Raw genomic sequence first — 40989 nt, 5'->3', positions numbered from 1 at the left:
GCGGCGGCGGCGGGGCGGCCCCCGCCCCCCCCCCCCCCCCCCCCCCACCACCCGCAGGCGGCGTGCCGCTACGCCTCGCCCGCCTCCGTGAACGTGAACGCGAACTCAGCCGCCTGCGGCCGCAGTTGGTACTGCGGAAGCGGGCCGGGACCGCACGACTGGGAGCCGATGCCCTGCTGGCCGTGGTCCAGGTTCACCCACACCGTGTCACCGGCGACCAGGTCGGTTCGGTGCGTGGCCGCGTCGAGCTGCTCCGTCGTCCAACGGCGGGCCGTGAACCAGAACTCCGGTTCGCCCTCGACGCGCAGGCCCCCGATCTCGGCCCACCGCACGTCGGCGCGGGCGCCGTTCTCCTGCGGGTACACGTACGGCGTCTGCAGCCCGTCCACGTCGTCGTGCCACAGGCCCAGCGCGGACGCCTGCCGCGTGTCCGGGTACGCCTCGCCGGGGCCGCCGCCGAACCAGCGCACCCGCGAGGCGCCCCCGGGCAGCCCGAACCGGACGCCGAGCCGGGGCAGCGGCACCTTCCACTCGCCCACCGGCGCCACCGAAACCGTCAGGCGCACGGCCGTGCCGTCGGACGTCCAGCGGAACACCGTCCGCAGGCCCGCCTCGCGGCCCGCCGGTGCCACCCGGCCGCGTACCGTCAGTGCGTCGTCGCTCAACTCCACGTCATCCACGCGGTGTTGGACGCGGTGCAGGCCCAGCTTGCGCCACTCCTCACCGAGCCGGATGTCTTCCTGCCAGCTCGCGCCCGCGTCGTTGTCGGTCGGCGCCCGCCACACGTCCAGGCGCGGCGCGACGACCGGGACCCGGCCGACGGTGCGCAACTCGCCCGTGCGCGGGTCGAAGGAGGCCGGACCGAGTGTGATCAGCCGCTCGCCGCGCACCGGACGGTCCCCGGTCGCCGCCCTCGCGACCGGACGCGGCGTCAGAACGGCAGCGCCCCACGCCACTTCGTGGCCGTCGGCGCCGAGGGCGCGTACCGTCCACTGGGTCTCCGCGTCCCGCGCGTCCACCGGCGGCGCCGGCAGCTTCACCTCCGCGGACTCGCCCGCCGCGAGCGGCGGCACGGACAGCGGGCCGGCCTCGACCGTCTCACCGTCGACCTGGTACGACCACTCGAAGGTCAGATGGGACAGGTCGCGGAAGTCGTGACGGTTCGTCACACCGACCGTCCCCGCACCGGTGTTGACCTCGATGCGGACCGGCTCGACGACCTTCTTGAACTCGATCAGGCCCGGTGTCGGCGTGCGGTCGGGGAAGAGCAGCCCGTCGCAGACGAAGTTGCCGTCGTGCAGCTCCTCGCCGAAGTCGCCGCCGTACGCGTACCCGTACCGCTCGTCCTTGATCCCGTGGTCGATCCACTCCCACACGAACGCGCCCTGCAGCCGCTCGTGCGCCTCGAACAGCCGCTGGTACTCGGTCAGACCGCCCGGACCGTTGCCCATCGCGTGCGCGTACTCGCACAGGATGAAGGGCAGCCCGCGGCGCCGCTCCGTGCCGCCGTCGAGGTGCGCGCCGATCTGCTCGACCTCGGCGTGCGAGGCGTACATCCGTGAATACACGTCCGTGTCACGGCAGTTGATGTCGCCCTCGTAGTGCACGAGGCGCTCCGGGTCACGGCCGCGGATCCACTCGGCCATCGCCGTCAGACCGCGCCCGGTGCCCGCCTCGTTGCCGAGCGACCACATCACGACCGACGGGTGGTTCTTGTCGCGCTCCACCATGCGGGCCGCCCGGTCCAGGAGGGCCGGGGTCCACCGCTCGTCGTCCACCGGGTTGTCCCGCCACGCCTGCTCGACGAACCCGTGCGTCTCCAGATCGCACTCGTCGATCACCCACAGGCCGTACTCGTCGCACAGGTCGAGGAACGCCGGGTGCGGCGGATAGTGGGAGGTACGGACCGCGTTGATGTTGTGCGACTTCATCAACTCGACGTCACGGCGCATCGTGTCGAGGTCGAGCGCGCGGCCGTGCTCCGGGTGCCACTCGTGCCGGTTGACGCCCTTGAAGAGCACGGGCACGCCGTTGACCTTGATCAGACCGTCCTCCAGGGCCACCGTGCGGAACCCGATCCGCAGCGGCACCCGCTCGCCCTCGGTCACCAGCTCACCCGCGTACAGGCGTGGCGTCTCCGCCGTCCACGGCTCCACCGCCACGGTGACCGGCTCGCCCGTCGCCGTGTCGATGCCGAGCTCGGGGACGGTGACGCGGCCGTCCACGTCGCTGTCGACACGCAGCGTGCCGAGCCCGCTCGTGTGGTCGTACGAGGCGTGCGCGAAGAAGTCGAGGACGCAGCCGGCCGGGCGGTGCAGCAGGGTGACGTCACGGAAGATGCCCGGCAGCCACCACTGGTCCTGGTCCTCCAGGTACGAGCCCGACGACCACTGGTGGACGCGGACCGCGAGGACGTTCCCGGCGGGCTTCAGCAGATGGCCGACCGCGAACTCGTGCGGCAGCCGGCTGCCCTTGAACTCGCCGAGATCCGTGCCGTTCAGCCACAGCCGGGCGCACGACTCCACCCCGTCGAGACGGAGCGTCGCGGAGCCGTCGGCCGGCCAGTCGTCCGGCAGGTCGAAGGTGCGCAGATGGTCGCCGGTCGGGTTCTCGGTCGGCACGTACGGCGGGTCGACCGGGAACGGGTAGAGGTGGTTCGTGTAGATCGGGGCGCCGAACGCGCCGTCGCCCTGGAGGACCCAGTGACCCGGCACCCGTACCTCGGGCCACTGCGCGGCGTCGTACCCCTCGGCCGCGAAGGACTCGTCGTGCGCGTCCGCGGTCGGCGACAGTCGGAACCGCCAGGAGCCGTTCAGGGAGAGGGAGTGGGCGGACGACGCGGCGTACCAGGCGCGCGGGGGCAGCGCCCCGTTGCCCGGCAGGACGTCGTCGACGTAGTCGACATGGCGATTGGACATGGATCTCCCAACAAGTGGTGTGCGGGTCGCGTTACCGATGGTTGTCGTGGGCCAGAGCCAGCGCGGCCTCGAGCGCGAACGTCGCCGCACCCAGGCAGACCGGGTCCGTGGGGATGGGGGAGAGCACGATCTCGGCGCGGGCCAGCGAGTGACGCAGCGCGTGCCGGGCGACCGCCGCCCGCACCTCGTCGAGGAGCACGTCGCCGAGGTACGTGGTGACCCAGCTGCTGAGGACGATCACCTCGGGGTTGAGCAGATTCACCAGATCGGCGATGCCCGCCCCGAGATAGCGCGCCGTGTCCCGCACGGCCTTGACCGCGACCGGCTCCCCTTCGGCCGCGGCCCGTCCGAGGGCCCGGAGGGTCGCGGTCTGGTCGCCGGGGTGGAGCAGCGGTGAACTCGGGCTCAGTTCACGGAGGTTGAGCATGATGCCGGGCGCCCCGACGTACGTCTCCACGCAGCCGTGATTGCCGCAGTGGCAGAGCCGGCCGTCCAGGACGAGCGTGGTGTGGCCCCACTCGCCCGCGCTGTTGCCGATGCCCCGGTACAGGCCGCCGCCGAGCGCGAGGCCCGCGCCGACGCCCGTACCGAGATTGACCACCACCGCGTCCTCGCGCCCGCGGGCCGCCCCGAACCACAGCTCGGCGACGGTGCTCGCGTGCAGCGGGTTGTCGAGGTGCAGCGGCAGGTCGATGCGCTCGGCGAGCAGCGTGCGCAGCGGGACGCCGTGCCAGTTCCAGTTGGGCGCGTACACCGAGACGCCGCCCTCGCGGTCGACCTGCCCCGGCAGCGAGACACCGACACCGAGCACCCGCCCCTCGTGCCCGGCGAGCACCTCGTGGACGGCCTCGGCGATCCGGGCGACGACCTGCTCCGGCCGGTTCTCGCCGGGACGCAGCTCGCGGTCCGCGCGGGCCCAGGGCTTCAGGGCCAGATCGAACAGCTCGGCGTGCACATACGTCTCGGCGACGTCCACGCCGACCAGCGCCCCGTGCCCGGCGGCCACGGCGACCAGGCCGCGCGGCCGCCCGCCCGCCGAGTCCTCGAAACCGACCTCCGTGAGCAGCCCCAGGTCCAGGAGTTCGCTGACCAGGTTGGCGACGGTCGCCTGGCTCAGCCCGGTCAGGGCCGCCAACTCCCGGCGGGACACGGGGGATTCGGCGATGATGTGCCGCAGCACGTCGTACCGGTTCGCGGTGCGGATGTCACGCGAGGTGCGCTTCACACCGGCACCCGCCCGGACCCGGTGGCCCGCTTCAGCCACACCGTCGCCGCGAGCGACACCGCGGACAGGGCCGCGAGCAGCCACGGCACCGCGTGGATGCCGGACCCCTCGATGCCGACGCCGAGCAGCGGCGGCGCCGCGACCCCGCCCACCATCGACGCGGCGATCACCCACGCGCCGGCCCGCTCGGCACCGGGCAGCGCCCGGCTCAGCCAGGGCAGCCCGGTCGGGAACACCGGCGCGATGAACAGGCCCACACCCGCGTACGCGTACGGCGCGGCTCCCGGGACCAGGGCGAGCAGCAGACAGCCCGTCATGCCCGCCGCGCACACGGTGAGGATGATCTCGGGCGCGTACCGCAGCGTGAGCGGCACGACCAGGAAGCGGCCCACCGTCATCATCAACCAGTACACGGAGGTGGCGGAGGCGGCGAAGGTCACGCCGTAACCGACCGTCTCCAGGTGTGTCGGCTCCCAGCCGCCGACACCGGCCTCCACGGCGACGTTGAGGATGTAGAGCACGAGGAAGCCGGCGAGGACGCGGGACACCAAGCCGCGTTGCGGGGAGGGGAGTCGACCGGTGGCGCCGGGCTCCGGTCGTGGGGCGTCGCGGACCCCGCCCGTGGCCAGGACCAGCACCGCCGAGAGCACGGCGCACACCCCGAACGCGGTCGCGTAGTCGTCGGGGCCCAGCCATGCCACGAGCGCGGGGCCGAGCACCGCGCCGATGCCGAAGTGGGCGTTGAGGATGTTGAGCATCGCCGTCGACCGGGCGCCGAACCCGACGGCGAAGAGCTGGTTGAGCCCGTAGTCGATGCCGCCGAAACCGAGCCCGCCGAGGAACGCGGCGAGCAGCGCGAGCGGCCAGTCCCGAGCGAGCGCGAAGCCCGCCGTGCCGGCCGCCAGCAAGGTGTAACTCGCCGCCAGCAGCGCCCTGTTGCTGATCCGGGCGTGGATCGCGTTGAAGGCGAGCACGCCCACGACGCCACCGGTGAAGTGCAGGCTCAGACCGAGCCCCGCCCCCGCGGGGGACAGTCCGTACGTGTCGCGCAGGCCCGGGACCGCCGGGCCGTACAGCGCCTGCACCATGCCGATGAGCACGAACGCGACGCAGGAGGCGGCCGCCGCGGGGCGCGTGAACAGACGCGGCGCGGGCGGCGCCGCCGCGTCCCGCGACAGGGCGGCTTCGGGCATGGGGGAACACCGGGATTCCGTGAGGTGGGTCGGGGAGAGGTGCGGGACGGCCGCCTTCCAGGGAACGAACCGTCCCGCGCACCTCACGCTAGGACGCCCTCCGAGACTTCGACAAGGGGTTAGAAGAAGCCCTGACGAAAGTCCAAGAGGTTTCGCGAAAGTCCTGCACACCCCTCCAATTCCGGTGACGAAAGTCCAGTGACCGGCGGCCGGTTCAGCGGTCGAACAGGGCCCGGACGAAGGCGTTGCCGAACTTCCCCTCCGGGTCGAGGCGCCTCGCGAGCGCCGCGAAGGCGGCGGCCCGCGGATACCGCGTGACGACCCGCTCCGGCGCGGCCGTGAACACCTTCCCCCAGTGCGGGCGCGGGTCGAACTCCCGCAGCCGGTCCTCGACCAGCGACACGATCGGCAGTACGCGCTCGGTGTCCGCCACCCACGTGAAGTGGAAGGCGACGGTGTCCCGGCCGTACGCCGGACTCAGCCACTGCGCGTCCGCCGCCACCGTCCGCACCTCGCACACCTGCAGCACCGACGCGATCCGGTCCCGTACGGCGTCGAGGGCGGCCAGCGCGGCCTGCGCGTGCTCGCGCGGCAGGAGGTACTCCGACTGGAGCTCCTCGCCGCTGCTCGGGGTGAACTCCGCCCGGAAGTGCGGCAGCCGCTCGTGCCAGGGGCCCGGCACCCCGAACTGCTCGGTGCAGTTGACGGCCGGCATGCCGGGGACCGGGTGCTGCTTCTCGGTGGCGGGCTCGGCCCAGGGGAAGTCGACGGGCAGCGGATGCCGCTGCTTGACCCAGACCTGGTCGAAGCGCGGCGCCTGCCACGTGGTGAACAGACTCACGCTGTACGCGGACGAGGTGACGGCCGCGAAGTCGAGTCCTTGGAAAGGGAGTTCACGGAAGACGTGCTGACTCACCTCGTAGTCCGGCTCCACGTCCAGAGTGAGCGAGAGCACGACACCGAGGGCGCCCAGCGAGACGACGGCGCCCTCGAAGCCCTCGTCGCCGCGGGCCGGCGTGATGATCTCGCCGGTGCCGGTCAGGATCTCCACCGCGCGCACGGCCCCGGCGAGCGACTTGTTCGCGTTGCCCGAGCCGTGGGTGCCGGTAGCCACCGAACCGGCGACCGAGATGTGCGGCAGCGACGCCATGTTCGGCAGCGCGAGTCCGTGCGCGTGCAGCACCGCCGCGAGATCGGCGTAGCGCACGCCGCCGCCGACGCGGACGGTGCGCGCGGTCGAGTCGATGTCGATCCCGGCCGGCAGGCCGCTGAGCGAGACGAGTACGCCGCCCCGGTCCGCGTCCACGTCGGCGATCCGGTTGAAGGAGTGCCCGCTGCCGAGCACCCGCACGTGCGGGCTCTTCGTCACGAGGGCGAGCAGTTCGTCGGGCGAGGTCGGGCGGTGCACCTCGGTGGCGGAGAAGGTGATGTTGCGGGCCCAGTTGGTGGGGCGGGGTTCGGGCATGACGGACGGCCTTTCCATGAGGTCCTGTGGCGATTTGATCACGCACCGGTGGCGCAGAATGCGCTTACTCCCAGGTAGCACAGAGGCAGACACAGCCCGGGGGGCAGCAGCAGGGTCAGGCCCCGTCAGGGGCGCGGGGCTGTGTCGATCCGCGGCTCCGCCGCGTGGGCGCGACCGGCGGTGAGGTCAGCCCTGTCAGGGGCGCGGGGCTGTGTCGATCTGCGGCTCCGCCGCGTGGGCGCGACCGGCGGTGGTCGTGCCCCGTAAGGGGCGCGGGGAACTGCGCGACCAGCCCCCACCGGGCCCGCACCCGGCGATGGCGCGACCGGGGGCCGAGCTGGAAACTGGTTGGAGCGCTCACCCCGCGCCGGGGTGCCGCCTTGCCCACCCTGCCGCCCATGGCGGCAGATTGCCCAAGGCGGGGTGGGACGGCGGGCGACCGCCCAAGGCGGCGGGGCGAGAGGCACGCTCGGCGACAGGGTGGGCCCAATCAGGCTGAGGCGCGGCGGACCAGTTCTGTCGGGAGTATCACCGTCGCCGGATCCTCCCCACTGATCTGCGCGAGCAGCACCCGCACCATCTCGGAGCTGATCCGATCGAACGGATGCCGGATCGTCGTCAGCGGCGGCTGCGTCGCCAGCGCCGCGGGCGAATCGTCGAAGCCGCCGATCGCCACATCCTCCGGAACCCGCAGCCCGGCCTGCGACAGCGTGCTCATGACGCCCTGCGCCATCAGGTCCGAGGCGACGAACATCGCGTCGAACTCAACGCCCCGCGCGAGGAGTTCGGCCGCCGCGGCCTCACCGCTCGCCCGGCTGTAGTCACCGGTGACGATCAGCTGCTCGTCGACCTCGATGCCCGCCTCGGCGAGCACCTCCCGGTACCCGGCGAGCCGGTCCACCCCACCCGGTGTGTCCAGCGGACCGGTGACCGTGGCGATCCGGCGCCGCCCCAGCGAGAGCAGATGGCGCACCATGTCGCGAGCCCCGTCCCGGTCGTCCGCGGCGACGTAGCTCACCTTCGTGCCCGGCGCGCCGATCCCCATCGGCCGGCCGCACGCCACCAACGGCACCCCCGCGTCGCGCAGTTCGGCCGCGACCGGGTCGCCGGAGTGCGACGAGACGAGCAGCACGCCGTCGACGTGCCCCGAGGTGATGTAGCGCAGATTGCGGCGCCGCTCGTCCGGCGTGCCCGCGATCATCAGAAGGAGCGTGATGTCGCGCTCCGCGAGCGCCTTGGTGCAGGCGCGCAGGAGCACATTGAAATTGGGGTCCTCGAAGAACTTCTCCTGCGGTTCCGTCAGCAGGAACGCCACCGAGTCCGAGCGTCCCGTGCTGAGGCTGCGGGCGTGCCGATTGACGACGTACCCCGTTTTCTTGATGGCGCTCTCCACCGACAGCCGGGCCGCGGGGGAGACGTAGTGCCCACCGTTGAGATAGCGGGAGACGGTGCCGCGCGAGACCCCCGCCACCCGTGCCACGTCGTGGATGGTGGGCGGTTTGCGGCGTTCGTTCGGGCTGGTCGTCATGGTCCTCGATGGTGAAGGGGTGGTGCGGTCAGGGGCGGTGCGTACGGCTGCGTACCAGTGTGACGGTCCGGACTCGTCCCGCCCCGGGACAGGTCCGGACCTGTGCGTCACGACTTGATGGAACCACTCAACAGGTCGAGAGACCAGAACCTCTGGATCACCAGGAAGAGCGCGATCAGCGGCAGGATCGCCAGCAGACAGCCCGTGATGACCAGAGTGTAGAGCGCGGGCTGCGACGAACCCTGGGCGAGCAGGGTGTAAAGACCCAGCGTGACAGGGAACTTGGTGTCGTCGGCCAGCATCACGTACGGCAGCAGGAAGTTGTTCCAGATGCCGACGAACTGGAAGAGGAACACCGTGATCAGGCCCGGCGTCAGGAGCGGCATCGCGATGCGCGTGAAGATGCGCCACTCGCCGGCCCCGTCCATCCGTGCCGCTTCGAGCAGTTCGACCGGAACGGCCGCGGCCGCGTAGATCCGGACGAGGTAGACCCCGTACGGGGAGAGGATCGACGGCAGCAGCATCGCCCCGTACGTGTTCGCCAGGTGCATCTCGGACAGCAGCAGGTACTGCGGGATCGCGAGCACGATGCCCGGGACCAGCACCCCGGCGAGGATCAGCTTGAAGACGAACTCCCGGCCGCGGAAGGAGAACCGGCCGAGCGCGTAGCCGCCCGCCGCCGACACCAGCGTCGACAGGATCGCGCCGCCGCCCGCGTACAGGGCGGAGTTGCCCATCCACTGCCAGAAGATGCCGTCGCGGTACAGGCTCAGGTCGTGGATGTTGTCGAACAGACCGGAGCCCGGCGCGAGCGTGAACGTGGAGAACAGCTCGGAGCGGGTCTTGGACGCCGCCATGAACACCCAGATCACCGGGATCAGGCAGTACAGGGCGCCGAGCAGCAGCACCAGCGTGGGCACCCAGGCGGTGCGCCGTCCCGGGCGCGCGGCGTTCGCCTTGAGGCCGGTGCCCGCCGTCAGGGTCAGGGACGTCATGCCTGGTCCTCCTTGGTGAAGCGGCCGGCGATACGCAGGAGCGTGAAGGAGAGCAGGTACGTCCCCGCGGCGAGGACGACCGCCGTGGCGGAGGAGGCGTACATGTCGTTGCGGCCGAACGCGGCGTTGTAGATCGCGAACAGCGGGCTCCAGGAGTTGGAGATGCCGTTGGTGATCGCCTGCATGGCCTTGGGCTCGGTGAACACCTGAAGGGTGGCGATGACCGAGAAGAAGAAGGTCAGGACGAGCGAGGGCAGCACGATCGGGATCTTGATGCGCAGTGCGATCTTGAGATCGCTCGCGCCGTCGATCCGGGCCGCCTCGTAGATCTCCTGCGGGATCGCGCGCAGCGCCGTGTAGATCACGATCATGTTGAAGCCGGTGCCGCCCCAGACCGCGATGTTGGCGAACGACAGATACAGATTGCCGCCGTCGAACAGATCGGGCTGCGGCAGGCCGAGCTCGCGCAGGATGAAGTAGAAGGGGCTGACGTCGGGCAGGTACAGGAAGCCCCACATCATGGCGGCGAGGATGCCGGGAACCGCGTAGGGCAGGAAGATCGCGAGCCGGGCGAACGGTCCGGTGCGGGCCCGCGGGGTGTCCAGCATCAGGGCGAAGACCAGCGCGAGGCCGAGCATGGTCGGAATGACGATGGCGCCGTAGCCGAGGGCCCGCAGGATGCTGTGGCCGAAGTCGGAGTCGTGCAGGACGGCCGTGTAGTTGCCGATCCCGTTCCAGACCTCCTGGCGCGCCCCTGAGCCGAGACCGATGCCCTTGACCTCGACCTTGTGCAGGCTGAGCCAGACCGAGTAGCCGATCGGAACGACCGTGAAACCGGCGAACAGGACCAGCGTCGGGAGCAGGAACCAGTACGGGGCGAAGCGGCCGAGGCCGCGGCGTGTGGGGCGGGGTCCCTTGGCGGACGGGGCGAGGCCCCCCGCCAAGGGACCGACCGCGGGGCGGCCGGTGCCCTTGAGGGAGGTGGTGCTCATGCCTCGGTCACCTTGAATCCGGACTTCTTCATGTCCTGGTAGGTCTTGGCCTGCATGGTGTCGAGCGCGGAGGCGAACCTCGCCTTCTTCCTGGCCTTGGCGGCGGCGCCGAAGCCGTCGGTGAAGGCCTGGTAGGCGGTCTGCACGTTCGGGCCCCAGGCGGAGGCGACGGCGGTCGCCGAGATCTTCGCGGCGTCGGTGTAGAAGTCCTTCTGGTTCGGGAAGAACTCCGGCGTCTTGAGGATGTCGCCGGAGGACTGGCCGGCGGTCGCGGCCGGGTAGACGCCCGAGTACTTGACCAGGGCGGCGAGCGCCTCGGGGTCGGTGTTGAGCCACTTGGCGAACTTGGCGGCGGCCTCGACGTTCTTCGAGTCGCTGGAGACACCGGTGGACGAACCGCCCCAGCTGCCCGTCCTGCTCTCGCCCGCGCTCCACTGCGGCAGCGCCGCCATGCGCCACTTGCCCTGGGTGTCGGGTGCGGTGGAGACCAGGGTGCCCGGCGCCCACACGGCGGAGACCCAGGCGATGTGCTTGCCCTTGTTCATGGCGCTGTTCCAGGCCGGGGTGTACATCGGCTGGTTGTCGATCACGCCCTCCTCGACCAGGCCGCCCCAGAACTCGGTGACCTTCTTGGTCGCGGCGTCGTCGATGCCGACCGTCCACTTGCCGCCGCCGTCGACCGTCCACCACTTGGCGCCGGCCTGCTGGGACAGGCCCGCGAACAGACCGGAGTCGTTCGAGGAGAACGTGGTCAGGAAGATGTCCGGGTCGGCCTTCTTCGCGGCGCGGGCCACCTCGGCGAACTCGTCCCAGGTCGTCGGCACGTCCAGCTCGTGCTTCTTGAACAGGTCCTCGCGGTAGTAGAACATCAGCGCCCCGCCGTCCTGCGGGATCGCGTACACCGCGTCCGTGCCGAGCGTGACCATGCCCCACATGCCCTCGGCGAAGCCCGACTTGGCATCCTTCGCGTACTTCGCGATGTCCGCGAGGACGTCGTTGGAGACCAGGGTCGGCAGCGACTGGTACTCGACCTGGATCAGGTCGGGGGCGTTGCCCGCCTTCTTCGCGGTGATCAGCTTGGTGACCATCTCGCCGCCGCTGGCCTGCTTGGACACCGTCACCGTGATGTCCGGGTTCTTCTTGTTCCAGATCGCGGCAACCTTTTCCATGCCCGGCGCCCACGACCAGTAGGTCAGCTTGACCGGACCCGAGCTCGTGCCGGAGTCGCTGTCGTCGGAGCCGCCGCAGGCGGCGAGGGAACCGGCGAGGCCGGTGGCGAGGGCTCCGGCGAGGACGGAGCGCCTGCGGATTTCGCGACGGTGGATCGACATCTTCTCTCCCCTGGAAGGCGGGCCGGTCCGGGTGCCCCTCGTGGGGGGCTCCCCGCCGATTGCGGCGGGGGCACGAAGGGGGCGGAAAGCCGGACGGCTGAGCACGTGGGTCCGTGCCGTTCTGTGATCGTGCACAGTAGAGAATTGTTTCGCCCCCTTGTCAATGCGTGGGGTTGAGGGTTACTTACTTGTTGCCAACAGATGAAGCTGGGTCTGAATCCTGTGCCCGGTTACAGTCCGGAGTCCGGCTGAACTCGACGTTCCGGTACGGCCGTTCCCCGCCCTTGCCCCAGGGAGTCATGTGATGACCCACCCCACCCCGCACACCGGCATGCCCCTGGCGCCCCTGCCGCCTCTTGCGTTCGGCGGTGACTACAACCCCGAGCAGTGGCCGCGCGAGGTGTGGCGCGAGGACGTGGCCCTGATGCGCGAGGCCGGCGTGAACCTGGTCAGCCTCGGCGTCTTCGCCTGGGCCAGGCTGGAGCCGCGCCCGGGGGAGTACGACTGGGGGTGGCTGGACGAGGCAGTGGACCTGCTGCACGCCTGGGGCGTGCGGATCGCACTCGGTACGCCGACGGCCGCGCCGCCCGCCTGGTTCTACCGCGCCCACCCCGACGCCCTGCCCGTGCGCCGTGACGGCGTCCGCCTCGCCTTCGGCTCACGCGCCGCGATCTGCCACTCGCACCCGGCCTACCGCGCCGCGGCCGCCTCCATCACGACCCGGCTCGCCGAGCGCTACGGCGACCACCCCGCGGTGATCCTGTGGCACGTCTTCAACGAGTACGACGGCCCGGCCGTGGTCTGCTACTGCGACCTGTGCGCCGCCGCCTTCCGGACCTGGCTGCGCGAGCGCCACGGCACCCTGGAGGCGCTCAACTCGGCCTGGGGAACGGCCTTCTGGGGCCAGGGCTACGGCGACTGGGAGGAGATCACCCCGCCGCGCGTGACCGCCTCCGCCGGCAACCCGGCCCAGCAGCTCGACTACCGCCGCTTCGCCGACGCCCAGGCGCGCGCCTGCTTCACCGCCGAACGCGACATCCTGCACCGCCTCTCGCCCGGCGTCCCCGTCACCACGAACTTCACCACCGCCCCCAGTCAGGGCGACAAACTCGACTACTGGGCCTGGGCGAAGGAGGTCGACCTCGTCACCAACGACCACTACCTGATGACCGACGGCCGCCGTACGCACGTCAACCTGGCCCTCGCCGCCGACCTGACCCGCTCCGTGGCGGGCGGCGGCCCCTGGCTGCTCCTCGAACACGCCCCGTCCGGCGTCAACTGGCAGCCCCACAACCCCGCCAAACGCCCCGGCGAGATGGCCCGCAACTCCCTCGGTCACGTGGCCCGCGGCTCCGAGGGTGCCCTGTTCTTCCAGTGGCGGCAGTCGGTGAGCGGCGCCGAGAAGTTCCACTCGGCGATGCTCCCGCAGGGCGGCACGGGCACGCGGGTGTGGCGCGAGATCACCGAACTGGGCGCCCGCTTGGCGGACTTGACCGACGTGCGGGGCACCCGCACCCGCGCCGACGTCGCCATGGTCTGGTCCTGGGAGTCCTGGTGGGCCCAGTCCCTGGAATGGCGCCCCAGCAGCGACCTCGACTCCCGCGAACGCCTCGACGCCTTCTACGAGGCCCTCTACGACCGCCATCTCACCGTCGACTTCCTGCCCCCGGACGGCCTCGCGGACCTGGACCCGGAACACCACCCGCTCCTTGTGGTCCCCCAGCTCTACCTGGCCCCGGCGACCGTCGCCGCCGACCTCGACCGGTACGTCCGCCGCGGCGGCACGGTCCTCGTCTCCTTCTTCTCCGGCCTCGTCGACGAGAACGACACCTTCCACCCGGGCCCGCACCCCGGCGCCCTGCGCGACGTCCTCGGCCTGACCGTCGAGGAGTTCAGCCCGCTGCTCCCCGGCGAGCGGGTCACCGTAAGGACCGCGCAGGGCGCGGAGTACGAGGCGGACCTCTGGTCGGAGGTCGTCGTCCCCGCGGGCTGCGAGACGTACGCCGCCTTCGCCGACGGCCGCACCGCCGCGGGCCCCGCCCTCACCCGGCACGCCCTCGGTGACGGCGCCGCCTGGTACCTGGCGACCCGGCTCACCGGCGACGCCCTCGGCGCCGTCGTCGACCAGGTGCTCGCGGACGCTGGAATCACCCCGGCCGACCTGCCCCGCGACGTCGAACTCGTCGTCAGGGAGGGCGAGTCGGACCTGTTCCACTTCGCCCTCAACCACACCGGCGCCGAGGCGAAGGTGACCCTGTCCGACGGCAGTCGCCGTGCCGTCGCGCCGGGCACGGCGGAGGTCTGGCGCGTACCGCGCTGACGCGCGTCCCTCGGCTCCCCGTCGTCACCTGCCACAGACTCCACCCCCCCTCAAGTCCCACGTCACTCCGTGAAGGGAACCCACCCCGTTATGCGCAGACGTACGGTCCTGACCGCCGCGGCGGCCACCGCGCTCGCCGCCCCCGTCCTGGGCGCGACCCCCGCGCTCGCGAGCAGCGCGTCGTCCTCCGCCTCCGGCACCGCCCGGCACGGCCTGGAGATCCGGGGCTGCGACATCTCCTCGCTGCCCAAGGACGAGGACCGCGGCGCGGTCTACCGGTACCCGAACGGCCGGCGCGGTGACGCCGTCGAGATCCTCGCCCACTACGGCGTCACCCACGCCCGCCTGAAGGTCTGGGTCAACCCGGCAGACGGCTACAACACCAAGAAACGGATCCTGCCGCTGGCCAAGCGTCTGAAGCGGGCCGGCATCGGCATCTGGGTCGACTTCCACTACTCGGACACCTGGGCCGACCCGGCGCACCAGACCAAGCCCGCCGCCTGGGACGGCCTCGACACCGCCGGCCTGACCCGCGCCGTCCACGACCACACCACCGACGTCCTCGGCGCTCTGCGCCGCCAGGGCACCCCGGCCGACCTGGTGCAGGTCGGCAACGAGATCAACGGCGGGCTGCTGTGGCCCGAGGGCAAGAACTGGGGCGACGGCTCCGGCGGCTGGGACACCCTGGCGGCCTTCCTCAAGGCGGGCCTCCAGGCGGCCCGCGACACCACGCCCCGCGTCCGCACGATGCTGCACATCGCCTCCGGCGGCGACAACGCGACGTCCCGCTGGTGGTTCGACGAGGCGGTCTCCCACGGCCTCGACTTCGACGTCATCGGGCAGTCCTACTACCCCTTCTGGCACGGCGACCTGGCGACGGCGGCCGCCAACCTCGCCGATCTGTCGGCCCGTTACGACAAGCCCGTGGTGATCGCCGAGACGGCGTACCCGTTCACGCTGGAGAGCGAGGACGCCACCAACGACATCCTCTCCAGCGAGTCCCAGCTCACCGAAGGCTTCCCGGCCACGCCCCAGGGCCAGGCCGACTGGCTCCGCGCGGTCGCCGACCTCCAGGCGAACGTCCCCGGCGGCAAGGGCCTCGGCTACTGCTACTGGGAAGGGGTGTGGACCTACCGCCCCGGCGACGGCTGGGACCCGGCGGACCCGACCTCCGGCAACGCCTGGGAGAACCTGGCGCTCTTCGACTTCGACGACAAGGCTCTGCCGGCGCTGAAGGTCCTGGGCGGCTACCGCTCCTAGGCGCCGGCCTGCCGGGTGCGGGTCCCCCCGGGGTGCGGGGAACTGCGCGAGAAGTCCCACCGGGCCACACCGGGCAACACGCCCGCACCCCGCAGCCGGGCCCCCGTAAGGGGCGCGGGGAACTGCGTGACCGACCCCCACGCACCCGCACCCGGCAACGAACCCCGTCCGGCCCAGCCGCACACAGCTCGCGCTGTCCACTCTGTGAGCGGTTACAGCACGAATCGGTCACCTTACTTGCCAATGATCAACCGGATGCGTTTACTTTGGCGCATCGCTGTGCGATCTCGTGTGTGCACGCTCCCAGAAATTGGATTCGGGGGCGTGCATGCCCACGCTTCGAATCCCCAGGAGAAGACTCCGCATGACGCACCACCGGCTCGCCTTCGGCGGCGACTACAACCCCGAGCAGTGGCCGGAGGCCGTCTGGCACGAGGACGTCCGGCTGATGCGCGAGGCCGGCGTCACCATGGTGAGCGTCGGGATCTTCTCCTGGGCGTTGCTCGAACCGGCCCAGGGCGACTACGACTTCGGCTGGCTCGACCGCGTCATCGACCTGCTGCACGAGAACGGCATCGCCGTCGACCTCGGCACGCCCACCGTGGCCCCGCCCAAGTGGTTCTACACCGCGCACCCCGACGCGCTGCCGGTCACCGCCGACGGCAACCGCCTCGCCTTCGGCTCGCGCGGCGCCATCTGCCACAGCAACCAGGCCTACCGTGACGCCGCCGCCCGCATCACCGAGCGGCTCGCCCGCCGCTACGGCACGCACGAGGCCGTCGCGATGTGGCACGTCCACAACGAGTACGGCGTCCCGGTCAGCGCCTGCTACTGCGAGAGCTGCGCCGCCCACTTCCGCCGCTGGCTCACGGCCACGTACGAGACCGTCGACCACGTCAACCACGCCTGGGGCACCGCCTTCTGGGGCCAGCGCTACGCCTCCTTCGAGGAGATCGACCCGCCGCGCACCACGCCGACCGTCGGCAACCCGGCCCAGCAGCTCGACTACAAGCGCTTCGCCGACGCCACCCTGCGCGAGAACTTCCAGCGCGAGCGCGACATCCTGCACCGCCTCGCCCCCGGCATCCCCGTCACCACCAACTTCATGACGGCGCTCAGCCAGTGCGACTCCATCGACTACTGGGCCTGGGGCCGCGAGGTCGACCTCGTCACCAACGACCACTACCTGATCACCGACGGCCGCCGTACGCACGTGAACCTCGCGATGGCCGCCGACCTGACCCGCTCGGTCGCGGGCGGCGCCCCCTGGCTGCTCCTGGAGCACTCCACCTCCGGGGTCAACTGGCAGCCCCGCAACCCGGCCAAGACCCCCGGCCAGATGGCCCGCAACTCCCTGGGCCACGTGGCCCGCGGCTCCGAGGGCGCCATGTTCTTCCAGTGGCGGCAGTCCCGGCGCGGCGCCGAGAAGTTCCACTCGGCGATGGTCCCGCACGGCGGCACCGACACCAAGGTGTGGCGGGAGGTGTGCGAACTGGGCGCCGCGCTGGGCGAGTTGGCCCAGGTGCGCGACACCCGTACGGTCGCCGACGCCGCCCTTCTGTGGGACTGGCACTCCTGGTGGGCGCAGCAGCTGGAGTGGCGCCCGAGCGAGGACCATGACGCCCGCGAGCGCGCCGACACCTTCTATGAGGCCCTGTACGACCGGCACCTCACCGTCGACTTCGCCCACCCGGAGGCCGACCTGTCGGCCTACCCGCTGGTCGTCGTCCCCGCCCTGTACCTGGCGACGGAGGCCGCCGCGCTCAACATCCGCGAGTACGTCGAGAACGGCGGCACCCTCGTCGTCTCGTACTTCTCCGGCATCGTCGACGAGCACGACGCCGTCCACGACGGCCCCTACCCGGGCGCCTTCCGCGATGTCCTCGGCCTGACCGTGGAGGAGTTCAGCCCGCTGCTCGCCGGCGAGACGGTCTCGGTCACCGGGCCCGACGGGGCCCGCCTCACCGGCGACGTCTGGACCGAGCTCGTCGTCCCGCGCGGCGCCGAACCGGTCTGGACGTACGAGACCGACACCACCGGGCTCGCCGCGGGCCGCCCCGCCGTCACCCGGCACACGTACGGGCAGGGCACCGCCTGGTACGTCTCCACGCGCCTGTCGGCACAGGACCTGGACACGATCCTCGCGGCGGCGGGCACGGACGCCGGAATCGAGCCGCGCCCCGAGCTCCCGCGCGACGTGGAGACGGTGACGCGCACGGGCGAGTCCGGCACGTACGTCTTCGCGATCAACCACACCCAGGACGAGGTGAAGATCCCGCTGGACGGCCCGTCGACGGAACTCCTGACCGGCCACACCGCGACGGGCCACCTGTGCGTGCCCCCGGGCGCGGTCAGGGTGGCCAGGCGGGAAGCCCCGTAGGCGCACCGGACTCCGGCCGGGGTCCGTGGGGGAAGTCCGGCCGGACCCCGGCGGCGCCGCACCCGGCCTTCGGTGCGGCGCCGCCACCACCCCCTGCCCGAGCCGCGGACGATCACCCGGGAGTACTGTTCCGGCGCATGACGCATACGGAATCGCCGCACACGGATCTGCCGCGCACTCTCACGCCCACCGACCGCACGCACCTGCGCCGCTTCAAGGAGAAGGCGAGTTTCGAGCGCGCGGACCTGGAGGCGATCCTGGACGCCGGTTTCGTCTGTCACCTCGGCGTCGTCGTCGACGGCGCCCCCATGGTCGTGCCGACGGCGTACGGGCGGGACGACCGGGAGCTGTACGTGCACGGTTCCGTCGCGAGCCGGAGCCTGGCAGCCCGTCCGGACGCCGAGATATGCGTCACCGTCACCCACGTCGACGGACTCGTGCTCGCCCGCTCCGTCTTCGAGCACGGCGTGAACTACCGCTGCGCCATGATCTACGGCGTCCCGCGCAAGGTCACCGGCGACGCCGAGAAGACCGAGGCGCTACGCATCCTCACCGAGCACACGGCCCCCGGCCAGTGGGACTACGCCCGCCGCCCCAGCCGCAAGGAACTCGCGGCCACCACCATCCTCGCGCTCTCCCTCGAAGAGGCCTCCGTCAAGATCAGCGCGGGCCCGCCGGACGACGGCGACTCGGCCGACGCCGCCCTCGGCCTGTGGGCCGGCACGCTCCCGCTGACCTCGCGCTGGGGTGCCCCCACCGCCGACCCGGTGCTCCCCTCGCACATCACCGCGCCCGCGCACATCGTGGCCCGAGCGGGGACCCGGCAGGGCTGACCGCGGGGCGGGGGATACCGTGGGAGGAGCTGTGACCGTCGAAGGAGCAAGGAGAACGGGATGCAGAGCCGCACGGCGCTGGTAGAGGACCTGATGGAGCGCTTCCCGCACGTTCCGAAGGAAGCGGTCTTCAAGGAGGACCTGCTCCGGGGCGGTGTCGCGTTCGACCCCTCCGCGCTGAGCGACAACGAGGACGGCGAGGTCAAGCCGAAGTCGTACTTCATCTTCTCCTTCGACCACGGCACCCTGCCCGAGCTGGGCGAGGCCGCCCTGCGCCGCCCGCCCGAGGAGATCGTGCTCACCGGCGGCCCCTACGACCTGCGCCGCACGGTCGTCTCGGTCCGCGTGAACCCGTCGTCGCCGTACCGCGTCGCGGCCGACGACTCCGGCATGCTCGGCCTCTACCTCGACGGCAAGCGCATCTCGGACGTCGGCGTGCCGCCCATGCCCGAGTACTACCGCCACAAGCTCTCCAACGGGAAGTCGGTCATGGAAGTGGCCCCCACGATCCAGTGGGGCTACCTGATCTATCTGACGGCCTTCCGCGTCTGCCAGTACTTCGGCGCCAAGGAGGAGTGCCAGTACTGCGACATCAACCACAACTGGCGCCAGCACAAGGCGGCGGGCCGCCCCTACACGGGTGTGAAGGACGTCGACGAGGTCCTGGAGGCCCTCGACATCATCAACCGGTACGACACCGCGAAGTCCTCCACCGCGTACACCCTCACCGGCGGCGCCATCACGTCGAAGGTGCAGGGGCTCGACGAGGCGGACTTCTACGGGCGCTACGCCAAGGCCATCGAGGAGCACTTCCCGGGCCGCTGGATCGGCAAGGTCGTCGCCCAGGCGCTCCCCAAGGACGACGTCCAGCGCTTCAAGGACTACGGCGTCCAGATCTACCACCCCAACTACGAGGTGTGGGACGAGTACCTGTTCAAGATGTACTGCCCGGGCAAGGAGCGGTACGTCGGCCGTGACGAGTGGCACAAGCGCATCCTCGACTCCACCGAGGTCTTCGGCGCGCGCAACGTGATCCCGAACTTCGTCGCGGGTGTCGAGATGGCCGAGCCGTTCGGCTTCAAGACGGTGGACGAGGCGATCGCGTCGACGACGGAGGGCCTGCGCTTCTTCATGTCGCACGGGATCACGCCCCGGTTCACGACGTGGTGCCCGGAGCCGACGACGCCGCTCGGCAAGGAGAACCCGAACGGGGCGCCGCTGGAGTACCACATCCGCCTGCTGGAGGCGTACCGCTCGACGATGGACGAGTTCGGTCTCTCCTCGCCGCCCGGATACGGTCCCGCGGGCGCGGGCCGCGCCGTCTTCTCGGTGAGCTCCTTCATGGACAGCCTGGCGCCGAACTCCGAGGCCGTGGAGACCCCGCAGGCCTGACGGCCCCGCGGCCCCCTCAGTCGTAGCCCTGCGACTCGACGCGCGCCCCGCCCACCGGCTCGGCCGGCGCGGCGGGGCGCTCCGTCTCCTGCTCCCGCTCGGGCGGTGCCGGATCGGGTGCCGCCTCAGCGGCGCGACAGCGCCGGGCAGCAGCGGGGGCGAGGCCGGCAGCGCGGCCACGAGTTCGGCCGCGCCCCGGCCCCGAACGGTGGAGCGCGCCGAGCACCACCGTGCCGTCAGGCGCGCGGCGCCCCGGCGAGGCGCTCGGGGGTGAGCAGCTGCGCCAGCTTCTCGGCGGGCAACAGGCCCTTCTCCAGGGCGAGTTCGGCGACCCCGCGCCCCGTCGCGAGCGCCTCTTTGGCGATGGCGGTCGCGGCGGTGTACCCGATGTGCGGGTTGAGCGCCGTGACGAGCCCGATCGAGTTCTCCACGCTCGTGCGCAGGGCCTCCTCGTTGGCGGTGATGCCGGAGACGCAGCGTGTGGCGAGGGTGCGGCACGCGGCGCTCAGCGAGGTGATGCTGCGCGACAGGGAGTGCAGGATGACCGGCTCGAAGGCGTTGAGCTGGAGCTGGCCCGCCTCGGCGGCCATGGTGATGGTGACGTCGTTGCCGATGACCTCGAAGGCGACCTGGTTGACGACCTCGGGGATCACCGGGTTGACCTTGCCGGGCATGATCGACGAACCCGCCTGCACCGGCGGCAGGTTGATCTCGCCGAGGCCCGCGCGCGGACCCGACGACAGCAGTCGCAGGTCGTTGCAGGTCTTGGAGAGCTTGACCGCGATCCGCTTGAGGACGCCGGACAACTGCACGAAGGCGCCGCAGTCCTGGGTGGCCTCGACGAGGTTCACGGACGTCACGAGCGGCAGGCCCGTGATGTCGGCGAGGTGGGCGCGGGCCGATTCGGCGTACCCGGCCGGGGCGTTGAGCCCGGTGCCGATCGCGGTGGCGCCGAGGTTGATCTCGTGGACCAGCTCGACGGCCTCGGCGAGCCGGCCGCGGTCCTCCTCCAGCATCACGGCGTACGTGGAGAACTCCTGGCCGAGCGTCATCGGCACCGCGTCCTGGAGCTGGGTGCGGCCCATCTTCACGACCGAGCGGAACTCCACGGCCTTCGCGGCGAACGCGTCCTGCAACACGGCCATGGCGCGCAGCAGTTCGCGCGCCGACTCGATGGTGGCGACGCGCAGGGCCGTCGGGTAGGCGTCGTTGGTGGACTGGCCGAGGTTGACGTCCTCGTTGGGGTGGAGGTGGGTGTACTCGCCCCTGGCGTGGCCCAGCAGTTCGAGGGCGCGGTTGGCGACGACCTCGTTGGCGTTCATGTTCGTCGAGGTGCCGGCGCCGCCCTGGACGACGTCGACCACGAACTGCTCGTGCAGCTTGCCGCCGCGGATCTCCCGGCAGGCCTCGACGATCGCGTCGGCCTTGTGGGAGGGCAGCAGGCCCAGGTCCTGGTTGGCGCGGGCGGCGGCCTCCTTCACCGCGGCCAGCGCCTCGATCAGCCGCGGGTACACGGAGATCGGCACGCCGGTGATCGGGAAGTTCTCCACGGCGCGCAGCGTGTGGATGCCCCAGTACGCCTCGGCGGGGACGTCCCGCTCGCCGAGCAGGTCGTGCTCGCGCCGGAAGCCCGGGAGGCCGTCGGACAGGGGAGGGGGGACGGTGCTCACGCGGCGGCCTTCTCGTCGGTGCTGGTGGTCTTCTCGGTGGCCTGCTCCGGCGCCGCGACCAGGCGGCGCAGCAGGCCGGTGTCGGCTCCGCTGCCCGCGAGCAGCGTCGCTAGGACCGCGATCCGGGCCTGGCCCGCGCGCAGCGTGCCGGTGAGCACGGCGCCCGCGGCGACCAGGTCGACGGCGCCGCCGCCGGTGTAGATCTCGGCGAGCGGGCCCGCGGGGACCCGAGTGGTGACGGCGACCAGGACGCCGCGGCGCACGGCGGCGCGGACCGCGTCGGTGAACGCCGGAGTGGCGTTGCCCGCGCCGGTGGCGACGAGCACGATGCCCTGGGCGCCCGCCTCGACCGCGGCGTCGAAGAGGGTGGGGTCGGCGTCGCTGTGGTGCATGACGATGTCGACGCGCGGTATCCGGCCCACGGGCGGCGGGAGGGGCGCCGGGCGCTCGGCGGTGCGGCGGATGTCGACCCGGCCGAAGCCGAGCCGGCCCAGAGCTTCGGGCTGCGACGGGTTGCCGAACGCGTTCGCCGCGAGGGTCTGTGTCTTCACCGTGCCGCGCGCCGCGTGCACCTTGCCGTCGAAGGCGACGAGCACCCCCAGGTCCCGTACGGAAGCGGCGACCTGGAGCGCGTCGTACATGTTCCCCGGGCCGTCGCCGTCGGTGGCGCCGAGCGGCTTCTGCGCGCCCGTGAACACCACGGGCCGCGGGTCGTCGTGGTACAGGTCGACCAGGAACGCGGACTCCTCCAGGGTGTCCGTGCCGTGCGTGACGACGATGCCGTCGACGCCCGGGTCGGCCAGCTCCTCGCGCACCGCGCGCAGCAGGGCCAGCTGGTGCTCGCTGGTCATCTGCGAGCTGTTGATGTTGAACAGGTCGACGACCTTGACCTCCATGCCGTCCGGTACGGCGGCGCTGGCCAGAACCGTGTCCCCGCCCGCGTCGGCGGCGTAACCGGTGCCCTGCCAGCGGCTGGCGATGGTGCCGCCGGTGCTGATGAGGGAGATGCGCTTCATGGGGAGCTGCCTCGCGGGGTCGGTGAGGGAGGAGGCGTGCCTGCGTCAGGTGTGCCTGAAGCGCAAACACATTCGATCACCGCAAGGATAGGTCGAAAGCCACGCAATTTGATTGCCAATCCTGGCCCATGATCGCGGAATGCGTGGTGGATAATTGCGTCATGGACCGGATCGACCTGCACATCTTGCGCGAGCTCCAGAGCGATGGTCGCCTCAGCAACCAGGAGCTGGCCCAGCGGGTGGGCCTCAGCCCGTCGCCCTGTCTGCGCCGCGTCCGCCAGCTGGAACAGGACGGCGTCATCCAGGGCTACCGCGCGATCGTCGACCCGGAGTCCGTCGGCCGCGGCTTCGAGGTCCTCGTCTCCATCGAGGTGCGCCGCGACCGCGAGTCCGTCGAGGCGTTCGAGCGCGCGCTCCAGGACATCCCCGACGTCATCGAGGCCTACCGCCTCTTCGGCAGTCCGGGCTGTCTGCTCCGCATCGCCGTCGCCGACCTGGCCGCCTACGAACGCCTGTGGATCGAGCGCCTCACCACGCTCGACGGCGTCACGGAGGTGAACTCGCAGATCATCATGAAGCGGGTGAAGGAGCCGAAGGGGCTGCCGGTGCAGTGATCCGCCGGTGCGGTGACGCGACCCGTCGGCCGTGGTAGGTGCGCAGCCTCAGCGTGCACCAGATGCCGATCGCCGAGACGGCCATCAGGGCGACGGCGGGCGGCCAGTACGCGCCGCCGGCGAGCGACGACAGCCACACCGCGGCCACCGGGGCGAAGCCTCCGAAGACCAGGTTGCAGACCTGGTAGGAGAGGGAGATGCCGGTGTAGCGGACGTGCGGGGCGAAGCCGTCGGCCAGGATCGCCGCCATCGGTCCGTACAGCGCCGACATCACGAACCGCATCGCGAGCATCATCACGTAGATCAGCGCCACGTTCCCGGTGCCCATCACCATGAACTGCGGGATCGACAGCACCACGACGCCCGCGAGTCCGCCGACCACGATCCGGTGCGCGCCCACCTTGTCGCCGAGCAGCGACAGGAACGGGGTGACGACCAGTTCCAGGAAGGCGGCCAGCGAGAGTCCGTTGAGCAGCATCGACTCCGACAGGTGCCGGTCCTCGGTGCCGTACGAGAGCAGGTAGCTGGTCACGACGTAGTAGCCGCCGGTCGCGGTCGCCAGCGAGAAGACGCCGACGAGGACCGTCCGCCAGTCCTTGCGCAGCACCTCCGCCACCGGCAGCCTGCTCGCCCCGCCCTGCTCCTGCTCCTGTTCGGCGTGGATCTCGTCCATGACGGGCGAGTCCTCCAGCTTGGTGCGGACCACCAGGCCGATGACGACGAGCACGGAGGACGCGAGGAACGGCACCCGCCAGCCCCACGAGTCGAAGGCCTGCTCACCGAAGAGGTTCATGAGGCTGAACATGCCGGTGGAGAGCAACGCGCCCACGGACGAGCCGAGTTGGGCGAAGGAGCCGAAGAAGGTGGCCTTGCCCTCGGGCGCGTTCTCGACGGCGATCAGGACGGCGCCGCCCCACTCGCCGCCGATCGCGATGCCCTGGATCAGGCGCAGCACGATCAGCAGGATCGGGGAGAGGACACCGACCTGGTCGTAGGTGGGCAGCAGACCGATCGCGAACGAGGCGACGCCCATCATCAGCAGCGTGATGACGAGGGTCTTCTTGCGGCCGACCCGGTCGCCCATGTGACCGAAGACGATGCCGCCGAGCGGCCGCAGCAGGAAGCCGACGGCGAAGGTGGCGAAGGAGGAGATCGTCTTCAGGGCCGTCGGCATGTCGGCCGGGAAGAAGACGTCGTTGAAGACGATCGCCGCCGCGGTGGCGAAGGCGTAGAAGTCGTACCACTCGATGGATGTCCCGGACAGAGCGGCGAACGCCGTTCTGAACGGGCTCTGGGCCGAGCGCGGGGTGGTGCGGTCCGTCATGGGGACCTCCGGCGGAGAGGGGTGTGGCAGGGGACGGGACGTGCTGGGGGGTGCTTCGGGGGGTGTTACGCGGACCAGGCGCGGCTTCCGCCGACCCAGGTCTCGCGGACCCGGATCCCGGTCAGTTCGTCGGCGGACACCGTGAGCGGGTCGGCGTCCAGGACGGCGAAGTCGGCGAGCATGCCGGGCGCGAGCGCGCCGACGGAGTCCTCGCGGTGCAGGGCGCGCGCCGCGGCGCCGGTGTGCGCGTGCAGCCCGGCCTCGACCGGCAGCCGCAGCGACGCGTCGCCGAGGACCGTGCCGAGGACGGTGCGCCGGGTCGCCGCGGCGGCCACGGCCTCCAGCGGCGCGGGCGGCGCGACCGGCGCGTCCGAGGAGAAGACGACCGGCACTCCGGCCTGTGCGGCGCGGCCCGCCGGGTTGTAGCGGTGGCCGAGCTCGCCGACGGCGGTCAACGTGCCGTCGCCCGTGCGCAGATGGTGCTGCGGCTGCATGACGGGGACGACGCCGAGCGCGGCCATGCGGTCGATCTGCTCGTCGGTGGGCAGACCGCAGTGCTCGATGCGGTGGCGCATGTCGGCGCGCGGCCGGTCCGCGCCCGCCTTCTCGATCGCGTCGAGGACCATGCCGATGGCGTACGGGGACTGCGCGTGCGTCGCCGTCTGCAGCCCGGCCGCGTGCGCGCGCCGCACGATGTCCGCGTACTCCTCGACCGAGTGGTACAGCTGCCCGTGGTGGCAGCAGTCGGCGGCGTACCCCTCGGGGAAGTACGCGGTCCAGCCGCCGAGCGTGCCGTCGGCGTAGAACTTCACGCCCTGGATACGGAACCGGTCGTCGCCGAAGCCGCGCACCGCGCCCAGTTCGAGGGCGGTGTCGAGCAGCGCCGAGGTCAGGTACGCCGACACCCGCATGCGCAGCGAACCGTCCGCGTGGGCCCGCAGATACGTCTCCATCTCGCGGCGCGAGACCTGCGCGTCGCCGATCGTGGTGACACCGGCGGCGAGGAACACCTCCTGCGCGCGCAGCAGATGGTCGGCCATGATCGCGTCCGGCTCGGAGAGGTGGAAGTTCGGGCCGTGGTTGCCGATCTTCACGCCCGCGGGGCCGGTGAGCAGGTCGCAGGCGGCGTCCCACAGCTGTCCGTCGGGCTCGCCGTTCTCGAAGTGCCCGATGGAGCCGCCCTCGGGCGACGGGGTGCCCGCCGTGATCCGGCAGGTGCGCAGGGCGTGGGAGTTGACGACGCCGCCGTGCCCGGACGCGTTCATCACGTAGACCTCGCGGTCGTCGGCGCCGTCGGTGACACGGTCCAGATCGTGGCAGCTGGGGTGGCGGCCCTCGGCCAGGCGCCGGTGCTCGTAGCCGAAGCCGCGCACCGGGACGCCGGCCGGCAGGTCGCGGGCCGCCTCGCGCAGCACCTCGACCATGGTGTCGATGTCGCCGACGCGCTCGGGCCGCAGATCGACCCAGGCGAGCGCCTGTCCGTACATCACCGGGTGGCAGTGCGCGTCGACGAAGCCGGGGTGCACGAGGCCGCCGTCCAGGGCGAGTTCCTCGTCGACGCGGCCGCAGAGCGCGGCGCGGGCGTCCTCGGCGGAGCCGACGTGCACGACGCGGTCACCGCGCACGGCCAGCGCCTCGGCGCGGACGGGGGTGCCCGCGGTGGCGACGGCGGCACCGGTCACCAGCAGGGTGCGCTCGGGGGACTCGGGGTGTCGGGGCATGGCAAGGCCTGCTTTCGACCAGAGACGTTCAAGGGAGAGTTCACAGACGCCGACAGACGATTCGGCTCGCTGAACGATAAAGAGCGAACGACTGATTGACCAGAGGGGTCGATCAAGAATTTTTGTTAAGTCAGATCGCTACTTCAGTTACGGATCGACTGTGTGAACATCTCCCGGGTGCTCCCGGCCCCGCTCAGGCGGTCCTCGGCCCCAGGTCGTAGCGCTCCTTGACCAGCTCCAGGTGCAACCAGCTCTCCACCGAGCGCACCGCCGACAGCGCGCGCATCTCCTCCAGGGTGTCCCGCACCGCCGCGAACGACTCCGCGGTGATCGTCCCGACCATCTCCGCGCGCCCCAGGCACGTCGACAGGAACGTCACGCGCTCGAACCGGGCGACCCGCTCGGCCAGCGGCGCCACCGCCCCGTCCACCCGCAGGCCGAACCCGCACAGATAGCCCATGCCCAGCACGTCGGGGCGGACCAGGGCCACGACCTTCGCCACGCCGCCGTCGAGCAGCCGCAGGGTGCGCGCGCGGGTGGCGCCCGCGGACAGGCCGACGCGGCCCGCCAGTTCGGCGAAGGGCAGCCGGCCGTCCTCCTCCAGCTCGGCGAGGATCCGCTCGTCCGTCGCGTCCTGGAGGGCCACGGTCGGCTCGTCCGCCAGCAGGTACGGATCCTTCACGTGCCGGGTCGCGACCAACGGGTCCACCGTCCGGACGCCCTTCAGGCCCCGGATGTGCTCGATGGTCCGCTCCAGGTCGGCGAAGCCCGCCGTGCGCAGCTCCGCCATGATCGAGCGCCGCCCGCTGGTCAGTGTCACGAACGGGGCCTGGGGGAGCGTGGCGATCTCGCGCGCGACGGCCGCGGACGCGCCGTCGGTGTCGATGGCGAGATGCGCCGACGCGGTCAGCCGCCGCACCGCCGGATGCACGATGGCCACGACCCGCACGGCGCCCGACTCCTGCAGCCGCTGCACCCGCATCCGGGTGGCGGGCCGGGAGAGCCCCACCTGCTGGGCCAGCGTCTCGTAGGTCAGCCGGCCGTCGCTCTGCAGGCCGCGCACGATCGCCAGGTCGGTCTCGTCGAGATCCACGGGGTGGTTCCTCCGGTCGGTGGGGTGGCCGGTCGGGCGCCCGGCGCTGCTCATTGTGCGAGAACCGTCCGCCGGTGCCGTCATGTGGCGCCGCCCACGGCCATCTCGTCCCGCCTGGACAACGTACGCAGTCGAAACGTAAGTTGCATGCCGATAGGGCGAACGAATCGTCATTGAATGCGGATCTGGATGGAGTGTGGCGCGTGGGGCTCCCCGTCGCAGTGATCACCGACACCGAGGAACTCGACCCCGGGCCCGCGGTGCGTCTGCTGACCGAGGCCGGGTTCGAGGCCCGGGTCGTCGGCAGCCGTGACCCGGAGGCGATCGCCGCCGCCGCGCACGACGCCGACGCACTGATCGTCGGCTACGCGCGCATCGACGCCGCGCTCCTCGACCGGATGCCGCGGGTGCGGATGCTCGCCACCATGTCCGCAGGACACGACATGATCGACACCGCCGAGGCGCGGCGCCGCGGACTGTGGGTGGCCAACCTGCCGCACGCGGCCACCGAGGACGTCGCCGTGCACGCCCTCGCCCAGGCGCTCGCCCTCACCCGCCGCCTGCCGCAGGCCGACGCGGTCCTCAGGTCCGGCGGTTGGAGCACCGACTTCGCCGAACTGCCGCGCCGAGCAGGCGAGTTGACACTCGGGCTGCTCGGCATGGGCCGGATCGCCCGCACCCTCGCCCGGATCGCCGCCCCCGTCTTCGGCCGCGTCGTCGCCCACGACCCGCACGCCGCCGACTGGCCCGACGGCGTCGGTCGCGTCGACCTCGACACCCTCGTCGCCGACAGCGACATCCTCTCCCTGCACATCCCGTCGACGCCGGCCACCCGCGGCATGATCGACGGCCCGCTCCTGGACCGGATGCGCCCCGGCAGCCTCCTCGTCAACGTCTCGCGCGGCGACCTCGTCGACCCCGGCGCCCTGCTCGCCGCCCTCGACAGCGGCCGGCTCGCGGGCGCCGCCCTCGACGTCTTCCCGGTGGAACCGCCCGCCGCCGACGACCCGCTGCGCCACCACCCGCGCCTGCTGCTCTCCCCGCACAGCGCGTTCCTCTCCGACGCCTCGCAGCGCGCGTACGTCACCGAGCCCGCCCGCAACGTCATCGCCTGGTGGACCACCGGAAGCCCGCTCACCCCGGTCGTCACCCCCGCCGCCGCCCGTACCGAAGGAGCCCCCGCGTGACCGAGACCCTGACCGCCCAGCCCGCCACCGCGGCCGAGCTCGCCGCCGAAGAACTGCGCCTGCGCCGCGAACTGGCCGCCGTCTACCGCCTGGTCGCGCACTTCCGCATGACCGACCTGATCTTCACGCACATCTCGCAGCGGCTGCCCGGCCCCGACCACCACTTCCTCATCAACCCCTACGGGCTGCTCTTCGAGGAGATCACCGCCTCGAACCTCGTCAAGATCGACCTCGACGGCAACCCGGTCGAGCCGACCCCGCACCCGGTCAACCCGGCCGGCTTCGTGATCCACAGCGCGATCCACAAGGCCCGCCCCGACGCCCACTGCGTGCTGCACACCCACACCAAGGCGGGCTGCGCCGTCGCCGCGCAGCAGGGCGGACTGCTCCCCGTCAACCAGATGTCGATGGAGTTCCACCACCGCGTCGGCTACCACGACTACGAGGGCGTCGCCCTCAACCTCGACGAGCAGGAGCGCCTCGTCGCCGACCTCGGCGGCCACCCCGCCCTCATCCTGCGCAACCACGGCCTGCTGACCGTCGGCGACAGCGCCAAGCAGGCGTTCCTGCGCATGTACTACCTGGAGAAGGCCTGCGAGATCCAGGTCACCGCCCAGGCCGCGGGCACCCCGCTGATCCTGCCGTCCGAGCAGGTCTGCGAGTACACGGCCCAGCAGCTCACCGGCGAGGCCGCCTCCGACTTCGAGGACCACGACGCGTACGACCTCGCGTGGGGCGCGCTGCTGCGGCTCGTCGAGCGGATCGCGCCCGACTACAAGGACTGAGGCGGACCCGCCGGACCACGACGGAAAAAAGGGGTGGCGGTGGCGGAACGCGGACCGCTACCGTCACCCGTGTTCCGATCGGCGGCCGCGAGCCGGCCGCCGGGACCTTTCGTGTCTTTCTGATGGAGGTGTTGACCGATGACTGTCACCGCGCTGGGCGCTGCCCGCATCCCGACATTCGTTACGTCCTCCTCCGAAGGGTCCCCCCTTGTCTTCGAGCTTCAGCTCCAGCTCCAACCCGCTCTCCCCCTCCCGCACTGACGTCCTCGCCCCGTACGGCTGGGACGCCTCCTGGGAGTCCGAGTTCGCCCCGTACGCCGAGCGCGGTCTCGTGCCCGGCCGCGTGCTCCGCGTCGACCGCGGGCAGTGCGATCTCCTCACGCCCGAGGGCGTGGTGCGCGCCGACACCGAGTTCGTCGTGCCCCGCGACCCCCTGAGGGTCATCTGCACCGGCGACTGGGCCGCCGTCGACCCGTCCGGCGCCGATCCCCGCTACGTCCAGGCGTATCTGCCGCGCCGCACCGCCTTCGTGCGCTCCACCTCCTCCAAGCGGTCCGAGGGGCAGATCCTCGCGGCGAACGTGGACCACGCGATCATCGCCGTCTCGCTCGCCGCCGAGCTCGACCTGGGCCGTATCGAACGGTTCCTGGCGCTGGCCTGGGAATCGGGCGCCCAGCCCCTCGTCGTGCTCACCAAGGCCGACCTCGTCCCCGACGAGACCGGCCTGTCCTACCTGGTCTCCGACGTCGAGACCACCGCGCCCGGCGTCCAGGTGCTGTCCGTCAGCGCGCAGACCGGCGACGGGATCGATGTCCTGCGGGCCGTCGTCGCCGGCGGCACGTCCGTGCTGCTCGGCCAGTCCGGCGCCGGGAAGTCGACCCTCGCCAACGCGCTGATCGGCTCCGACGTCATGGAGGTCCAGGCCGTACGCGACATGGACGGCAAGGGGCGGCACACCACGACCACCCGCAACCTGTTCGTGCTGCCCGGCGGCGGCGTCCTCATCGACACCCCCGGGCTGCGCGGCGTCGGGCTCTACGACGCCGAGAGCGGCGTGGAGCAGGTGTTCTCCGAGATCGCGGGGCTGGCGGAGCGGTGCCGGTTCCACGACTGCGCGCATGTGGCGGAGCCCGGATGTGCGGTGCTCGCCGCGCTCGACGACGGGACGTTGCCGCAGCGGCGGCTCGACAGCTACCGCAAGCTCGTGCGCGAGAACCAGCGGCTCGCCGCGCGCACCGATGCCAGGTTGCGGGACGAGATGCGCCGGGTCTGGAAGCAGCGCGGCCGCCAGGGGCGCGAGGCCATGGAGGCGAAGCGGGGGCGCCTGACGTAGGGGGGGCGGTGCGGGTTCGGTGGGCGGCCGCGGGCCGGTGGGGCTTCTCGCGCAGTTCCCCGCGCCCCTGAGATGCGCACCTTCGGTGCGGTATCTCCCCGACGGGGAAGGCTGCGCGCCAGCGCATGCCTTCAGGGGCGCGGGGAACTGCGCGACCAGCCACACGCAACCCGCACCCGGCCAACCACCCCCCCCAAATCACCGCCACGTCCGATTCCCGCCAGCCGAGCGGAGCGCACCGCGGGAGACTGGGGAGCGTGATGATCGACGAAGACCGGCGCTACGAGGCCGTGCGCAGCCGGGACGCCCGGTTCGACGGTGAGTTCTTCTTCGCCGTCGAGACCACCGGGATCTACTGCCGCCCGAGCTGCCCGGCCGTCACGCCCAAACGCCAGAACGTCCGCTACTACGCGACGGCCGCCGCCGCCCAGGGCTCCGGATACCGGGCCTGCCGCCGGTGCCGGCCGGACGCCGTGCCCGGGTCCGCGGAGTGGAACGTACGGGCCGACGTCGTCGGACGCGCGATGCGTCTGATCGGCGACGGCGTCGTCGACCGCGAGGGCGTCGGCGGGCTCGCCACCCGGCTCGGGTACAGCGCCCGCCAGGTGCAGCGCCAGCTCACCGCCGAGGTCGGCGCCGGACCCGTCGCGCTCGCCCGCGCCCAGCGCGCCCACACCGCCCGCGTCCTGCTCCAGACGACCCCGCTGCCGGTCACCGAGATCGCGTTCGCCGCCGGGTTCGCCAGCGTGCGGCAGTTCAACGACACGATCCGCGAGGTGTACGCCCGCACGCCCACGCAGCTGCGCGCCGACGCGCCCGAGCGGAGCAGGGCCGTCGCCTCCAGCGCCGGGATCCCGCTCCGCCTCGCCCACCGAGGGGCCTGCGAGACCGGTCCGGTCTTCGACCTGCTCGGCCGTGAACTCGTCCCCGGAGTCGAGGAGTTGACCGGTGACGTCGCCGGGACCCGGGTCTTCCGGCGCACCCTGCGGCTGCCCTACGGCAGCGGCATCGTCTCCGTGGACGAGGCCGGGCACGAGCAGACCGGCGCGCAGGCCGAGCACCGGGGCGGCTGGCTCGACGCGCGGATCCACCTCACCGACCTGCGCGACCTGACCACCGCCGTCGGCCGCCTGCGCCGCCTCTTCGACCTCGACGCCGACCCGTACGCGATCGACGAGCGGCTCTCCGCCGACCCCCGGCTCGCCCCGCTCGTCGCCGCCCGCCCCGGACTGCGCTCGCCCGGCGCGGCCGACCCCGCCGAACTGGCTGTACGCCTCCTCGTGGGCCCCGAGCGGTCGGCGCGCCTCGTCGAGCGGTACGGGAAACGGCTCGACGCGCCGTGCGGCGCCCTCGACCGGCTCTTCCCCGCCCCGGACGTCCTCGTCGACGAACCCGGCACGCTCGGCGCCCTCGCCCGCGCCCTCGCCGACGGCACGCTGAGCCTCGACGCGGGCGCCGACCGCGACGACGCCGAGGCCGCGCTGCGCGCCCTGCCCGGCATGGACGCGCGCACCGCCGCCCTGATCCGGCTGCGCGCCCTCGGCGACCCGGACGTGGCCGTGCCCGGCGACGCCCTCCCCGACGACAGCGACAGCGACGCGTGGCGGCCCTGGCGGTCGTACGCGCGTCAACACCTCATCGCAGAAGGACAGATGTGACCGGCATGACCGATGTGACCGCTGAGACCACGTACTTCACGACCCTCGCCGGGCCGCTCGGCGAGATCCTGCTCACCGCCGACGCGTCCGGCGCGCTCACCTCCCTGTCCGTGCCCGGGCAGAAGGGCGGGCGGACCGTCCAGGACGGCTGGGTGCGCGACGCGGCGCCCTTCACCGAGGCCGAGCGGCAGCTCGCCGCCTACTTCGCCGGAGAACTCAAGGAGTTCCAGCTGGAGTTGAAGGCGGAGGGGACCGAGTTCCGGCGCAGGGTGTGGGACGCCCTCGACGACGTCCCCTACGGCGCCACCACCACGTACGGCGAGATCGCCGCCCGCATCGGCGCCTCCCGCGCCGCCGTCCGGGCCGTCGGCGGAGCCATCGGCGCCAACCCGCTGCTCGTCGTCCGCCCCTGCCACCGGGTGATCGGCGCCGACGGCTCCCTCACCGGGTACGCGGGCGGCCTCGAACGCAAGGTGCGGCTGCTGAACCTGGAAGGCGCCCTGTAGCGGGCCTGGCGGATCAGGGGGCGACGGCGACCGCCGCCGTGTAGCCCGCCGGGACCGCGACGTCCCGGATCGTCCAGCCGTCCGGCGCCCCGGGCGACCCGGGCAGCGTCCCCACGTAGTCGAGGTCGGCCGCCCGGGACAGACCCGTGCCGATGCCCTTGAGGTAGGCCTCCTTGCGGACCCAGGCGCGAGCCAGGGCGCCGCGGTGCTCCGACGGGGCGTCCAGGGCGGCGAGTTCGGCCTGTTCCATGGGGTGCAGCACGGCCGCGAGATCCTGCGTGACCTCGATCGACGGCAGCTCCTCGACATCGGCGCCGACCGCGGTGGGGGCCACCGCGACCAGGGCCAGATCGCCGCTGTGCGAGAGCGAGAAGTGCAGGTCCGGCGCGTCCGCGACGGCGGGGCGGCCGTGCGGCTCGCCGCACCCCGGGCAGGGCAGGCGCACGAGGCGTACGTCGCCCGGGGCGCGGCCGAGCCGTTCGCCCAGGACGGTGCGCAGGGCCACGTGCGAGGCGATGTAGCGCACCCGGTGCCGGTCGAAGCGGAAGGCGGCGGCGCGCCGCAGTTCGTCCTCGTCGAGCACGCCTGCGCCGGTGCCGGCCGAGGCGTCGGCGGGTCCGCCGTCCGTCCGGACCAGCCACAGCCGGACCGTGCCCAGCGCCGGCAACTCTTCCTTCTCGTACATGAGTCGTCATGCCTCCAGATAGCGCAGTACGGCCAGGACGCGTCGGTTGTGGCTCTGGGTGCGCGGCAGTTCCAGCTTGTCGAAGACCGAGTTCAGGTGCTTTTCCACCGCGCTCTGCGACAGATGCAGCCGCTCGCCGATGCCGGCGTTCGAGTGGCCCTGCGCCAGGGACTCCAGGACGTCGCGTTCGCGTGCGGTGAGCCGGGCCAGCGGGTCGGTGCGGGCGGAGCGGCCGAGGAGCTGGCGCACGACCTCGGGGTCGATGACCGCGCTGCCCGCGCCGACGCGTTCCAGGGCGTCCAGGAACTCCTCGACCTGGGCGACGCGGTCCTTGAGGAGGTAGCCGATGCCCTCGGCGCCGGCCGCGAACAGCTGGGCGGCGTAACGGCGTTCCACGTGCTGGGAGAGGACCAGGACGCCCGTCGAGGGGCGTCGCTCGCGGATCTCGACCGCCGCGCGCAGGCCCTCGTCGGTGTGGGTGGGGGGCATGCGGATGTCGACGATGACGATGTCGGGGGCGTGTGTGTCCACGGCGTCGGGGAGCTTTTCGGCGTCGGGGAGTGCGGCGACGATCTCGTGGCCCTCTTCGGCGAGCAGGCGTACGAGGCCTTCGCGCAGGAGTGCCGAGTCCTCGGCGATGATCAGGCGCATGCGGGCTCCTGGGGGCTGAAGGGGCTGAAGGGGCTCAGGGGGCTGAAAGGTCTGAAGGCGCGGCCGGGCCGTGGTGGCTGCTCGGGGCCGCGGGCGGGGCCCTGCCGGAGCGCCTGCCCGGCGCCGGGGGTCAGCATGGGAGGGTGGCTGTCAGGGTGGTGGGGCCCGTGGGTGGGCTGGTGATCGTGAGGCGGCCGTCCAGGGCCTCGACCCGGCCGCGCAGACCCGCCAGGCCCGAGCCCTGCGGATCGGCGCCGCCGGTGCCGTCGTCGCGCACCGCCACCTCCAACGCGCCCTCGGCGAGCGCCAGTCGGACCTGGATCTCGGTGGCCCGCGCGTGCTTGGCCGCGTTCGTCACCGCCTCCGACACCACGAAGTACGCGGCCGTCTCCACCGGCCGGGGCAGCGGCTTTGGCACCTCGTAGGTCAGGCGCAGCGGCACCGGGCTGCGCTCCGCGACCCCGGCGAGGGCCTCGCGCAGACCGGGGCCGTCGAGCGCCGACGGGTAGACCCGCCAGGCCACTTCGCGCAGTTCGGTGAGGATGTGGCCCGACTCCTCGTGGGCCTGTGCCAGCAGGGCCGCGGCCTGTTCGGGGGAGCGGCGCCTGGCCCGGCCGAGCAACATCGCGAGCGCCACCAGGCGTTGCTGGAGCCCGTCGTGGAGATCGCGCTCGATGCGGCGGCGCTCGGCGTCCACGGCATGCACGATCGCGGCGCGGCCCGCGGCGAGTTCGTCGATGCGCCGCTGCAGGCGCTCCCGCTCGGAAGGGCCGAAGGTGTCACGGGCGAGCCGGGCGTCGAGCGCGTACAGGGATCGCAGCCCCTGCACGGCGAGGAAGAGCAGGACGCCGCCGAGCGCCACCTGCCCGAGCAGTTCCGGCCCGCCGATCCGGCCGCGCACCACCGCGACGGCCAGCACCCCGGCGAGCACCGCGCCGAACGCGACCAGGCCCAGCACCACGGCCGTCAGCAGACCCGCGTACACGCGCGCGGCGACGTACCGCACGATCCGGTCGTCGGACGTCCCGGAGTGCGGCGGGAAGAGATCGCCGAAGAAGACGGTCCTGCGTCGCCGCTCCAGGGCCGCCAGCGCGCGGGCCCCCGAGACGACCGCCGCGCGGGCCCCGCGTGCCGGACGCGGCCACAGCAGCACGGGCCCCGCGGCGATCAGCCACAGCAGCCCCGCCCCCGCCGTACCGCAGCCGAGCAGCACCCCGGCCGCCCGCCGCCCCACCCTCGTCACCTGCACGGAAGCCGAGCCTACCGGCCCTGCCGCACCCGGTGGCGGCCCTTGTGGCCGCGGCTGCGCACCCGTACGACGACGTAGGCGACGACCGCGAGCAGTGCGGCCCCGAGGACCACCTTCGACAGGACACCCACGTACCGCTCCACCAGGTCCCACCGGTCGCCGAGGAGATAACCGGCGAGCACCAGCACGGTGTTCCAGACGAACGAACCGAGCGCGGTGAGGGAGAGGAAGACCGGCAGCCGCATCCGCTCCACGCCCGCCGGGACCGAGATCAGGCTGCGGAAGATCGGCACCATGCGGCCGAGCAGCACCGCCTTCGTGCCGTGCCGCTGGAACCACGCCTCCGTCCGCTCCAGGTCGGAGACCTTCACCAGCGGGATCCGCGCCCACAGGGCGTACATGCGGTCGCGGCCGATCGCCCGGCCGATGCCGTACAGGGCCGCCGCGCCGACCACCGAGCCGAGCGTGGTCCAGAACAGGGCCGAGGCGAGGGAGATCGCGCCCTGACCGGCCGCGAAACCGGTCAGCGGCAGGATGACCTCGCTGGGCAGCGGCGGGAAGAGGTTCTCCAGCGCGATGGCGAGTCCGGCGCCGGGACCGCCGAGCACGTCCACGAGACGGGCCGCCCACCCCGCGATCCCGGTGGTCGGTTCACCGGAGGCGGCGGCGGAGGCGGCCAGGGGCACGAGGTGCATATGAGGTCTCCAGGCAGGGCGATGCGATCCGTCCGAGCCCATTACCCGGACTTTACCCAGGCTAGAAACAGCAGCTCAGCACCACTACGAGGGTAACCGTTTGGCAAAGTGGGGCGTTCCGTGCCCCGGGCCCCGCGGTTTTCCGCAGGGTCCGGGGCGGCCGCAACTCCCTTACGCCGGAAGGCCCCAGCGCGGTGCGTCGGCGTTCGGCGCGACCGCTGCCACCCTCAGGTCCGGACGGTCGCCCGCCGCCGTGACCAGCGCCGATTCACCCTTGGCGAGCTCGATCCTGATGGCGCCTTCGCCCGCGTCCGCGTACCGCAACCGCTGCCCGCGTCCGTCCCTGACCTCGATCGCGCCGCCCGGGATGCCATGACGAACGACACACGGCGCACCCGCCTCGCTCACCAGTCGCACCCACCGCGTGGCACCGTTCTCGCGCACCGCGCTCAGCAGGAACGCGCCCTGGGTGCGGAAGTCGTGCACGGCGAGGTCCGCCCACGCGGCGGGCAGTGCCGGGAAGACGCGGACGACCCCGCCCCACGACTGGCAGACCATGTCGTGCAGCGACTGCGCGGCGGAGAGCGGTGTCTCGATGACCGGGCCCGACTCCTTGTACATGGTGTTCGCCTGGATGAAGCGCGTCATCAGTTCGCCCAGGTACTTCAGGGCGTCCTCGCCCTTGCCGAGCAGCGCCGACATCGAGGCCGCGCCCGTGAACGTATAACCCTGGAGCGCCCCCTCGAAGCCGACCCAGTGCGCCAACGACCGCTCGATCAGGGCGCGTTCGTCCGTCGTGCGGCCCGTCAGCTCGTACAGCGGGTAGACGGCCAGCATGTGCGAGTAGTGCCGGTGCGACTTCGCGAACGGGATGTCCGCGCCGATCATGAAGCCGTTGGCGTCGGTCGGGTACGCGACCCGCTTGGCCAGCACCTCCTGCCAGCGCGGCTTCGACTCGTCGTCGATGCCCAGGAGTTCGGCCGACTCGAGCAGGGTGCGGCAGCCCCATGTCAGCAGCATCAGGTCGTAGTTGCAGTCGCGGGAGTTGCCGCCGTACTCGGGCGAGAAGGTCGCCGGCAGATGCAGCTTGCCGTCGTCGCCGGGCGCGAGGAAGTGCAGGTAGTAGTTGATCGCCTTGCGCAGCAGCGGGTACAGGACGTCGCGCAGCACCGACTCGTCCATGGTGTGCCGGTAGCTCAGCCAGACGTTGTGCAGCGCCCAGGTGAGGTTGCCGACCTCGGGGGTCGGCGGGTCCTGTCCCGGGATGCCGACGCCGTAGCCCTGCGCGGTGCTGGTCGCGCCGCCGTTGACCAGGCTCGCGTCGGTGGTGCGCGGGATGCCGAGCGAGTCGGCGCGGTAGGCGGGCGCCATCTCGGCGGTGAGGTGGTCCCGGAACTCGCTCAACGCCCGGGTCACGGCGTCGAGTTCGAGGTGGTTGGAGCCGTGGATCAGCCAGTACTCCAACTGCACGTTCAGGTTCCACCAGGTCGCGGGCCACGGCGTCGGCTCCAGCCAGGGGCCGCTCGTCGCCATCACCGGGGCGTCGCGCCGGGCGGCGGAGGCCACCTTGTACAGCTGGGTCCAGTAGAAGCGCTGGATGCGTGCGTCCGGCAGGGACAGGAAGCTCTTGCGGTAGTACGCGTCCCACCAGGCCCGGTGCGACACGGCGAGCGCCGCGTACGGGAGCTTCGCGGCGGCCCGCACCGTGGCCACCGCCTTGTCGCGGGCGGTCGCCTTCGGGAACGAGTGCCGTACGTTCACGTACAGGGTCCGCGACCCGTTGTCGCCGTCGCGGGTCCGCTCGCACCAGGCGGTGACGTGCTCGCCGCCCGCGAGCAGCGACTGCACGGCCGCGGACACCCCGTCGTCGTACGTGGCGACCTCGGCCGGCGGGTTCCCCTCGTACCCCGCGGGCTTGTCCTTGAAGGCGACGCGCGGGCTGATCGCGTCGGCCGGGTGGAACACCCAGCGGAAGTCCTGCTCGCCCGCGCTCGGGGTGATCTCGACGACCAGCACGGACCGGGCGTTGTCGACCTGGGCGCGCAGCGTGAGGGTGCCCCGGTCGGTGGTGAGGGTGCCGGTCAGCTCGGCGGTGCGCAGCCGCAGCCGCCAGTCGAGCGCGGTGACCGTGCCGACGGGTTCGAGCGTGAAGTACCCGATGGGCAGCCGGGCGAGGCCGAACAGGGAGCCGAACTCGGGGCGGTGGTCCTGCACCTCGGAGTGCTGCACGTTGAAGCGCACCGCGTTCTTGCCGGGCTCCTGGTAGATGCCGGAGCCGAGCAGGCCGTTGCCCAGGTACGGGCCCTCGTACCAGGTCTTCGGCATCTTCTGCCAGACGAGGTCGGCGTCGTCGAGGACGGTGCGCCAGGGGTCGCCCGCCGTGGTGACCTGCGGTGATCCGGCGGTGCCGGCCTGTGCGGGCAGGGCCGCGCCCAGGACCGCCGCGCCTCCCAGGGCGGATCCGGTGGCCAACACGGTGCGTCTGGACGGGCTCGGCATGGCAGCGCCTCCTGGCGATTCGACTCAGCGATTCATCGGAGCTATCCCGCGCTGCAAGCTAGGGATGAGGAAGAGGGGCGTCAATAGTGCGGGATAGATCCGACCTACTCGGCTGCCGAGTTCGGGAGCGGACGAGCCCGCTCTCAGGGGCGCGCGGCACTGCGCGACCAGCCGCACACCACCCCGCAGCCGCCCACCGTCCGAACCCGGCCGACGGACCCGCCGCCCCTCACCCCCAGATGACGGCCCCGAGCCACGCCCCCACGATCAGCAGACAGGCGAACAACTCGGCCAGCACACTGGAACCCCCGGCCCGCATCGCCGTCCGGGTCGAAGCGACGGCGTCCCCGTGCCGGCCGAGCCGCAGCCGCTCCGAGACGTAGATCCCGCCGATGAACCCGGGAATCGCGCCGATCACCGGCACCACACAGAAGCCGACGAGCGCCCCGGCCCCCGCCCACACCGCGAGCCGCGAGGTCGCCCCCGCCTGCCGCAGCCGGCGCGGCGGCAACTGCCAGCGCAGTACCTGGGCGGCGAGCAGGACGACGGTGGCGCCGACGAGAACGCCCCAGGCCAGCGCGTTCGGATCACGCAGGGCCCAGACCGCGACCGCGGCCCACACCAGCCATGACCCGGGCACACCCGGCACCATGACCCCGCACAGGCCGAGGAGCAGAACGGCCCCGACCAGCGAGAGTTCCCACGTTCCCATGCGGGAAGCGTGCCATGGTCATGCCGCTCCGGCACGGCCAGAGCCGGCCGGAGCCCGGCTCATCTGGCCACCCAGTCCCGCTCGAACGCGTGCCAGCCCAGCTGCAGCCGCGTCGTCACCCCGGCCAGCTCCATCAGCCGCTTCACCCGGCGCTGCACCGTCCGCAGGCCCAGGTCCAGCTGTTTCGCCACGCTCGCGTCGGTCAGCCCGGCGAGCAGCAGGGAGAGGATCTCCAGATCGGTCGCGTCCGGTCCGTCGAGCCCGGCCTCACAGACCCGGCCGCCCTCACCGAGCCGCAGCGGCAGCGCCTGCCGCCACACCACCTCGAAGAGGTCCGTCAGCGACTCCAGGAGCCCGCTCGCGTGCACGACGAGCGCGGCCGGCTCGGCGCCGGGCGCGGTCAGCGGCATCAGCGCCAGGGACCGGTCGGCGATGATCAGCTTGGTCGGCACCCGGTCCACCACCCGGACCTGCTCGTCACGGCCGAGCGCCGCCGCCAGCTCGGTCAGCCCCGCGGGCTGGGAGAGCACCTCGCGCTCGATCACCACGCGATAGGTGACACCCCGGTCCATGGCCTGCGCCTCCGCCTCGTTGTCGGCGGCGGACACGACCATCGGGGTGCCGGTGACCAGGCAGAACACCTCCTCGGTCGCGCCGAGCTGGATCTGCAGGAAACGCTGGGCGACGGCAGCCGCGCCGGTCACCACCTCGACGAGATCGTGCGCCGTGGGCTCGACGGTCCGCGCCCGGTACTCCTCGGCGAGCTGCGCGGCCGACAGCTCCGCCTTCTCCAGCTCGTGCCGCTGCTGGGTGAGAAGCGCCCCCAGCGCGATCCCGGGCGGCGCCGCGACCCAGCGTCCCGGCCGCGCCGACGACTGGGCGGCGAGCCCGCTCCGCTCCAGACGACGCAGCGTGCGTTCGGTCTCGTACTCGGCGAGGGCGAGCCGCCGCGCCAGATCCGGTACGTCGGCGGCCCCCACCGACACCAGGGCGCGGTACGCCGACTCGTGCACCTCGTCCAGACCTATCGCACTCAGCATGCGCCGTTGCCCCTCCTTGATCTCCCCTGACCATGGCCGCCCCCTCCGGAACGTTCTGCTCCACCCCTGCGTGGCGGTAACCGGCCATGGCACAAACACGCCGCGCCCATCATCCCCGTAACCCCTCGTGCTCTGCCAATGTGGGGCCCCCGCGCTGATCATGCGGGTGTGAACCGATCCGTCGGGCGGCCCCCCTGTGGGGGGTGGGGCCGCCCGACGGATTCGTGCGGGGTGGCCACGGTCAAAATTTCCGGATGCACCGTTTTCGTACGGCTCCCGCGGTGGACAATAAGGGCATGAGCCAGCAGGGGGAGAGGCCCACCGGACGCCGGTCCCAAGAGGACGACTGGTGGGGCCAGTTGTACGGAGACGACGCTGACGACGCCACCGGTGCCGCCGCCGACACGGGACCGACGCTGGCAGCGGACACCCTGGACGACCGTTTCGCGTCGGCCGGCGCGGTGGTGACCGTGCCGCAGGACCGGGCGGCCGGTCCGTCCCGGGCGGAGTGGGAGCCGTGGGACGACCCGCCGCCGTCGGAGCCCGCACCAGGGGCGCCCGCCGCGACCGTGCCCGGCCCGCGGGAGGCCGCACCGGCCGAGCCCGCCGCACCGCCGGACATCGGAGGGCTGCCACCGCGGCGCGGCCCCGACGAACCGCCCCCGCCGCCCCCCCCCCACACCGTCCCGATCCTGGGAGACGGCCCGCCCACCTACGAG

31 protein-coding genes and 1 pseudogene are annotated in these 40989 nt (G+C 72.2%); 12 read left to right on the top strand and 20 right to left on the bottom strand.

Annotated features, from left to right (window positions below; all coding sequences use genetic code 11):
• Positions 1–68: 68 nt before the first annotated feature.
• The 8 genes from J3486_RS43120 to J3486_RS43085 form a co-directional block, all read right to left on the bottom strand.
• On the bottom strand, positions 69–2918 hold the full coding sequence (locus J3486_RS43120) for a glycoside hydrolase family 2 TIM barrel-domain containing protein (RefSeq protein ID WP_207830383.1): 2850 nt from the start codon (positions 2916–2918) through the stop codon (positions 69–71).
• A gap of 31 nt (positions 2919–2949) precedes the next feature.
• On the bottom strand, positions 2950–4143 hold the full coding sequence (locus tag J3486_RS43115; protein WP_207830380.1) for an ROK family transcriptional regulator: 1194 nt from the start codon (positions 4141–4143) through the stop codon (positions 2950–2952).
• The gene (locus J3486_RS43110; protein WP_207830377.1) at positions 4140–5336 is read right to left on the bottom strand and encodes a sugar MFS transporter; all 1197 of its coding nucleotides are present in this window, start codon (positions 5334–5336) and stop codon (positions 4140–4142) included. Before J3486_RS43110 ends, J3486_RS43115 begins: the two co-directional genes overlap by 4 nt.
• Positions 5337–5550: 214 nt before the next feature.
• Positions 5551–6801 carry an FAD-binding protein gene (locus tag J3486_RS43105; RefSeq protein ID WP_207830375.1) on the bottom strand — a complete coding sequence of 417 codons (1251 nt, stop codon included), beginning with the start codon at positions 6799–6801 and terminating at the stop codon, positions 5551–5553.
• Positions 6802–7291: 490 nt separating this feature from the next.
• The gene (locus J3486_RS43100) at positions 7292–8329 is read right to left on the bottom strand and encodes a LacI family DNA-binding transcriptional regulator (protein ID WP_207830357.1); all 1038 of its coding nucleotides are present in this window, start codon (positions 8327–8329) and stop codon (positions 7292–7294) included.
• A gap of 107 nt (positions 8330–8436) precedes the next feature.
• Positions 8437–9324: a carbohydrate ABC transporter permease gene (locus J3486_RS43095; RefSeq protein WP_207830354.1), complete on the bottom strand. Its 888-nt coding sequence runs from the start codon at positions 9322–9324 to the stop codon at positions 8437–8439.
• Entirely contained in the window at positions 9321–10316 is a 996-nt protein-coding gene (locus tag J3486_RS43090; RefSeq protein ID WP_207830351.1) for a carbohydrate ABC transporter permease, read from the bottom strand. The genes J3486_RS43095 and J3486_RS43090 overlap by 4 nt, the downstream gene beginning before the upstream one ends.
• Positions 10313–11647: an ABC transporter substrate-binding protein gene (locus J3486_RS43085; protein WP_207830348.1), complete on the bottom strand. Its 1335-nt coding sequence runs from the start codon at positions 11645–11647 to the stop codon at positions 10313–10315. Before J3486_RS43085 ends, J3486_RS43090 begins: the two co-directional genes overlap by 4 nt.
• A 304-nt stretch (positions 11648–11951) precedes the next feature.
• Here J3486_RS43085 and J3486_RS43080 point away from each other — a divergent pair, with 304 nt between their 5' ends.
• The 5 genes from J3486_RS43080 to J3486_RS43060 all read left to right on the top strand — a co-directional run bounded on the left by J3486_RS43080 (position 11952) and on the right by J3486_RS43060 (position 19832).
• The gene (locus J3486_RS43080) at positions 11952–13967 is read left to right on the top strand and encodes a beta-galactosidase (protein WP_229379564.1); all 2016 of its coding nucleotides are present in this window, start codon (positions 11952–11954) and stop codon (positions 13965–13967) included.
• 90 nt (positions 13968–14057) lie between these two features.
• Positions 14058–15227, top strand: a complete 1170-nt coding sequence (locus J3486_RS43075) for an arabinogalactan endo-1,4-beta-galactosidase (protein ID WP_207830334.1) — start codon at positions 14058–14060, stop codon at positions 15225–15227.
• A gap of 364 nt (positions 15228–15591) precedes the next feature.
• Entirely contained in the window at positions 15592–17607 is a 2016-nt protein-coding gene (locus J3486_RS43070; RefSeq protein ID WP_207830332.1) for a beta-galactosidase, read from the top strand.
• Positions 17608–17744: 137 nt separating this feature from the next.
• A complete protein-coding gene (locus J3486_RS43065) occupies positions 17745–18440 on the top strand; it encodes a pyridoxamine 5'-phosphate oxidase family protein (protein ID WP_207830329.1) in 696 nt (231 codons plus the stop codon).
• A gap of 60 nt (positions 18441–18500) precedes the next feature.
• Positions 18501–19832: a radical SAM protein gene (locus J3486_RS43060; protein ID WP_207830326.1), complete on the top strand. Its 1332-nt coding sequence runs from the start codon at positions 18501–18503 to the stop codon at positions 19830–19832.
• A 236-nt stretch (positions 19833–20068) separates the two neighbouring features.
• Here J3486_RS43060 and aspA read toward each other — a convergent pair whose 3' ends face one another.
• Together aspA and J3486_RS43050 are read right to left on the bottom strand one after the other, a co-directional pair.
• Positions 20069–21502, bottom strand: coding sequence for an aspartate ammonia-lyase (aspA, locus tag J3486_RS43055; protein ID WP_307805189.1), 1434 nt, complete (start codon positions 21500–21502; stop codon positions 20069–20071).
• Positions 21499–22518 (bottom strand): asparaginase, encoded by a 1020-nt coding sequence (locus tag J3486_RS43050; RefSeq protein ID WP_207830324.1) that lies wholly within the window; start codon positions 22516–22518, stop codon positions 21499–21501. Before J3486_RS43050 ends, aspA begins: the two co-directional genes overlap by 4 nt.
• Positions 22519–22679: 161 nt before the next feature.
• On the opposite strand from J3486_RS43050, the gene J3486_RS43045 reads away from it, so the two are divergent.
• On the top strand, positions 22680–23132 hold the full coding sequence (locus J3486_RS43045) for an Lrp/AsnC family transcriptional regulator (RefSeq protein WP_207830321.1): 453 nt from the start codon (positions 22680–22682) through the stop codon (positions 23130–23132).
• Here the strand turns inward: J3486_RS43045 and J3486_RS43040 are convergent.
• From J3486_RS43040 to J3486_RS43030, 3 genes are all read right to left on the bottom strand, one after another.
• Positions 23089–24456, bottom strand: coding sequence for an MFS transporter (locus J3486_RS43040; protein ID WP_207830318.1), 1368 nt, complete (start codon positions 24454–24456; stop codon positions 23089–23091). The two genes, J3486_RS43045 and J3486_RS43040, sit on opposite strands and share 44 nt — an antisense overlap.
• 65 nt (positions 24457–24521) lie before the next feature.
• On the bottom strand, positions 24522–26177 hold the full coding sequence (locus tag J3486_RS43035; protein ID WP_207830315.1) for an amidohydrolase: 1656 nt from the start codon (positions 26175–26177) through the stop codon (positions 24522–24524).
• Between the two features lie 193 nt (positions 26178–26370).
• Positions 26371–27270 carry an Lrp/AsnC family transcriptional regulator gene (locus J3486_RS43030; protein WP_207830312.1) on the bottom strand — a complete coding sequence of 300 codons (900 nt, stop codon included), beginning with the start codon at positions 27268–27270 and terminating at the stop codon, positions 26371–26373.
• A gap of 203 nt (positions 27271–27473) precedes the next feature.
• On the opposite strand from J3486_RS43030, the gene J3486_RS43025 reads away from it, so the two are divergent.
• From J3486_RS43025 to J3486_RS43005, 5 genes are all read left to right on the top strand, one after another.
• Positions 27474–28457 carry a C-terminal binding protein gene (locus tag J3486_RS43025; RefSeq protein WP_207830309.1) on the top strand — a complete coding sequence of 328 codons (984 nt, stop codon included), beginning with the start codon at positions 27474–27476 and terminating at the stop codon, positions 28455–28457.
• Positions 28454–29242 (top strand): class II aldolase/adducin family protein, encoded by a 789-nt coding sequence (locus J3486_RS43020; protein WP_307805188.1) that lies wholly within the window; start codon positions 28454–28456, stop codon positions 29240–29242. Before J3486_RS43025 ends, J3486_RS43020 begins: the two co-directional genes overlap by 4 nt.
• A gap of 208 nt (positions 29243–29450) precedes the next feature.
• Positions 29451–30575 (top strand): ribosome small subunit-dependent GTPase A, encoded by a 1125-nt coding sequence (gene rsgA / locus J3486_RS43015; RefSeq protein WP_207830306.1) that lies wholly within the window; start codon positions 29451–29453, stop codon positions 30573–30575.
• A 260-nt stretch (positions 30576–30835) separates the two neighbouring features.
• Positions 30836–32233 (top strand): DNA-3-methyladenine glycosylase 2 family protein, encoded by a 1398-nt coding sequence (locus tag J3486_RS43010; protein ID WP_207830398.1) that lies wholly within the window; start codon positions 30836–30838, stop codon positions 32231–32233.
• 5 nt (positions 32234–32238) lie between these two features.
• Positions 32239–32739, top strand: a complete 501-nt coding sequence (locus J3486_RS43005; RefSeq protein WP_207830291.1) for a methylated-DNA--[protein]-cysteine S-methyltransferase — start codon at positions 32239–32241, stop codon at positions 32737–32739.
• 13 nt (positions 32740–32752) lie between these two features.
• On the opposite strand, the gene J3486_RS43000 is transcribed toward J3486_RS43005, so the two are convergent.
• The 7 genes from J3486_RS43000 to J3486_RS42970 all read right to left on the bottom strand — a co-directional run bounded on the left by J3486_RS43000 (position 32753) and on the right by J3486_RS42970 (position 40270).
• Positions 32753–33424 (bottom strand): 4'-phosphopantetheinyl transferase superfamily protein, encoded by a 672-nt coding sequence (locus tag J3486_RS43000; RefSeq protein ID WP_207830288.1) that lies wholly within the window; start codon positions 33422–33424, stop codon positions 32753–32755.
• 6 nt (positions 33425–33430) lie between these two features.
• Positions 33431–34075: a response regulator transcription factor gene (locus tag J3486_RS42995; protein ID WP_207830270.1), complete on the bottom strand. Its 645-nt coding sequence runs from the start codon at positions 34073–34075 to the stop codon at positions 33431–33433.
• A gap of 130 nt (positions 34076–34205) precedes the next feature.
• The gene (locus J3486_RS42990; RefSeq protein WP_207830267.1) at positions 34206–35324 is read right to left on the bottom strand and encodes a sensor histidine kinase; all 1119 of its coding nucleotides are present in this window, start codon (positions 35322–35324) and stop codon (positions 34206–34208) included.
• Positions 35325–35335: 11 nt separating this feature from the next.
• Positions 35336–36019: a DedA family protein gene (locus J3486_RS42985; protein ID WP_207830264.1), complete on the bottom strand. Its 684-nt coding sequence runs from the start codon at positions 36017–36019 to the stop codon at positions 35336–35338.
• A gap of 171 nt (positions 36020–36190) precedes the next feature.
• Entirely contained in the window at positions 36191–38518 is a 2328-nt protein-coding gene (locus J3486_RS42980) for a glycoside hydrolase family 95-like protein (RefSeq protein ID WP_207830261.1), read from the bottom strand.
• 229 nt (positions 38519–38747) lie between these two features.
• Positions 38748–39230, bottom strand: a complete 483-nt coding sequence (locus J3486_RS42975) for a DUF456 domain-containing protein (protein WP_207830257.1) — start codon at positions 39228–39230, stop codon at positions 38748–38750.
• A 59-nt stretch (positions 39231–39289) separates the two neighbouring features.
• Positions 39290–40270, bottom strand: a complete 981-nt coding sequence (locus tag J3486_RS42970) for a LuxR family transcriptional regulator (protein ID WP_207830253.1) — start codon at positions 40268–40270, stop codon at positions 39290–39292.
• 296 nt (positions 40271–40566) lie between these two features.
• Between J3486_RS42970 and J3486_RS42965 the strand changes: the two are divergent.
• A pseudogene (locus tag J3486_RS42965) lies at positions 40567–40989 on the top strand (hypothetical protein); the annotation flags it as partial.

The organism is Streptomyces sp. VRA16 Mangrove soil (assembly GCF_017377775.1).
Classification (GTDB): domain Bacteria; phylum Actinomycetota; class Actinomycetes; order Streptomycetales; family Streptomycetaceae; genus Streptomyces.
The sequence above is the reverse complement of the archived record's forward strand: the minus strand, read 5'-3'. Positions and strand labels throughout refer to the sequence as shown.

Bases quoted from the DNA above. Each gene is read 5' to 3' on its own strand.
- J3486_RS43060 (WP_207830326.1), top strand. From the start codon at position 18,501: ATGCAGAGCCGCACGGCGCTGGTAGAGGACCTGATGGAGCGCTTCCCG.
- J3486_RS43000 (WP_207830288.1), bottom strand. From the start codon at position 33,424: ATGTACGAGAAGGAAGAGTTGCCGGCGCTGGGCACGGTCCGGCTGTGG.
- J3486_RS42985 (WP_207830264.1), bottom strand. From the start codon at position 36,019: ATGCACCTCGTGCCCCTGGCCGCCTCCGCCGCCGCCTCCGGTGAACCG.
- J3486_RS43090 (WP_207830351.1), bottom strand. From the start codon at position 10,316: ATGAGCACCACCTCCCTCAAGGGCACCGGCCGCCCCGCGGTCGGTCCC.
- J3486_RS43035 (WP_207830315.1), bottom strand. From the start codon at position 26,177: ATGCCCCGACACCCCGAGTCCCCCGAGCGCACCCTGCTGGTGACCGGT.
- J3486_RS43065 (WP_207830329.1), top strand. From the start codon at position 17,745: ATGACGCATACGGAATCGCCGCACACGGATCTGCCGCGCACTCTCACG.
- J3486_RS42980 (WP_207830261.1), bottom strand. From the start codon at position 38,518: ATGCCGAGCCCGTCCAGACGCACCGTGTTGGCCACCGGATCCGCCCTG.
- J3486_RS43095 (WP_207830354.1), bottom strand. From the start codon at position 9,324: ATGACGTCCCTGACCCTGACGGCGGGCACCGGCCTCAAGGCGAACGCC.
- J3486_RS43110 (WP_207830377.1), bottom strand. From the start codon at position 5,336: ATGCCCGAAGCCGCCCTGTCGCGGGACGCGGCGGCGCCGCCCGCGCCG.
- J3486_RS43085 (WP_207830348.1), bottom strand. From the start codon at position 11,647: ATGTCGATCCACCGTCGCGAAATCCGCAGGCGCTCCGTCCTCGCCGGA.
- J3486_RS42975 (WP_207830257.1), bottom strand. From the start codon at position 39,230: ATGGGAACGTGGGAACTCTCGCTGGTCGGGGCCGTTCTGCTCCTCGGC.
- J3486_RS43010 (WP_207830398.1), top strand. From the start codon at position 30,836: ATGATCGACGAAGACCGGCGCTACGAGGCCGTGCGCAGCCGGGACGCC.
- J3486_RS42970 (WP_207830253.1), bottom strand. From the start codon at position 40,270: ATGCTGAGTGCGATAGGTCTGGACGAGGTGCACGAGTCGGCGTACCGC.
- J3486_RS43040 (WP_207830318.1), bottom strand. From the start codon at position 24,456: ATGACGGACCGCACCACCCCGCGCTCGGCCCAGAGCCCGTTCAGAACG.
- J3486_RS43050 (WP_207830324.1), bottom strand. From the start codon at position 22,518: ATGAAGCGCATCTCCCTCATCAGCACCGGCGGCACCATCGCCAGCCGC.
- J3486_RS43080 (WP_229379564.1), top strand. From the start codon at position 11,952: ATGACCCACCCCACCCCGCACACCGGCATGCCCCTGGCGCCCCTGCCG.
- J3486_RS43100 (WP_207830357.1), bottom strand. From the start codon at position 8,329: ATGACGACCAGCCCGAACGAACGCCGCAAACCGCCCACCATCCACGAC.
- J3486_RS43005 (WP_207830291.1), top strand. From the start codon at position 32,239: ATGACCGATGTGACCGCTGAGACCACGTACTTCACGACCCTCGCCGGG.
- J3486_RS43105 (WP_207830375.1), bottom strand. From the start codon at position 6,801: ATGCCCGAACCCCGCCCCACCAACTGGGCCCGCAACATCACCTTCTCC.
- J3486_RS43120 (WP_207830383.1), bottom strand. From the start codon at position 2,918: ATGTCCAATCGCCATGTCGACTACGTCGACGACGTCCTGCCGGGCAAC.
- J3486_RS43075 (WP_207830334.1), top strand. From the start codon at position 14,058: ATGCGCAGACGTACGGTCCTGACCGCCGCGGCGGCCACCGCGCTCGCC.
- J3486_RS42995 (WP_207830270.1), bottom strand. From the start codon at position 34,075: ATGCGCCTGATCATCGCCGAGGACTCGGCACTCCTGCGCGAAGGCCTC.
- J3486_RS43070 (WP_207830332.1), top strand. From the start codon at position 15,592: ATGACGCACCACCGGCTCGCCTTCGGCGGCGACTACAACCCCGAGCAG.
- J3486_RS43045 (WP_207830321.1), top strand. From the start codon at position 22,680: ATGGACCGGATCGACCTGCACATCTTGCGCGAGCTCCAGAGCGATGGT.